Raw genomic sequence first — 51,577 nt, forward strand, 5'->3', positions numbered from 1 at the left:
GGATCGCGAGAAAGAGGCGGTGATGGCCGTGCTGCGCCAGACCTACGGCGATGCTTCGGCCGCGCTGTGGCATCAGCGCTGGCGCATGTTCTGGATGGCCTGCGCGGAACTGTTCGGCTATCAGCAGGGCCAGCAGTGGCAGGTGGCCCATTACCTGTTCAACCGTCCGTGATCACCCCACGTTCCTGGAGGAAGCCGTCATGTCGATCCGCGCTCTCATTCCCCTGCTGGCTGTCGGCATGATGCTCGGCGGCTGCAGTGGCAACACCCGTCCGATCCCGCCGGTGGCGCACGTGGACGTGCCGCGCTTCATGGGCGACTGGTATGTGATCGCGCATATCCCCAGCCGGCCCGAGCGCGAGGCGTTCGACGCAGTTGAATCCTACGCACTGCGTCCGGATGGCCGCATCCAGACCACCTTCCGCTATCGCAAGGGCAGCTTCCAAGCGCCGGTCAAGACCATGCACCCGGTCGGGACGGTCAAGGACGGCACGGGCGGCGCGGTCTGGGGCATGCAGTTCATCTGGCCGATCCAGGCCGAGTACGTGATCGTCTACCTGGACGCGGAGTACCAACAGACCATCGTCGGCCGCAGCAAGCGCGACTACATGTGGCTGATGGCCCGCACCCCGACCATCTCCGACGCGGACTACCAGGCGGCGATGACCCGGGTCGCCGCGCTGGGCTATGACCTCTCCCAGGTGCGGCGCGTGCCGCAGTCCGGCAAGGCCGAATAGGCCGTTCCGTGCCGCGCTTCTCAGGCCCTGAGAAGCGCACGGGCGATACTGTCGCCATCGACCTCTTTGGCCCCTGCATCGTTGCGGGGGCAGGCGGGGAGGGTGTGCGGATCGGCCGCGCACGGGCGGACAGAGGACGGCAACGTGGCGGACAAGTACTGCGATCTGGTCATGAAGGGCGGCATCACCAGCGGCATCGTGTATCCCAACGCGGTGCTGTCGCTGGCCCGCGAGTACCGCTTCAAGAGCATCGGCGGCACCTCGGCCGGCGCCATTGCCGCTGCCGTGGCCGCTGCAGCGGCGCTGGGTGACCGGCGACGCCAGGCCGGTGAGCCGGTGGCCGCGGCGGTAGGCTTTCCGGGGCTGGCCGGGGTATCGGCGCAGTTGTCCCGGCAGGGCTTCATCCACAGCCTGTTCCAGCCGGCGTATGGCGCGCGTACCGCGTACCGCCTGCTGGTGATGCTGACCGGCAAGGCTGGCCTGCTGCGCAAGATTGCCTGCCTGCTCGCCGCGGTATTCGCGATCGCACCGCTGGAACTGCTGGTCTCACTGGCGGGCCTGCTCGGCATCGGTTACCTCGCCGGGGGCATCGACGGCATCTGGGCGACGCTGCTGCCGTCGTTGCTGTGCGCCTACGGCGCTGGCGTGCTGGCCTCGGCACTGCGCGTGGCGCGCGTGGCACGGCGTAACCTGCTTGGCCTGTGCAATGGCAGCACCCAGCCGAACGCTTCCGGACCGGCGCTGACGGATTGGCTGCACACCCAGCTGCAGGCATTGGCCGGCAAGCCGGACGAGCAGCCATTGACCTTCGGCGACCTGCATGCCGCACCACGTTATCCCGGCGAGCCCAGTGGCGCGCACGCGATCACGCTGCAGATGATCACCACCTGCGTCTCCCACACCGAACCACGCACGCTGCCGTTCAATGCGGCGCACTTCTGGTTCCTGCGCGAGGAGTTCGCGCAGTTGTTCCCGGCCAGCGTGGTCGACTGGCTGGTCGCGCGCGCCGGCACTCCCGAACACGTCGATGGGCGCGACTACTACCGCCTGGTCGATGGCGAGGACCTGCCGGTGCTGGTGGCCACGCGCATGAGCCTGAGCTTCCCACTACTCATCAGCGCAGTGCCGCTGCACGAGCCGGCCCGGCGCGAGCGTCGCTGCGAGCCGGTCGCCGATGCCGAGCCCCGACGCGACAACACCAACGTCGCCGACAGCATGGAAGGGCTCACCAGTGGTGGCCAGAGCTGTGGCCCGGTGATCGCCGCGTTCCGTGTGTGCTGGTTCTCCGATGGCGGGATCAGCAGCAACTTTCCGATCCACCTGTTCGACGCCGCGCTGCCGCGCTGGCCGACCTTCGGCATCAATCTGGTGTATCCGCGTCACGCCGAGGCGGTCGGCGTGCTGGCCCACGGTGATACGCATGCGCGGGCGGAGCAGGCGGTTTTCCTGCCGACCGAGAACCGCCATGGCTGGCAGCGCACCTACCATTCCATCGCGCAGCCGCTGGCCGCCGCGGAAATGTCCGGCTTTCTCTTTTCGATCGTCTCGACCATGCAGAACTGGCGCGATGTGCTGCAGGCCCGCGCGCCGGGCTACCGTGACCGCATCGTGCATGTGGCGCTGGAGGGCGACGAGGGCGGCATGAACCTGGACATGCCACAGGCCGTGCTCAGCCGCATCGCCGACAAGGGCAGCATCGCCGGCGAGCGCTTCTGCGATTTCTCCTTCGCCAACCATTACTGGATCCGCTGGCGCAATCTGGCCTCGGCCTACCAGCGCTACACGCTGGATGTGGCGCGCACCGATGACCCTGCACAACGCGTGGCGGCATACGAAGCGGCGTATCAAAGTGTGGCCACCGGCATGCCGGTGCCGCCGTCCTACCGATTGAGTTCGGAAGACAAACGGCGCGAATCGCAGCAGCTGTGGCGGCACATGGTCGAGCAGGGCCAGACCTGGGAAGACCTCGGGCCGGACCTCACCGACGGCGCACCGCGCCCGCTGCCGCAGATGAAGGTCACGCCAATCTACTGAGTCGGCGATGGACCGCATCCCGATCCGACCTGCCCGCCGTTGGTCGGCTTCCAGCTAAACGTCACATGACCGGTAGAGCCGACCGTCGGTCGGCTGCTCTTCGCAACGGTGCCAACACTCGCGGCATCGGACGCACGTCGACCAACGGTCGACGCTACCCGCGTCCCGGTAGCTGCGGGAACGCGCGCTGCATGCAGTCTTCGCGCGGGCACACCCGGCAGCCCGGGCCGATCGAGACCGAGTTGCCCGGGCTCTGGATATCCAGCCCACGTGTGTAGATCAACCGCTCGGCATGCTGCAGATCGCAGCCCAGCGCCACGGCGAAGGTCTTGCGTGGCTGGCCATGCCCGATCGGGCCGCTGCTCACCTGCCGCGCCAGCCAGAAGTGGCGGCGCCCGTCCGGCATGCGCGCGGTCTGGGTCAGCACGCGGCCTGGCTGGTTGAAGGCTTCGTACACGATCCACAGCGGGCACGAGCCGCCCACCTGTGAGAAGTGGAAGTCGGTGGCCGAGTGCCGCTTGGACACATTCCCCGCGCGGTCCACGCGGATGAAGAAGAACGGAAGGCCGGGCGCGCTGCGCCGGGCCAGCGTGCTCAAGCGATGGCAGACCGCCTCGAAGCCCACGCCGAAGCGATGGGCAAGCGCATCGATGTCATACGCGCTGTGCTCGGCGGCACGCAGGAACTGCGCGTACGGCATCACCAGCGCGCCGGCGAAGTAGTTGGACATGCCGATCCGCGCCTGGGCGATCTGCTCCGCTTCGCCGAAGCCCGCGCGTGCGATCACCGCATCGATCTGCGCGGCGTAGCCAAGCAGGGCGAGTTCGGCGGCCATCTGGAACGCCTGCTGGCCCGGTTCGAGGTAATCGGGCAGCCACAGGGTGCGGCTGCCGCCATCGTAGACGCGCTTCTCGCGGCCAGCCTGCAGCGGCCCCACTTCCACCAGCACGCCATGGCGGTCGGCCAGCAACTGGCGCAGGCGCGGCGCAACATGCCCGGCCACCAGCCCCCATTCGCTGAACAACTGCTCGGCCAGGTCGTCCAGCTCGGGGATGTGGTTGTGCATGCGGTTGAAGAAGTCACGTACCTGGTCGCCCGCGGGCAGCGCCTGCCCGGCATCCACATCGCCCAGCTGGAACTCCAGCGCGGCGGCATGCTCGCGCAGCATCAGGTGGCGGCGGTGCAGGTCGAGCAGGGCGCGGCTGATCTGCGGCAGGTTGCCGGCCATGGCGCGCAGCTCGGTGCTGCTGACATCGGCCAGGCCCAGATCGCGCAGGGTCTCGCCCAGCGATTCCTGCAGCGCGCCGGGGTCATCGACCTCGAACAGTTCACTGACGTCACCCAGCACCTCGCGCAGCTTGCCCTGCACCGCCGGGGTCAACGGCCGCTTGTTGCGCTCGATCTGGTTCAGGTAGCTGGCCGACAGCCCCAGGGCCTTGGCCAGCGCCAACTGGCTGTAGCCGCGCTGCTCGCGCAGTTTGAGCAGGCGCAGGCCGAGCTGGCGTTGGACAGGCTGGCTATTCACAGAATTCACAAGAATCGTAGCGGGCATTGGCCAGATTAAGCGCATACAGCCCGGAAATCGAGGGTGGCACTGTGAATAATGCCAACAACTTTCGACCCGCCGGGATTGTCCATGACTGTTGCAGCGCCCCGTATCCGCATGTTGATCGATGGCCAGTTCATCGAATCGGCCAGCTCGCATTGGCAGAACGTGGTCAATCCGGCCACCCAGGACGTCCTGGCCCAGGTCCCGTTTGCCACCCCCGGCGAAGTCGACGCCGCCGTCGCCTCGGCCAAGGAAGCGTTCAAGACCTGGCGCAAGACCCCGATCGGCACCCGTGCGCGCATCTTCCTGAAGTACCAGCAGCTGATCCGCGAGAACATGAGCGAGCTGGCCCACATCCTCAGCGCCGAGCAGGGCAAGACCGTGCCGGATGCCGAAGGCGATGTGTTCCGCGGCCTGGAAGTGGTCGAGCACGCGGCCGCCATCGGCAACCTGCAGCTGGGCGAGCTGGCCAACAACGTGGCCAACGGCGTAGATACGTACACCCTTCTGCAGCCGCTCGGCGTCTGCGCGGGCATCACCCCGTTCAACTTCCCGGCGATGATTCCGCTGTGGATGTTCCCGATGGCGATCGCCACCGGCAATACCTTCATCCTCAAGCCGTCCGAACAGGACCCGATGGTCACCATGCGCCTGGTCGAACTGGCGCTGGAAGCGGGTATCCCCAAGGGCGTGCTGAACGTCGTGCACGGTGGCGAAGACGTGGTCAACGCGATCTGCGATCACCCGGACATTAAGGCGGTTTCGTTCGTCGGTTCCACCCGCGTCGGCACCCACGTGTACAACCGTGCCTCGCTGGCCGGCAAGCGCGTGCAGTGCATGATGGGCGCCAAGAACCACGCCGTGGTGCTGCCGGACGCCAACAAGGAACAGAGCCTCAATGCGATGGTCGGTGCCGCCTTCGGTGCGGCCGGCCAGCGCTGCATGGCCGCCTCCACCCTGGTGCTGGTCGGCGAAGCACGCGAGTGGGTGCCGGACCTGGTGGCCAAGGCCAAGACGCTGAAGGTCAGCGGCGGCAGTGTCGCCGGTACCGATGTCGGTCCGGTGATCTCCTGCGCCGCGCGTGAGCGTGTCGAAGGCCTGATCGCCTCGGGCGTGGAGCAGGGCGCCAAGCTGGTGCTCGATGGCCGCAACCCGCAGGTCGATGGCTTCGAGAAGGGCAACTTCGTTGGTCCGACCATCTTCGCCGGCGTGACGCCGGGGATGCGCGTGTACGACGAGGAAATCTTCGGGCCGGTGCTGGTGATCCTGGAAGCGGACACCCTGGAAGATGCCATCGCACTGATCAACGCCAACCCCAACGGCAACGGCACCGCGCTGTTCACCCAGTCCGGCGCGGCCGCCCGCAAGTTCCAGGAAGACATCGACGTCGGCCAGGTCGGCATCAACGTGCCGATCCCGGTGCCGGTGCCGCTGTTCTCGTTCACCGGCTCGCGTGCCTCCAAGCTCGGCGACCTGGGCCCGTACGGCAAGCAGGTGGTGATGTTCTACACCCAGACCAAGACCATCACCTCGCGCTGGTTCGATGACGAGACGCTGGGTCATGGCGTCAACACCACCATCAGCCTGAAGTAAGCAACCGCAACAACGGAGTTCGACCATGAGCCACTCGATGACGACGGAACTCGACGAAGCGCAGCAGGCCTATAGAGAGGCAGCGCGTGACTTCGCCCAGGCCGAACTGGCGCCGCACGCCGCGCGATGGGATGCGGAGGGCATCTTTCCGCGCGAGGCGATCGCCAAGGCAGGGGAACTCGGGTTCTGTGGGTTGTACATGGACCCCGAGGTCGGCGGCAGCGGCTTGAGCCGTCTGGACGCCGCCGTCGTCATCGAGGAGCTCGCCAATGTGGATCCGTCCACGGCGGCCTATGTCAGCATCCACAACATGGCGTCGTGGATGGTGGCCAAGTGGGGCCAGGAGAGTCTTCGTGCCGAATGGGGTGCAGACCTCTCGTCCGGTACCAAGTTGGCCTCGTACTGCCTGACCGAGCCGGGTGCCGGCTCGGACGCAGCCTCGCTGAAAACCAGCGCGGTGCGTGACGGTGATCACTACGTATTGAACGGCTCCAAGGCCTTCATCTCCGGCGCCGGTGCCACCGAGCTGCTGGTGGTGATGGCGCGTACGGGCGGTCCAGGCGCGGGTGGCATCAGCGCGATCGCGGTACCGGCCGATCTGCCGGGCATCAGCTACGGCCGCAAGGAAGAGAAGATGGGCTGGAACAGCCAGCCGACCCGCGGCATCGCGTTCGAGAACGTGCGCGTGCCGGTCAGCCATCTGCTCGGCGAGGAAGGCAGTGGTTTCAAGCTGGCCATGAAGGGTTTGGACGGCGGCCGCATCAACATCGCCGCCTGTTCTCTGGGCGCTGCCCAGGGCGCACTGGATGCCGCCCGCCGCTACATGGGCGAGCGCCGTCAGTTCGGCAAGGCGCTGTCCGAGTTCCAGGCGCTGCAGTTCAAGCTGGCCGACATGGCCACCCAGCTGGTCGCCGCACGGCAGATGGTGCACACCGCCGCGCGCAAGCTCGATGCCGGTGCCAGCGATGCCAACGTGTGGTGCGCGATGGCCAAGCGCTTCGCCACCGATGCCGGCTTCAACATCTGCAACGACGCGCTGCAGATCCACGGCGGCTACGGCTACATCCGTGAATACCCGATTGAACGGCTGCTGCGCGATTCGCGCGTGCACCAGATCCTGGAGGGCACCAACGAGATCATGCGTGTGATCGTGGCCCGCCACCTGCTCAACACTGAAGAGGAACTGCGATGATGGAGTGGCGCCAGCATGATCATGTCGGCCTGAAGGTCGAGGCCGATGGCCACGTCGCGGTCATCACCCTCAACAACCCGCCGGCGCATACCTGGACCGTGCACAGCCTGTCCGCGCTGCGCGATCTGGTCGGCGCGCTCAACGCAGACCGCGATATCTACGCGTTGGTGATCACCGGCGATGGCGAGAAGTTCTTCTCCGCCGGTGCCGACCTCAAGCAGTTCGCCTCCGGCGACAAGGCGGCCGCCCGCGAAGCCGCACGTCGCTTCGGCGAAGCCTTTGAAGCGCTGTCCGGGTTCCGTGGCGTGTCCATCGCCGCGATCAACGGCTACGCGATGGGCGGCGGTCTGGAATGCGCGCTGGCCTGCGACCTGCGCATCATCGAAGAACACGCCCAGGTGGCGCTGCCGGAGGCCTCCGTCGGCCTGCTGCCATGCGCCGGTGGCACCCAGAACCTGCCGCGTCTGGTCGGCGAAGGCTGGGCCAAGCGCATGATCCTGCTCGGCGAGCGCATCGATGCGGACACTGCACTGCGTATCGGCCTGGTCGAAGAGAAGGTCGGCAAGGGTGAAGCCAAGGCGCTGGCCCTGGCATGGGCGCACAAGGCGGGCAAGCAGAGCCCGACCAGCATCGCCGCGTGCAAGACGCTGGTGCAGGCCACCCGTACCGGTACCCACGCCTCGGCGCTGGTGGCCGAGCGCGAGGCCTTCGTCGATCTGTTCGACAGCGCCGACCAGGCCGAAGGCGTGAACGCCTTCCTGGAAAAGCGCGCCGCACAGTGGAAGAACGCATGAGCACCGCCGTCGCCAGCGACGAGGCACCGGTGCTGTTCGAAGAGCGCGCCGCCGCCAATGGCACGCGCATCGGCATCGCCACGCTCAACGCAGCGCGCACCCTCAACGGGTTCTCGCTTCCGATGGCGCACCTGCTGCGCGAGCGGCTGGAGGCCTGGGCCGTTGATGACGGCATTGCGCTGGTCGTGCTGCAGGGCGCGGGCGAAAAAGCCTTCTGCGCCGGCGGCGACCTGCACAGCCTGTACCGCAGCATGGTCGACTACCGCGAGAGCGGAAAGACCGACATCCGCGACAACGCCTACGCCGCTGAATTCTTCGACGTGGAGTACCGCGTCGACTACGCGATCCACACCTATCCCAAGCCGATCCTGTGCTGGGGCCATGGCATCGTCATGGGCGGTGGTATCGGCCTGATGTCCGGCGCCAGCCACCGTGTGGTCAGCGAGCGCTCCAAGCTGGCGTTCCCGGAAATCACCGTCGGCCTGTTCCCGGACGTGGGCGGCAGCTGGCTGCTGCCGCGCGTGCCCGGCCACGGCGGCCTGTTCCTGGCCCTGACCGGTGCACCGCTCAACGCCGGCGATGCGATCTACGCCGGCCTGGCCGATATCCACATCGCCGAGGCACAGCGCGAGACCGTGTTCAACGCGCTGGCGGACGTGCACTGGAGCCGCGAGGCCAAGCGCAACCACGAACAACTGACCGCGCTGCTGCAGCAGCACGCCAGCGATGCGGCCACCGGCCCGCTGCTGCGCAATGCCGCCACCGTGGATGCGCTGTGCGCCGGTGACGACGTTGGCGCGATCGTCGAGGCGATCCTTGCCCTGGAGACCGAGGATGCTTGGCTGAAGACCGCGCAGGCCACACTCGCCGCCGGTGCACCCGGCTCGGCGCGGCTCGCGTTCGAGCTGCAGCACTTGGCCGAGGGCGCCTCGTTGGCCGAGGTCTACCGCATCGAATACATCGCAGCCCTGCACGCGGCCGCGCATGGTGACTTCGCCGAAGGCATCCGCGCGTTGCTGATCGACAAGGACCGCAACCCGCAGTGGCAGCCGCGCACCCTGGCGGACGCCACAACCGAGTGGGCCCGCACCTTCTTCGTTTCGCCGTGGTCCGATGCCGCGCATCCGCTGGCCGACCTTGGTGCCACCGTCCCTGAAAGGAGCCACGCATGAGCCGTATTGCATTCATCGGGTTGGGCAACATGGGTGGCCCGATGGCCGCCAACCTGGCCAAGGCTGGTCACGCCGTGCGCGTGTTCGATCTGGTGCCCGCCGCTGTGCAGGCCGCCGTCGATGCCGGCGCCACCGCCGCCAGCTCGGCGCTGGATACGCTGACCGACGCCGAGATCGTCATCTCGATGCTGCCCGCCAGCCGCCACGTGGAAGGCGTCTACCTCGGTGACGATGGCCTGCTCGGCGATATCCCGGGTGGCGCACTGATCATCGATTGCAGCACGATCGCCCCGGCCACCGCCCGCAAGGTCGCCGAAGCCGCCGCGGCGCGCGGCCTGCAGATGTTGGATGCCCCGGTCTCCGGCGGCACGGCGGGTGCGCAGGCTGGCACGCTGACCTTCATCGTCGGTGGTGAAGCCGAGGCACTGGAGCGTGCGCGCCCGCTGCTGCAGGCGATGGGCAAGAACATCTTCCACGTTGGTGCCAGCGGTGCTGGCCAGGTCGCCAAGCTGTGCAACAACATGGCGCTGGGCGTGATCATGGCGGTGACCGGTGAATCGATCGCGCTGGGCGTCGCACACGGGCTGGACCCGAAGGTGCTCTCGCAGATGATGGCGGTCAGTACCGGCCGCAGCTGGGCAACCGAAGTGTGCAACCCGTGGCCCGGCGTGCTGGAAAACGCCCCGGCCTCGCGCGGCTACAGCGGCGGTTTCGGCAGCGACCTGATGCTCAAGGACATGGGCCTGGCGGTGGAAGCGGCGATGAGCGTCGGCGCCTCGATCCCGCTGGGCGAGCTGGCGCGCAACCTGTATTCGATGAATCACCAGGCCGGTCGCGGCAAGCTGGATTTCTCCAGCGTGGTGCAGCTGATCACGCACGACAAGTAGCGGGTAGTGCCGTCCGCTGGCCGGCAACGTCACTATCGACACCGGCGACATCCGGCTTCACCGGTAGGCAACGACCGTTGGTCTTTGCAACAGAACAAGATGCATCCCATGGGTACGCCCACGGGATCCACCGCGGTGGGATGGGCGGTTGCCAGACGATCAAGTCAGGCAGCCGCCCATTTTTTTTCAGACCACCGTCAGCGTCACGTCGATGTTGCCGCGGGTCGCGTTGGAGTACGGGCACACGATGTGGGCCTTCTGCACCAGTTCTTCGACCTGCTCGCGCGGCAGGCCCGGAACCGAAATCTCCAGCGCCACTTCGATGCCGAAGCCGGTCGGGATCTGGCCGATGCCGACCTTGCCGGTGATCTGCGTTTCAGCCGGCAGAGCGACCTTGGCCTGACCGGCCACATACTTCAGCGCGCCCAGGAAGCAGGCCGAGTAACCGGCGGCGAACAGCTGCTCCGGGTTGGTGCCCGGGCCGCCCGCACCGCCCAGCTCGCGCGGGGTGGAGAGCTGGATGTCCAGCACGTTGTCGGAAGAGACGGCGCGGCCGTCGCGGCCGCCGTTGGCAGTGGCCTGGGCGGTGTACAGAACGTTGGCAATGGGCATGGGAATCTCCTGCGGAGTGAAAGGGGTGGGCCAGATGGCAGGTGTACTTTGCGCGCCTGAGTCGTACTTATGGCAACATTTCGTCCAGAAAACTTGATCTAGAGTCCGCCAATGGTCGATCGACTGCAATCCCTGCTGGACCGCTTCGCGGTGTCGGCCGAGGTGTTCCACGCCGGCGCGCTATGCGGCATCAACGATCTGCCGGGCGATGGCGAGCGTGGCCAACTGCATCTGATCCGCGAGGGCGATGTGCGCGTCGAGCATCCGGACGGCAGCGTGCTGCAGATCACCACGCCCAGCGTACTGCTGTACCCGCGCCCGCTCGCGCACCGCTTCGTCACCGATGCCACGCGGGGCGCGGATTTCGCGTGCGCCAACCTGCAGTTCGAAGGGGGCGCCAACAACCCGGTCGCCGCTGCGCTGCCGCCGATCGTGTGCCTGCCGCTGGAGGGCTTGTACGGCGGCCAGCCGGTGCTGTCACTGCTGTTCGAAGAAGCCTTCGCGCAGCGCTGCGGCCGCCAGGCGCTGCTGGATCGTCTGTTTGAAGTGGTGCTGATCCAGATCCTGCGCGCGCTGATGGAGAGTGGCCAGATCCGCGTCGGCCTGCTCGCCGGCATGGCCCATCCGCGTCTGCGCCACGCGCTGGTGGCGATGCATGAAGCGCCCGCCGACGAGTGGACGCTGGAGTCGCTCGCGCAGCGCGCCGGCATGTCACGCAGCGCCTTCGCCGACAGCTTCCGCGACACCATCGGCAGTACGCCCGGTCATTACCTGCAGGGCTGGCGCACCCGCCTGGTGCAGCAGGCGCTGCGCCGCGGCCAGCCGCTCAAGCGCATCGCCATCGATGTGGGCTACGGCAGCGAAGCGGCGTTGTCGCGCGCGTTCAAGGCGCAGACCGGGCAGTCGCCGCGGCAGTGGAAGCAGGGCAGCGCGGGAACCGAGCGATAGGACGATGCCCGTTGGCCTCGCTCAGATCGCCCACTCCCGATCCGTGGTGAACATGATGGTCAGCCAGCGGTCCGGCGACTCCTCACCCAGCGCCTCGCCGATCTCGTCGCGCAGCCGGTCCCACTCGATCAGCGCCCGCGGCGGATCATCGGCGCGCACCACGAAGAACAGTTCGATCTGCTCACCGCGCCCGACCTTGGCCACGTAACTGCGGTACTCCAGGAAACCGTGCCGGGCCACGATGGCGCGCGCCACCTCGTCCACGTGCGTCTGCAGATCCAGCGGCGTGATCAGCAAAATGTCCGACAGTGCTTGGCGCACCGTGCCCATCGGCGCCACCACCACGAACAGGCAGACCACCAGCAGGATCGCCGGATCGATGTATGGGACCAGCCACGCCCACGGCGTGCCGCCCAGCACATAGCCGCCGACGAAGGCGACCAGATACGCCGCCGACATGCTGGCCGCGACGACCCAGTTCTTGGCATCCAGGGCAATGAAGTCCGAGCCGATCGACCGGTTCGCCCGGCGCACGAACAGCGCCAGGCCGGTTTCGGCCACGATCGAAATCACCGCGAACAGGATTGCCGGCCCCAGCGCGATCTCGCGTCCGCCGGACATCAGGGCGTCCACCGCATTGACCGCCGCGTACAGCGCCGCGCCGATCATCAACGTGCCGCTGACCCCGAGCACGATCGGCTCCAGGTGCCAGAAACCCATGGTGAAGCGCTGGTTCAAGCGCGACTGCAGGGTATCGACGTGGGTCGACAGGCTGATCAGGCGCACCACCAGCAGCGACAGCCAGGTCATCACCACGTCGATCAGCCCGTAGATCCCGTCGAAGATGATCAGCGAGGAGTTGGCCAACAGGCCGAACGCCACGGCCGCGGCGGCCATCGCCAGGGAGGCGGCGATCGACAGGCGCAGGACGCCTTGCTCGGTGGTGGGGTCGAAGCTGGGCAGACGGAGCGCGGGCATGGATGCTTGGGAGGGACGTGCAGGGCTGCATTGTCTACCGCCGTCGTTGCAGGCGGGTACTCCGCGCGCGATCCGGCCGCCGGCTGCACCCTCGGGCAGCGTTCATGGGAAGGGGGTAAACTATTGATTGCGCTGGCATTGCCAGTGAATTCAGACAGCCCCGCGCCCCATGACCCAGCCGATCACCGACGCCGCCGCGCGTTACGCCGCCTCCCTGCGCCTGTCCGTCGCCCCAATGATGGACTGGACGGACCGCCATTGCCGGTACTTCCATCGGTTGCTGGCACCGGGCGCACGGCTGTACACCGAGATGGTGCACGCCAACGCGGTGATCCATGGCGACCGCGAGCGCCTGCTCGGCTTCGACGGCAGCGAGCATCCGCTGGCCCTGCAGCTGGGCGGCAGCGATCCGGGCCTGCTGGCCCAGGCTGCGCGTATCGCGCAGGAATGGGGCTACGACGAGGTCAACCTCAACTGCGGCTGCCCGTCCGACCGCGTGCAGGCCGGCCGCTTCGGTGCCTGCCTGATGCGCGAGCCGGCGCTGGTCGCCGAGTGCGTGGGCGCGATGGTTGCCGCGGTGGACATTCCGGTCACGGTGAAATGTCGCTTGGGCGTAGATGACGACAACGACTACGAAAACTTCGTCAACTTCGTCGATCAATCGGCCAACGCCGGGAGTGCGATGTTCGTGGTACATGCCCGCAACGCGTGGCTGAAGGGCCTGTCGCCCAAGGAAAACCGCGAAGTGCCGCCGCTGCGGTACGACTGGGCGCACCGCCTCAAGACCGACCGCCCGCAGCTGCAGATCGTCCTCAACGGCGGCTTGGCCACGATCGAGGCGGCGCAGGCCCAGCTGCCGGCCCTGGACGGGGTGATGCTGGGCCGTGCGGCCTACCACGATCCCTACGTGCTGCATCAGCTCGAGGCCGCCCAGACCGGCGCCGCGCTGCAACCTCGCGAAGCCCTGCTGCGCGCGATGCAGCCCTACATCGAGGCCCGGCTGGCCGCCGGGCTGGCCCTCAAGCACATCACCCGCCACCTGCTGGGCCTGTTCCATGGGCAGCCAGGTGGGCGCGCTTTCCGCCAGATCCTGAGCGAGGGCTCGCACCGGGTCGGGGCCGACTGGAGCCTGATCGAGCAGGCACTGGCAGTGACCCGGGCGCAGGCCGAACGCGTCGCCGCGTGAGCCGCGTCACCTTGTCGGCTTGACAAGTATCCCGCTTTGACCGCCAATGTTCACTTATATGAACGGCGCGGGGAGGCGGCAGGAAAAGTTCAGATCGGATTCACTGGCTAAAACCAAGAATTCGCTAAAGATTCGTAAAGCGCCGGCCCAGGCTGGCGGTTGCCGATTCACAACTTTTGAACGTTTAGCCGCGCTCCGCTAGGATCAGACCGATGTTCTCCGTGACCCGCCACCGCCGCATTGCCGCCTTCGCCCTGTTGGCGACGGGCGCCGCTGCCTCCAGCAGTGCGTGGGCACAGATGCCACCGCCGGAAGCGGCCCGTGCCGAGATGATGCGCACGGCCGAACGTGGTGGCCCGCAGGAGCGCTCGCTGTCCGACGCGGTGCGTCGGGTGCAACGTACTACCGGTGGACACATCCTCGGCGCCGAGCGCGTGCCCTTCGATGGGCGCGATATCAACCGGGTGAAGTACATGGATGATCGCGGTCGCGTCCGCTATATGGACGATCCGGCGACATCGCGTTCACAGCCCCGCACGCCGCGCTCGGATATGTCATCACTACGCGGCGATAACCCCTGAACAGGGATAGTTGTCCGCAGTCATCTGCATTACCCACTGGCCCCATGGGGCCATACCCAGGACACTAGGGAGAGTTCATGCGTATCCTTCTGGTCGAAGACGAAGCCCCGCTGCGGGAAACACTGGCAGCCCGGCTCAAGCGCGAAGGCTTTGCCGTCGATGCTGCGCAGGACGGTGAGGAAGGTCTGTACATGGGCCGCGAAGTACCGTTCGACGTCGGCATCATCGATCTGGGCCTGCCCAAGATGTCGGGCATGGAACTGATCAAGGCGCTGCGCGACGAGGGCAAGAAGTTCCCCGTGCTCATCCTGACCGCGCGCTCAAGCTGGCAGGACAAGGTCGAGGGCCTCAAGCAGGGCGCCGACGATTACCTGGTCAAGCCGTTCCACGTGGAAGAGCTGCTGGCCCGCGTCAATGCGCTGCTGCGCCGCGCCGCCGGCTGGAGCAAGCCGACGCTGGAATGCGGCCCGGTCGCGCTGGATCTTGCCGCGCAGACGGTCAGCGTCAACGGCAGCAATGTGGACCTCACCAGCTACGAGTACAAAGTGCTCGAGTACCTGATGATGCATGCCGGTGAACTGGTCTCCAAGGCCGACCTCACCGAACACATCTACCAGCAGGATTTCGACCGCGACTCGAACGTGCTGGAGGTCTTCATCGGCCGCCTGCGCAAGAAGCTCGATGCCGACGGCGAACTCAAGCCGATCGAAACCGTGCGTGGCCGCGGTTACCGCTTCGCCATTCCGCGCAACGAAGGCTGAGCTGCGGCTGGCGATAGATGATGTCCGGCCGTCTGTGGTTCTTTAAACGCTGGCGGCCGCGCTCACTGCAGGCGCGCCAGCTGCTGGCCGCCTCGGTGGGCCTGGTGGCCTTCCTGGCCCTGGCCGGCTACGCGCTGGACGCCGCCTTCGCCGATACCGCGAAGGCCAACCTGCGCGAGCGCCTCAAGAACTACGCCACCGCCTACGCGGCCGGCATCGACTTCACCCGCGACCGCTCGCTGTACATCCGCGAGCAGCCGCCGGATCCGCGCTTTGATGTTCCCGGCAGCGGCCTCTATCTGCAGGTCGTGATGCCCGACGGCAAGGGCAACTCCATGTCCGCCGAAGGCCCGATGCTTCCTACCGTGGGCGGCGGCATGCTGGCCCCGCGCCAGGAAGTCTTCGAAGGCCCGTTGCCGATGATCCAGATCGACGGCAGCGAGGGCTCGGCCTACCGCTATGGCATGGGCCTGGTCTGGGATGCCGACGCCGACCCGGCCACCGAGTTCCCGTACACGATCTACGTGCTCGAAGACTCGCGCGCGCTCGGCGCACAGCTGCGCGTATTCCGCGGGCGCGTGTGGTTCTACCTCGGCGGCATCGGTCTGATCCTGCTGCTGCTGCAGACGGTCATTCTGCAGTGGAGCCTGCGCCCGATGCGGCGCGTGATCAATGAGCTGACCAAGGTCCAGCGCGGTGAAACCGAGCGCATGAGCGAACGCCATCCGCGCGAGCTGGAGCCGCTGACCGACAGCATCAACGCCTTCATCGAGAGCGAGCGAGAGAACCTCGAACGCCAGCGCAACACCCTGGCCGATCTCGCGCACAGCCTGAAAACACCGCTGGCGGTGTTGCGCACGCAGCTCGACAGCGGCGCTCGCGATGAGGATCTGCGAGAAGAGTTCGACGTGCAGCTGCGGCGCATGAACAACCTGGTGTCCTACCAGCTGGCGCGCGCGGCTTCTTCGGGGCACAAGCTGTTCTCCGCCCCGTTGCCGATCGAATCCAACGCCGAAGAAATCGTGCGGGGCCTGGAGAAGGTCTACGCTTCCAAGGGCGTGCTGTGTGAATTCGATATCGACCCGGCCGCGCGTTTCCACGGTGAGCCTGGCGATCTGCAGGAACTGCTCGGCAACCTGCTGGAGAACGCCTTCAAGTGGGCCAAGCGTCGCGTGCTGCTCACCGCGCATCCGTTGCCGGCCCCCGGTGCGCGTCGCGCGGGCCTGGTGCTGTCGGTGGATGACGACGGCCCGGGCATCGCACCGGAAGACATCGCCAAGGTGCTTCAGCGTGGCGTACGTGGCGATGAGCGCGTGCAGGGTCACGGCATCGGCCTGTCGATCGTGCAGGACCTGATCAAGGACTACCGCGGCGAGCTGCAGGTGAAGCGTTCGCCGGAGCTGGGTGGTGCCCGCTTCGAAGTGAAGTTGCCGCCGGGGCCGTAAAGGCTGTACCGACCAGCGGTCGGTACCTACCCGTGGTCTGCAGGGTGCATCATCGATCTGGATCGCCCGGCATTTCCAAGGCGCTGGTGGCCCACGACCGTTGGTCGTGGCGCGCCTCACCGCATCAGCGGTGACGGTCCATAGAACCGCTGCAGATGCCCGGCCACCGCCGGCATCTCACGCGCCAGCAGCGCCGGTGCGGAGAAGTGGTACTCGCTGACCACCGCGAAGAATTCTTCCGGCGCCTCGGACGCGTAGGGGTCGATCAACGTCTGCCGACCGCTGTCCACCTCGGCGCAGAACGTGTCGTAGGCCTGCTGGAAATCCGCTGCCCATTGCGTTTGCCACGCCCGCGGCAACGGCGGCGTGCCGTCGATCGCCCCGTCCAGCGCATCGATCTTGTGCGCCATCTCATGCACGGCCACGCAGAACCCGGCCTCCGGGTCGGCGATGTCGGCCTGGACATCGGCCCACGACAGAATCAGCGGGCCGCTGTCCCAGGATTCGCCGATCAGCGCATCGTCCCATTCGTGCAGCACGCCGGCGGCATCCACATGGCTGCGGTGCACGCGGAACGCGTCCGGATAGACGATCAGCTGCGACCAGCCACGCAGGCCGATTTCGCCCAGTTCCAGCAACGGCAGGCAGCACAGCGCGGCCAACAGCACGCCGTCGGCCTCATCGAGCTGCAGTTCGGCGGCCGGGCTGATCGTCTTCTCGTGGAGGAAGCGGGCGGCGAGGGCGCGCAGGCGCTCGCGGCGGGCTGGGTCCAGCTGCTGCAGCCACGCGGCGCGGCGGCACGTGCGGTCCCAGAGGGTGGGGTCGATCTCGCGTGGCGTGCGGCGCAGCCAGCCCAACAGTCGTTCGATCAGCGGAACATACCCGGCAGGAAGCTGTGCCATTTCGGCGCACGCAGGCGCGGCAGTACGTCGTCATCGCCACCGCCGCCGGTGCTGGTACCGCTGCTGGCGCTGGGCTTGACGGTCGCCGGGGCGGCGGCCGCTGAGGCCGACGCGGGCGCACTACGCTCGTTCTCGCTGCCCGAATAGACACACGCGCCGCGGCCCGCCGTGGTGAGCGCATCGGAAGCGTGCGCGGCCAGCGGGGCCATCAGGAGGAGCAGGCAATGGACGAACGGGCGCATCGTCAACATCCACAGGGCGGGTCAAGTTCTCGATTCTAGCCCGATTCGCCCAAGGGATTGGAAGGCCTCCGGTGGGCGCTGGCGGCGGCTTTCCCGCATACTTTTCCCGTTTACCCGATGGAAGCTGCCGTGGACGACCGCCAACTGCTGGCCAAACTGGGCGCCGGGCGCCTGTCCGGCGACGCGCTGGCGCGCGAAATGGGCCAGACCCGCGCCGCGATTTGGAAGCGGATTCAAGGACTTAGAGCCGCCGGGGTCGATATCGACGGCCGCGCCGGTGACGGCTACCAGTTGCAGCAGCCGCTGGATCTGCTGGACGCCGAGGCCATCCAGGCTGCGCTGCCGGGCCCGGTGTCCGCCGAACTGGCCTCGCTGGAGATCGCCTGGTCGGTGGCGTCAACAAACAGTGAATTGTTGCGCTGCAGCGCGCCGGAGCGCGGGGTGGCGGTGCTCCTGGCCGAGCGCCAGACCCGTGGCCGTGGGCGGCGGGGGCGGGTGTGGGCCTCGCCGTTGGCGGCGCATGTCTACCTCTCAGTATTACGCGGCTTTGCCGGTGGCCTGTCGCGGCTGGGCGGGCTCAGCCTGGTCGCCGGTGTCGCGGTGGCCGAAGCACTGCGCGAGGCGGGCTTCGGCGGTGTCGCGCTGAAGTGGCCGAATGACCTGGTCGTCGATGGCCACAAACTCGGTGGCCTGCTGATCGAAGGCGGCGGTGAATTCGCCGGCCCTGCGCGGGCCGTGATCGGGCTTGGCGTCAACGTACGCATGCCGGCCACCTTCGCGGCGGAGATCACCCAGCCCTGGACCGATCTGGACACGCTGTGTGGCGAACAGACCTCGCGCAATGCCGTGGTCGCGCGCATCCTGGCCGCGCTGCTGCCAGCACTGGACGCGTTCGAGCAGCAGGGCCTGGCGCCGTTCCTGGCCCGCTACGCCGCGCTGGACAGCCTGGCCGGGCGCGAGGTGCAGGTGGAAGAAGGCGGCGTCCTGTTTGCCGGCACGGCACTGGGCCTGGCCGACGACGGAGCACTGCGCGTGGGTATCGACGGCAGCGAACGGGTTTTCCATGCGGGCGAAGTCAGCGTGAGGGCGCAATGAGCGACTGGTTGTTTGACCTGGGCAATTCGCGCTTCAAGTTCGCGCCGCTGCAGGGCGTGCGCGCCGGTGACGTGCAGGCATGGCCGCATGGCGCCGAAGCAATGCCTGCGCTGGCACTGGAGGCGCTGCCCTCGGGCGATACCGCGTATGTCGCCAGCGTCGCAGCGCCGTCGCTGACGGCCGCCATGCTGGATGTGCTGCAGGCCCGCTTCCGCCACGTCCGTGTCGCGCGTACCGAGGCCGAATACGCCGGTGTGCGGATCGCCTACGCCGACCCCAACCGCTTCGGCGTGGACCGTTACCTGGCACTGTTGGCCGTGGCGGCGCGGGGCCAGGCCGTGCTGATCGCCGGGGTGGGCACCGCGCTCACCATTGATCTGCTCGACGCCGATGGCCAGCATCACGGCGGGCGCATTGCCGCCTCGCCGACCACCATGCGCGAAGCGCTGCATGCGCGCGCCGTGCAGTTGCCGGCCGCAGGCGGTGACTACAGTGAGTTCGCCAACGACACCGCCGATGCGCTGGCCTCCGGCTGTGATGGTGCGGCGGTGGCCTTGATTGAACGCAGCCGCATGCAGGGCGGTGAACGCCTCGGCGCGCTGCCGCATCTGCTGGTGCACGGGGGCGGTGCACCGGCGCTGCTGCCGCTGCTCGGCGATGCCGAGTTCCAGCCCTCGCTGGTGCTTGATGGGCTGGCCCGCTGGGCCGTGCACCAACCGCCGTCGGCAGGCTAGGATCAGCCGATGCTTACCCGTGCCCTGATCGTCGTCCTGGTCATCCTCAACCTCGGTGTCGCGCTGTGGTGGCTGCTGCGCGGTGAACCGGTCAGCGCGCCGCCAGCTTCGCCGGTCGGTGTGGCCCAGCTGGAAGTGCTGCCGGCCACGCAGGCGCCGCCGGCTGCTGCAACGCCGCTGGACGCCGCCCCGGCGCTGCAGGACGTCACGCCCGCTTCCGCGCCGGTGGCCCAGCCGCCGGTGCCCACGGCCGCGCCGACCATCGCCGAGCCAGCCGCCGCTGTGGCTGACACGCCTGCACCGGCGCCCGCCACCAGCGTGCCTGCACCGGCCCCGGTGGCGGCAGCTCCGGTACCGGCATCCACACCCGCTCCGATCACCGCAAGCCCCACGCCCGCCCAATGCGTGAGCCTGGGGCCGTTCGCTGACCGCGCTGCCGCCCAGGCCGCCCAGTCACGCGCCGGGGCAGCCCTGCGTGGGGCCAGGCTGCGCGAGGTCGCCGATGCCGGCGCCACCCGTTACCGCGTGCTGCTGCCGCCCGCTGCCAGTCGTGAAGAAGCGCAGGCCACGGTCAAACGCATCGTCGCGGCCGGGGTGAGTGATTACTACATCATTGCCCAGGGCGAAGAGGCCAATGCCATCGCGCTGGGCCAGTACCGTAACCGGGAAGGTGCGGACCGCCGCCTGGCGGCCCTGAGCGCGGCCGGCTTCAAGGCGACCATGGTCGCCAGCGGGGGCGATGGCAGCGCACAGTGGTGGCTGGATGCGACCCTGGCCGATGGCACCGGCGCCGCCGCGGTCCGCCAGCGCACCGGTGCCGCCCAGCAACGCTCGCTGGAATGCACGCGCTTGCGCTAGAATCCCGGCTCCGCGACGGTCCTCCCGCCGCGATGCCCATGCCGGCATAGCTCAGTTGGTAGAGCAACCGCCTTGTAAGCGGTAGGTCCCCAGTTCGAATCCGGGTGCCGGCACCATTGATGCACAGTCGATGACGACTGCTGCAGCGCCGCGAGTCGTATCACGCCGCGCTGGCTATGCTGGTCCTCTTTGCAATGGAGGCAACAGCGATGGCGATGTATTCCCCGGTGTCCCTGATTGGCGTGCCCACCGATATCGGTGCGGGCCACCGTGGCGCAGGACTGGGACCGGACGCCCTGCGCATCGCGGGCCTGGGTGACGCGCTCACCGCGCGCGGCGTGGAGGTGCGCGACCTCGGCAACCTGGACGGCCCGCGCAACCCGTGGACGGCACCGGTGCAGGGCTACCGCCATCTGGACGAGGTGGTGGCCTGGAACCGCGCGCTGATGGAGGCGACCTACACCGAACTGCAGGCCGGCCGCATGCCGATCATGCTCGGTGGCGACCACTGCCTGGGGATCGGTTCGATCACCGCGGTCGCGCGCTGGTGCCGCGAGCAGGGCAAGGACCTGCGCGTGCTGTGGCTGGATGCGCATTCGGATTTCAACACCAGCGAGGTCACGCCCTCGGGCAACGTGCACGGCATGCCGGTGGCCTGCCTGTGCGGGCTGGGCCCGGACGCGCTGACCCGCCTCGGTGGTGATGCCCCGGCGATCCGCCCGCAGCAGGTGCACCAGATCGGCATCCGCTCGGTGGACCAGGAAGAGAAGCGGCTGATCAAGCAGCACCAGGTGGATGTCTACGACATGCGCTACATCGACGAAGCCGGCATGAAGCGCACCATGGAGGCGGCGCTGGCCGGCATCGATGCCAACACGCACCTGCACGTCAGCTTCGACGTGGACTTCCTGGACCCCAGCATCGCGCCGGGCGTGGGCACGACGGTGCCGGGCGGGGTCAACTACCGCGAAGCGCAGCTGGTGATGGAGATGATCGCCGACACCGGGCGCATGGGCTCGCTGGACATCGTCGAGCTGAATCCGCTGCTGGACAACCGCAACGCCACCGCCGAACTGGCCGTCGATCTGGTCGAAAGCCTGTTCGGAAAATCGACGCTGATGCGCGATTGAGCAAGGCTGGCTGAACCGTATTTGCGTGCATTCACATCCGCTGCACGCCTCTCCCGCCAGATTGCACTTCACGCGGCGCCGTGTGGTTGAACCCACGGCACTGCAGGTCGGGAAGGGGAGCTGCGCTGGCGTGCTCTTCTGACAGGCGGGACCGGATTTCGGTATTGAATTTGAACAACCAGGAGAACCCCATGAAGCGTGTTATCGCACTGATGCTGTTGTCGATGTTCTCGGTGGCCATGCTGTCCGGCTGCAACACCGTTGCCGGTGCCGGCAAGGACGTGCAGAAGGCCGGTGAAACGGTCGAAGGCGCTGCCAAGGGCAACTGATCCAACGGATCAGTCGTCAACGGAAAAGGCCGGGATTTCCCGGCCTTTTTCATGTCCGCCAAATGGCGGCGGAACGCGTGCAGTGGTGAATCATTCAAGCTCGTGAGCGTGCGTTTCATCGCTGCTTGACCGCGCGGCAACGCGGCCACGCGCATTCTGGACCCACGGCGAAATGGCCGTTGCAATCAAGGATGCGAACCCATGAACAAAGACATCATTTCCGGCAAGTGGACGCAGCTCAAGGGCAAGGCGCAGGCCAAGTGGGGCGACCTGACCGACGACGATTTCAAGGTGGCCGAAGGCAATGCCGAGTACCTGGCAGGGCGCCTGCAGGAACGCTATGGCTGGGCACGCGACCGTGCTGAAACCGAAGTCCGCGACTTCGAAGCGGCCATGCGCAAGGATTATCCGGATTACCACTGAGTGGTGATCCATGACGACGGCGCCGCCGTCGGGGGTTGAAACCGGAACGGGCCGCGAAAGCGGCCCGTTTTCTGTGGGGCACCTGCGCGATCAGCGGCGGCGCTGCGGCGGGGGATCGGGCACGTATTGGCCCGGGAAGGCCTGGGGCTCGTCGCGCACCGGGGCGCTTGACCTTGGAATGATCCCGCGTGCCACCAGATTGCGCTCGCTGTCGTAACGCACCTGCACCTGCTGCGTCGGAAAGGCCGTGTCGCGTTCGAACGCGGTGTTGCGCACCCGCGACGGCTCGCGCTGGCCGTGGCCGGTGCCCAGTTGCGGTGCCGGGGCGGTGGAACCGGTCACCCGCACACGCTCCGTCGTCGAGGAGCGTGCCTGTGGGCGTGCCCTGGCATCGGCGGAGTCGGCCACGGCGGGGGCGGCTTCCCATGACACCCGCCCCGCCTCGCGGAACACGGCCACGCCGATCACGCCGATGTTGGCCGGGCGTCCGGTGCGGCCGGCGTAGCTGCGGTCCGGATCGGTGAACACGAACTGGGCGACCTCGTCGGCGGATTTGCGCCAGCCATGGATGTCGGTGGTCTGCCACGGGTTGAGCACGTAGCCGGTCTGGTGGGGCGCGGCCACCTCGCCGCTGATGGCATTCAGGCCATCGACCGAGAGCACCACCAGCACGCGCTCGGCGCTGCCGTTGCGCAGGCGCACGCTGTAACGGTGGCCCTGCTGGCCCGCGATCCAGCGCTGGCCGTCCTGGCGGTACTGGGTCAGGGCCTGGCCGCTGTCGCGGTCGATCACCGTCAGGTGGACCGGCCCGGTGTCGTAACGAAGTGGCAGCGCCGGCTTGAACCCGCACAGGGCCAGCACGGCAAGCAGGGGCAGGATCAAACGTTTCATGGCAGGGCTCCGCAGGGCAGGTGCACGATCAAACGCACGGGCCGGGCCAACGGGGTCGAGCGCGGGCAGGTAAACTGGGGCGGTTCATCTGTCCGCATTGATTCCCCATGACTACCCGCGTCCTTACCGGCATCACCCCCTCCGGCACGCCCCACCTGGGCAACTACGTCGGCGCCATCCGTCCGGCGATCACCGCCAGCCAGGCCTCGGAAATCGAGAGCTTCTTCTTCCTGGCCGACCTGCACAGCCTGATCAAGGCGCAGGAGCCCGAGCGCACCCAGCGCTCCACGCTGGAGATCGCGGCAAGCTGGCTGGCGTGCGGGCTGGATCCGGACAAGGTGTGGTTCTACCGGCAGAGCGACATCCCGGAAACCACCGAGCTGATGTGGTTCCTGACCGTGATCGCCAGCAAGGGCATCCTCAACCGCGCGCATGCCTACAAGGCCGCCGTGGACAAGAACCGCGAAGAGCAGCTCGACGACGATGCCGGGGTCAGCGCGGGGCTGTTCATGTACCCGGTACTGATGGCCGCCGACATCCTGATCTTCAAGGCCAACCGCGTGCCGGTCGGCCGCGACCAGATCCAGCACATCGAGATGGCGCGCGATTTCGCGCAGCGCTTCAACCACGTCTACGGCCAGGAGTTCTTCCCGCTGCCGGAGGTGGTGATCGATGAGCAGGTCGCTACGCTGGCGGGCCTGGACGGCCGCAAGATGAGCAAGAGTTACCACAACACCATTCCGCTGTTCGCCCCGCGCGCGGAGTTGAAGAAGCTGGTGTTCTCGATCCTCACCGATTCGCGCGCGCCGGGTGAGCCCAAGAGCACCGAAGGCTCGGCGTTGTTCCAGATGTACCAGGCCTTCGCCACCCCGGAGCAGACCGCTGCGTTCGCGCAGGCCTTCGCCGAGGGCATCAGCTGGGGCGATGCCAAGCAGCAGCTGTTCGAGCGGATCGACAGCGAGATCACCCCGCTGCGCGAACGCTATGACGCCCTGATGGCCGAGCCGGAGAAGATCGAGGCGCTGCTGCGCCGTCGTGGCCAGCAGCTGCGCGAGCAGTTCGCCGTGCCGCTGCTGAAGGAGCTGCGCCATGCGGTTGGCCTGCGCGATCTGTCCACCGCCGGTGATGTACCCAGTGAGGAAAGCGGCGCTGCGCGCGCGGCACCGCCGCTGTTCAAGCAGTACCGCGAAAAGGACGGCCGCTTCTACTTCAAGCTGCAGGCCGGTGACGGCACGCTGCTGATCCAGAGCGAGGGCTTTGATTCGCCGCGCGACGCCGGCCAGCTGATCGGCGTGCTCAAGCAGACCGAGCATGGTGACGGGCTGCAGAGCGAATTGTTCAAGGTCGAGGCGGAGGTGGATGTCGTGCTTGCCGCACTGCAGGCACTGCGCGAGTAACGCCGCCTGCTGGCCAACACCCAGCCACCCGCAGCACCACGTAGTGCCGGCCGCTGGCCGGCAACCAGGCGACCGCGCCATCACACAGGCGTCGGCCGTTGGCCGGTGCCACCGCTATGGCATGATGCCCCTGCACGCCGCGGGGCGTGATCCTGCACGGGAGACTGCGATGGCCTGGTTGTCGTTGTTGTTGTTCCTGCCCTGGTTCGTGCTGCTGGGCACGCTGTACTGGCTGTTCCCCCGCCAGCCGCGTGGCACCGCGCGCCGCGTGTTCGACGGCGCCGCGCTGGTGCTGGCCTTCGTGCTGAGCATCCTGGCGATGCTGTGGGGCCACCATATCGGCGTGGTCCAGAACGATGCCGGTCCAATCTGGCGGCAGGTACTGGCCGTGCTCTATGCCTACGGTGCCTTCCTGGCGGTGATGGTGGCCGCGGTGCTGCTGCGCGGGCCATTGCTGAGCGCGACTGCGACCAAAGCCGCATCGAAGCCGCTGCACTGATCGACGTAAGATGGGGGCGTTTCGTGCCAGGGATGCGTTGATGCACTCCGACCCCAGCATTCATACGATCGACACCGCGTTCCAGCGGGATGATTTCGATGCCGCCTACCTGATCGTCGAGAACGGCCGGGCAGCGTTCATCGATTGCGGCACCGGCCTGGCCGTGCCGGCGATGCTCGCCGCGTTGAGGCGCGCCGGCTGCACGCCCGAGCAGGTCGACTGGCTGATCCTGACCCATGTGCATCTCGACCACGCCGGCGGTGCCGGCCTGCTGATGCAGCAGCTGCCCAACGCCACCCTGGTGGTGCATCCGCGTGGTGCGCCGCATATGGTCGACCCGACCCGCCTGATCGCCGGGGCCACCGAGGTCTACGGTGAAGCGGAGATCGCGCGCAGCTATGGGCCGATCCTGGCCGTTGCCGCTGACCGGGTGGTGATCGCCGAAGATGGCCACACCGTGGATCTGGCCGGGCGCACGCTGCTGTGCGTGGATACGCCGGGGCACGCCCGCCATCACCTGTGTGTGTGGGATGCGCGCAGCCGCAGCTGGTTCACCGGCGACACCTTCGGGCTGTCCTACCGCGAGCTGGACAGCGCGCAGGGCGCCTTCATCGTGCCCACCTCCTCACCGGTGCAGTTCGATCCGGAGCCGCTGAAGCAGTCGATCGCAAAGATGCTGGCCTACGATCCGCAGGCCATGTACCTGACCCATTACGGGCGCGTGGCACCCCCGCGGAAACTGGCTGACGATCTCGTCGAACAGATCGATGCCATGGTCGAGATCGGTCGCCAATGCGATGGTCGGCCGGATCGGCATCGCTGCCTGGTCGCGGCGTTGACCGCGCTGTACCTGGAACGCGCGCAGGCGCATGGCTGCCCGCTGGATGATGAAGCGGTGGCCCGGGTGCTGGCGATGGATATCGAACTCAACGCCCAGGGCCTGGCGTGCTGGCTGGATCGCGACCGCCGCTAGTGCACGGTCACGGGGGTGTCACGTTACACTCCGGTGTCCTGTTTTCCGTCCTGGTGTCTGCCGTGAATCCGATGCGCATGCTGCTGCTGTCGTCCTGCCTGTTCGTGGGCGGCCTGGCCCACGCCGCCAATGACCTGCCCGGCGGCGGCATCGATCCGGAGGCACTGTCGCGACATGTGCGGATCCTGGCCTCGGACGAGTTCGAGGGCCGCGCCCCGGCCACGCCCGGTGAAGAGCGCACCGTCCAGTACCTGATCGAAGAGTTCAAGAAGTACGGCCTGCAGCCCGGCGGCGTGGATGGCGGCTGGGTGCAGCCGGTGCCGATGGTGCGTGCGCAGGTCGATGGCCCGGTGCGTGCGCAGCTGCGCCAGAAGGGCAAGCAGCGCGCCCTGGTCAATAGCGAGGACGTGACCCTGCAGAGCCTGCGGCCGCAGGATGCGGTGGCGATCAAGAACGCCCCGCTGGTGTTCGTCGGCTACGGCATCGATGCCCCCGAGCGCCACTGGAACGATTACAAGGACGTCGACCTGCACGGCAAGATCGCCGTGGTGCTGATCAACGATGCCGATTTCGAGGCCGACCAGCCGGGCGCATTCGATGGCAAGGCCGTGACCTACTATGGCCGCTGGACCTACAAGTTCGAAGAAGCCGCGCGCCGCGGTGCGCAGGGCGTGCTGATCGTGCACGAGACCGCACCCGCCGCGTATGGCTGGGCCACGGTGAAGAGCTCGGGCACCTCGCCGCTGTTTGATATCGAACGCACCCGCGAGCAGGCCCTGGCCCAGCACGTGCCGGTGCGCGGCTGGATGCAGCGCAGCCTGGCCGAGCAGCTGTTCCGCGATGCGGGCCTGGATTTCGAGGCCGAGAAGCGCCGTGCCATGACCCCGGCCTTCAAGCCGGTGGCCTTGGGCGATGCGCAGCTCTCGGTGGACTTCAAGCTCAAGCGCGAGCAGGTGATCACGCGCAACGTGGTGGCCAAGCTGCCGGGCGGCGCGCACGCCGATGAAGCGGTGATCTTCTCCGCGCATTGGGATGCTTTCGGTATCGGCCAGCCCGATGCCAAGGGCGACCGCATCCGTCGCGGTGCGATCGACAACGCCACCGGCGTGGCCACCGTGCTGGAGCTGGGCCGCGTCTTCGCTGCCGGCCCGCAGCCGCAGCGCACGCTGTACTTCGTGGCGCTGACCGCCGAAGAGAAGGGCCTGCTCGGGGCCAGCTACTACGCCGCGCACCCGCTCGCCCCGCTGGACAAGACCGCCGCCGTGTTGAACATCGAGATGTTCAGCCCGGATGGCCCGACCCGCGACATCGCCTCGTGGGGCAAGGGCCGGGTCTCGCTGGAAGGGGATCTGGAGCGCGTGGCCAAGGCACGTGGCCGCACCTATTCGCCCGATCCGAACCTGGAAGCGGGCTTCTTCTACCGCGCCGACCACTTCGCCTTCGCTCGCCTTGGCGTACCAGCGATCACCATCGGCCCGGGGCTGGACATGCGTGAGGGCGGGATCGAGAAGGGCCGTGAACTGCGCGATGCGTACTTCGCCGCCTGCTACCACCAGGCCTGCGATGCGTGGACCCCAAGCTGGGACCCGAGTGGTCATGCCGCCGACACCCTGCTGGTCTACGACCTGGGCGCGGAACTGGCCAACAGCCGTCGCTGGCCGCAGTGGGAAGAAGGGTCCGAATTCCGCGCCGAGCGCGAGAAGAGCGAATCGGCGCGCCGCTGAAGCGTACCGCAGGCGGCGCTCAGCGCCGCCGCAGCAGGCGCCACGCGCCCCCGCCACTGGCCGCGAGCGCGGCCAGGCAACAGGCCATCATCGCGCCGAACGGTTGACCCATGGCAACGCAGCGCCCGTCAGGGCGCTGCGTTGCGTAAGAGGACGTGCTGGCCTGGGCGAACGCCGCCGGTACCCGCATTGCCAGCATCCACCCGCCCAGCGTGATCGCGGGGCGGGTGGTGCGGCCGTTACTTCCGGGTGCCATCGAGCCAGTTCGGGCCCTTGTTGGTCAGGAAGAACATGTAGACCACCAGCGACACCGCGATGATCGCCGTGACATACACCGCGAACATGCCGACCTGGCCGGTCTTCAGCGCGCCCTGGTACAGCAGCGGCGCGGTACCACCGAACAGCGAATTGGCCATCGCGTAGCCAAAGCCCACGCCCAGCGCGCGCACATGGGTCGGGAACAGCTCGGCTTTGACCACCGCGTTGATCGAAGTGTAGCCGGTCAGGATCACGAAGCCGATGCCCAGCACCAGGAAGGCCATGAACGGATCGTGCTGGTTGGGCAGCTCGGTGATCAGGTACCAGCTGTACAGCACGCCACCGATGCCGAAGAACACCAGCAGGCTTTTGCGGCCGACCATGTCCGACAGCCAGCCGCCGATCGGCTGCAGCACCATCAGGAAGGTCAGCACGCCGAGATTGATCATCGTGCCGGTCATCACGTCATCGCCCGCGAAGGCGCTCTGGATCATCTTCGGCCCGTTGACCGAATAGGTGTAGAACGCCACGGTGCCGCCGGCGGTGATCAGGAAGCACAGCAGCAGCGGACGCCACTGGTTGACGAACAGTTCGCGCATCGAGCCGGAGGCCTTGGCGCGGCCATCGCGGGCGGCATCGATGGAATCGGACTGCAGCGATTCGTCCATGCTGCGGCGCAGCCAGAACACCACGATCGCCGCGACACCGCCGATGCCGAACGCCACGCGCCAGCCCCAGGCGGAGATTTCCGGCTTGCCCCAGAAGGTCAGCATGCCCAGCAGGGTCAGCTGCGCCAGCACGTGGCCGCCGACGAGGGTGACGTAATGGAACGAGGACAGGAAGCCGCGGCGGCCCGGGATGGCGGCTTCGGACATGTAGGTGGCACTGGTGCCGTACTCGCCACCGGTGGCGAAGCCCTGCAGCAGGCGCGCGAACAGCAGGATCACCGCGGCCCAGATGCCGATCTGCGAGGCGGTCGGGGTGATCGCGATCAGGAACGAACAGGCGGCCATCACCGTGACCGACACCGTCAGCGCCAACCGGCGGCCGTAGCGGTCGGCGAAGCGGCCGAAGTACCACGCACCGATCGGGCGCATCAGGAAGGTGGCGGCGAAGATCGCCCACACGTACATCGTGGAGTTCTTGTCGGCGGCCGAGAAGAACTGGGATTCGAAATAGACGGCAAAGACGGAGTAGACGTAGACGTCATACCACTCGACCAGATTACCGGCCGAGCCTTTGAGGGTATTTGAGATGGAGCGCCGCAGGGCGGCCCGTTCGGGGTGTGCCGCAGTGGCGGGGACGGAAGTGCTCATGCAGGGTAGGGGTCCTGGCTGGGAAGCGTTGATTACTCTTGTTACCTTACCGCACGTCAAAAACGGGTGCGTGTCAGGCATCACGGTGCGGCCGGATGAAATCAGCGTGCCAGCACAAAGCGTGCCGCGCCATCGGCAACGGCCTAGAATTCGTGTTCCCCCGCACCGTGGTGGCCCATGGCCGTCCTACCCTCCTCTCCGTCGGCCGCTCCCCGCAGCGGCCTGGTCGTCCTGGCGCTGCTGCTGGTGTACGTGGTCTGGGGGTCCACCTATCTGGGGATCCGGCTGGCGCTGGAGGGCGGCGCACTGCCGCTGACGATGGTCTCCGGCGGCCGCTTCATCATCGCCGGTTCGCTGATGTATGCCGTGTTGCGCTGGCGTGGCTCGCCCGCGCCGACCCGGCGCCAGTGGCGGAACCTGGCGATCATGGGCCTGACCATGCTGGTCCTGGGCAACGGCATGGTGGTACTGGCCGAGCGCACGGTCTCCTCGGGCCTGGCGGCGACCGCCGTGGCCTCGGTGCCGCTGTGGATGGCCCTGTTCGGCGCGATGCGTGGGCAGAACGCCAGCCGCGGCGAGTGGCTGGGCATCGCGATCGGCTTCCTCGGCGTGGTCTGGCTCAACGCCGGCAGCAGCCTGACCGCCTCCCCGCAGGGCCTGATCCTGCTGCTGATCGCCCCGATCGGCTGGGCCTTCGGCTCGATCTGGGCACGCGGCCTGGACCTGCCCAGCCCCTTCATGACCGCCGCCGGGCAGATGCTCTGCGGTGGCGCGATGCTGATCGTGCTCGGCCTGCTCAGCGGCGAACGCCCGACCACCTGGCCCAGCATGAATGGGCTGCTGGCGGTGGCCTACCTGTGCATGTTCGGCTCGATCGTCGCCTTCACCGCCTACGTGTGGCTGCTGCACAACGTGCGCCCGGCACTGGTGGCCAGCTATGCCTACGTCAATCCGGTGATCGCGGTGATCCTGGGCGTGATCATCGGCAACGAGCACTTCGGCGGGCGTGACCTGCTGGCCATGGCAGTGATCCTGGCCGGCGTGGTGGTGCTGACCCTGGCCCGGACGCGCGCGAAGTGAGCCTGCCCGCACCACACAGCCTGCAGGAGCAGCGCCGCGGCCTGGCGATCACCGCGTTCACCTTCACCCTGTGGGGCCTGGTGCCGGTCTACTGGCACCTGCTCAATGCGGTGCCCTCGCAGCAGATCATCGCGCACCGCATCATCTGGAGCACGGTGCTGGTGGTGGCCTGGCTGCTGCTGAGCAACGGCCCGGGCTGGTGGAAGGCCATCGCGGCGCAGCCACGCGCGCTGCCGACGTTGGCGCTGAGCAGCGTGGCGATCGCGTTCAACTGGGGCCTGTACATCTGGGCGATCAACGCCGGGCATGTGATCGAGACCAGTCTGGGCTACTTCATCAATCCGCTGGTGAGCGTGGTGCTCGGCGTGGTGGTGCTCAACGAGCGCCTGCGCCGCCTGCAGTGGCTCGCGGTGGGCTGCGCGGCGCTCGGTGTGGCATGGCTGACCATCGATGCCGGCAGGCCGCCCTGGATCGCCCTGGGGCTGGCCTGTTCGTTCGGCCTGTACGGGTTGCTGCGCAAGATGATTTCGGTCGACCCGGTGGCGGGGCTCGGGGTGGAGAGTCTGTATCTGTTCCTGCCGGCGATCGGGTTCGCGCTGTGGAGCGAGAACGGGCACGGCGGGGCGTTCTTCAGTGGCTGGGGCTGGCGCAACGATGCGCTGTTGATCCTTGGCGGGGCGGTGACGGCGCTGCCGTTGATCGGGTTTGCGTACGGCGTGAAGCGGATTCCGCTGTCGCTGGTCGGAATCCTGCAGTACATCGCGCCGAGTATCGGGTTGTTGTTGGGCGTGTTCTTTTTCCGCGAGCCGTTCGATACGGCCAAGGCGGTGGGTTTCGCTGCGATCTGGACCGGGTTGCTGCTGTTCATCGGCGACAGCGTGTGGCGGTCGCGGGCGGGTGGTGCGTTGAAGCGCTGAAGGCTGAGAAGCCTGAAAGCCTGAAAGCCTGAAAGCCTGAAAGCTTGAGCCCTGGTTTGCTGGGCTGCGTGGCCAGGCGGGGTGTGGGTGGGTGCGCGGGACCCGCCGTGAACCCATCCATGGCGGCATATGACCTTACATGGGTGAAGGCGCATTGCTTGCGAGGCACTGCCTCGCATGCGACTGAACGCACAGCCGCCAGCGGCTGGGTCGGGCCGCGGAGCGGGACTTGCAGCGGGTCCCGACAACCCACCCGTGCCCGCCCAAGCCAGGGCGAGTCCAGCACTGAAGGCTGTTGTTCCAAGGAGCTATTGCTCCGAAGAGCTGTTGCTCTTAAAGCCATCGATCCAGAAGCCGTCACTCCAAAAGGGCAGCAAAAAAAAGACGGCGCCCGAAGGCGCCGTCTTACTTCCACTCGGCGGCTTGGAGAGAGTAAGCCGCAGATCAGAAAGGGGGGATCAGGCAAGCCCGATCAGAAACGCTGCTGGTACTTCATGTACATGTAACGGCCGATATCGAACCCGCCGTAGTACGTGAAGCTGCTGTTCGGCTGGCTGTACATGATCGGACCCTGATGGTCGAACACATTGTTCACGCCCATCGAAACCGTACCGTTCCACGGCAGCACGTAACGCACCTGGATGTCGTGGAAGGTGTTCGAACCCACCTTGTTGACGCCCTGGCGGCCCGTGTACGCCGAGCTGAAGCCCGGATTGCTGCACTCGGTCGTGTACGCGCAGTTTTCCTTCATGCTGGAGTAGTAGCGCGCCGTCCAGCCCAGGCCGAAGTTGCCGTACTGATAATCCAGGTTGAGGTTCGAACGCACGCGGAAGTTGCCTTCCCAGCCCGTGTACTGGCGCACCGGCGTGGTGTCGACGTTGTCGTTCTTGCGCTCCAGGTAATCCACATACGTGGTGTTCCAGGAGACCGCGAACTTGCCGATCGCCAGTTCCGGCAGGCGGTAACGCACCGAGAGGTCATAGCCGGCGGTTTCCTGGTAGCCGGCGTTGAGCAGCGTACGGTCCAGGCCGTTGACCTGGCCGATGGTGCGGCCCGACTTGGCACGGGTGAAGCGGTCGCATGCGGCATCCACACCCAGCACATAGCACTGGTTGAGCATGTCCGTGGCCGACTCACCGACGATCACGTCGTTGATGCGGATCTTCCACCAGTCCAGGCTCAGGTCCAGGCCCGAGACGAACTCCGGGCTGTAGACCATGCCCACGGTCCAGGTCTTGGCGGTTTCCGGCTTCAGTTCCGGGTTGGAGCCCGAGCTGAAGTCGGTGCCACCCTGCTGGCCCGGTACCGTCGCAGCGCTGCCGTCCGCGGCGAGCTGGCGGAAGTTGGCCGGGACACCATTGGCCAGGCAGCGCGCCAGGACCTGCGGGTTGTTGGCGGCCGCACCGAAGTTGGTATCGCACGGATCGGTGTACGAGTCGCGCGTGCTGGTGGTGCCGCCGTACAGATCTTCCACGGTCGGCGCGCGGAAGCCGGTGCCGTAGGTGGCGCGCACCAGCAGGCTGTCGATCGGCTTCCACTTCAGGCCGAACTTGGTGTTCGTGGTCGAGCCGAAGTTGTTGTAGTCCGAATAGCGGCCGGCCATGTCCAGCGACAGCTCACGCGCGAAGGCCATGTCGGCCAGCAGCGGAACCTGCAGTTCCAGGTAGACCTCGTTGAGCGAGTAATCGCCCTGGGTCGGCTGGCCGGTGGTGCCGGCGATCTGGCCGTTGCGGACCATCAGGTCCGGTGAGTAGCTGGCTTCTTCGCTGCGGTGCTCGACACCCAGTGCACCCAGGATGTCACCGGCCGGCAGGGTGAACAGCGAGCCGGAGATGTTCGCGCTGGCCACCTTGGTGGTGCTCTGCATCTTGTCGGTGAAGCGGGTGAACAGGAAGTCCTGCACGTCCTGGTTGCTCATCGAGCCCGGGCCGGTGTAGCCCATCGGCGCCAGCGGGTTCCACGGGGTGCAACCAGCGATCACGTTGCCGACGCTGCCGCAGTGGGCGACGTTGTTGGCATCCAGGAACGACGGGCCGACCGACTGGTTCACGTTCGGCTGGTACATGCTGCCCGTGCCGATGCGCTCGCCTTCATTGCGGTTGTACATGTAGCTGACGTTCCAGTCCCAGTAACGCGAACCAGTGTCGAAGCTGCCTTCCAGGCCCAGGCTGGCGCGCTTGGTGGTCAGGTTGTTCTCGGTGCCGCGCGGCAGCTCTTCGGTACGGTGCGCGAAGGCAACGTCCTGGCCGAACGGGTTGAACGCGCTGTCCTTGGACAGCAGCGCACGCGAACCGGTGCTCTGGTACGGGTAACCGGCCAGCTGCTTGCTCGACTCGCGCTCGCTGTACAGCGCATCGGCGACCAGGCGCAGGTCATCGGTGATGGAGAAGCCACCGTTGGCGAACACCGACTTGCGCTGCAGACCGGTGAGCAGGCTCATGTTGGTCTTGGTGTTGGCGTCGTTGGCCTTGTCGGCCGGCTTGAAGTTGCCGAGCTGGGTCGGATCGCCGCCCGGGCCCACGCTGAGGTTGCGGCCGTTGACGGTCGCATAGCCCCACGGGGTGACGCCGCTCAGGCCGTCGCCGGTGTGGCGCGGGCCGTTCGGGTATGCGGTGAACGCACGCGCGCCGCCCAGGACCGGATCTTCGTCGGTGTACTCGCCACCCACGGTGACCCAGCCACGGTCGAAGGTCTTGCCGAAGGTCGCGCTGTAGGCGGTCTTCTGGCCGTCGCCTTCGCTGTACTGGCCGACGTAGGCGCTGACTTCGGCACCGTCGAAGTTCTTGCGGGTGATGATGTTGACCACGCCGGCAATGGCGTCCGAGCCGTACAGGGCCGAGGCACCGTCGGTCAGCACTTCCACGCGCTCCACGATCGAGGACGGGATCGAGGCCAGGTCGGAGTAACCGCCGGCGCTGACGCCCATGCGGCGGCCGTCGATCAGCACCAGGCTGCGTTCCGGGCCCAGGTTGCGCAGGCTCACGTACATGCCGCCGAAGTCGCGGCCCGATTCCAGCGAGGAGGCACGGCTCATGCTCGGCGAACCGGCGGCGGTGACGTCCTGCAGGATGTCGGCGACGTTGACGTAGCCCTTCTTCTCGATCTCGGCGCGGTTCAGCGCGACGACCGGCTGGGCGGACTCGACGCTGGCCTGGCGGATGCGCGAGCCGGTGATCTCGATGCGATCGAGGTTGGTGGTGCCGTCATCGGCACTCTGTGCGAAGGCGGGGGCACTGCAGCTGGCGACAAGCGCGATGGCGATCGCGTTGCGCAGCGGATTGGTCTTCAAATACATCCGTGCGTTTCTCTTTCTCTGTAAAAACATTCGCCCGTTCGGGCGGCGTGGGGAACAACACACCACGACGTGGGGGGCGGGAGTCTAATGACTTTTCAAATTTTTTACTTTCATTTGAAAGCGTAAAAAGCGCTGTAAATGAACGATGGCTGACAAAACCACGCATTCAGACGAAACCTTTTTCACATCGTCGCGAGAGGCATGCAGAAGCGGTCCGCCGCGCTGGGTCGATGCGCAATAGCGGCGACGTGCGAAGCAACTTGAGCGCGTGCGATGTTCCTTTGCAGCGTGTGTACAGCTGCGCGCTGGAGAGCTAAACGTGCAGTGAACGTGCGCTGCAAAAAAAAGAACCGCACTCTTGCAAGTGCGGTTCCGGAATTGCTATTTCGCGTGCGCGGTCACGCGCACGCGCGTTGTTCAAACGTATCGCTCAGGTCTCGCGCAACGCCGTGGTGATCGGCAGTCGCGCCGCGCGCAGGGCCGGGAACAAGCCGCCCACCAGGCCAATCCCCAGCGCCCACTTCAGGCCTGTCCACAGCAGCTGCGGCGACACCTGGAACTGGAACACGACCTGGCTGAAATTGTTGCCCAGCGTGGAAACGGTGTAGTTGTTGAACACCAGCCATGCCACCAGACCGCCGAGCAGGCCGCCGAGCAGGGCCAACAACATCGTCTCCAGCATCACCGCGGTCACCACCGGAACGCCACGGAAACCGATCGCACGCATCGTCGCGATCTCTCGGGCACGCGTGGCCACCGCCGCATACATGGTGTTGAGCGCACCGAACACCGCACCGATCGCCATGATCGCGCCGATCACCGTGCCCAGGATGCTGATCAGCTTGCTCAGGCCACCGGACTGCTTGCGGTAGTAGTCACGGGTGGTCTCCACATCCAGCTTCAGGCGCGGGTCGGCCTCCATGGCCGCCTTGAACTGCTGGAAGCCCGCGGCCCCTTCGGTGCGTACGTTGACCGACTGGTAGGCACTGCGGTTGTAGGTGGTGGACAACGTCTGGGTGTCCGACCACAGCTCCGACTCGTGCACATCGTTGGAGGCGAACACGCCCACCACCGTCCACTCCTGCTTGCCCAGCTGCAGGGTCTTGCCGATCTCCAGGCCCTCGAACTGCGCCTGCGCGCCCTTGCCGACCACGATTTCGCGCAGGCCGGGCTTGAACCTGCGGCCGGCGATGATGCGCACGTTGTCGCGCACCGCCCACGCCTGCTCGCCAACGCCGCGGAACTGCACGTTGGTATCGCTGTGGTCGCTGCGCGAGAGCAGGCTGATCACCTGCGACAGCTCGGCGGAGATCAGCGGCTTGCCATCGCTGCCGCGGGCCACGCCGGGCAGGTTCTCGATCAGTGGCACCTGGTCGCGCATGATCACCGAGTTGGTTTCGGCCTGTGAGCCGCCGCGCAGCACGATGGCCACATCATCGCTGCCGCTGCGCTCCAGAGTGGCCTTGAAGCCATCGCCCATCGCCAGCATCGCCACCAGCACCCCGACCACGCCGGCGATGCCGACCACGATCACCGAGGAGGCACCCCAGCGCTGCGGCAGGCTGGCGATGCCGATCCGCGCTGCTGCCAGCGACAGGCGGCCAGTACGGGTGAGCACCAGCCAGGCGGCCAGCAGCACGGCGATGGCCAGCACCATCGACCACGGCAGCACGATCCACACCACCAAGGCGACCAGCAGCGCCAGCACCGTCACGACGTTCCACATCCATTGCTTGTTCATGGTGGTCTCCTCAGCGCCCGGCCAGTGCATCGACGATCTTCAACCGCTGCGCGCGCAGTGCCGGCAGCAGGCCCACCACGATCCCGATCACCGCCATCAGGCACAGCGCCACCCCCCACGTCTGCGCCGGCACGCCGGGCAGGCTGATCATGCCCTGGCTGCTGGCGCTGATCACCGGCATCACGATCGAGGCCAGGCCCATGCCGATCAGCCCGCCGAGCACGATCAGCAGCACCGACTCCACCATCACCAGCACCAGCACGGTGCCATCCTTGAAGCCCAGCGTCTTGAGGATCGCCAGCTCCGGGATGCGCTCGCGCACCGCCTGGGCCATGGTGTTGCCGGTCAGCAGCACCAGGGTGAAGAACACCGCCGCCATGATGCCGGTGACGATCAGGCCGATATCGGCGAACTGCTTGGCAAAGGCCTGCGAGAACGAGGCCTCGGTCTGCGACTTGGTTTCGTGGTCGGAATTCAGCGACAGCGCATCGATCGCCTGGGCGACGCGCGAGGCGTGTGCGGGGTTCTCCAACTGGACGGTATAGAAACTGACCTGGTTCTTGATGTAATCGTTGGATTCATCGAAGTAGCTCCAGTGCAGCATCAGCTGGTTTTCCGCACTGGCGTTGTTGCGGTCCTTGGCCCGGTAGATGCCGCTCAGCACCAGCGGCCAGTCGTTGCTGCCCTTGCGCGGGAAGATCGTGGCCTGCATCGGAATGGTGTCGCCCACTTTCCAGCCGAAGCGCTTGGCCAGGGCTTCACCGACCAGCGCACCGGTCCGGGTGTTCTTGAACGCCTCGGCCTGCTCGGGCGGCAGCTCGAACTCGGGGTACAGGTCCATGTAGTTGTCCGAGACGGAGAAGCTCGGGAAGAAGTTCTTCTGGTCCTGGTAGATGCCGCCGAACCACATCGCGTAGTTGACCTTGCGCACGCCGGGGGTGGCTTCGATATCGCGCAGCAGCCGCAACGGCAGGCTCTGGGTGATCGACAGCTTGGAGGAGACCACCAGCCGCTTGGCACCTTCGATGGTGTCACCGCCGGAGTTGAAGGCAACCCGCACCGAATCGAGCATGCCGAACAGCAGGAAGGCCGCCACCACCGACAACAGCGTCAGCAGGGTGCGGGTCTTGCTGCGGAACAGCTGTGCCCAGACCAGCGAAAAATATTTCATCGCCGCATCCTCCGTCAGTGGGCCGCTGGCGCGCCGGCCAGTTCGCCCTTGTCCAGGTGCACCGTATGGGTGGCGTACTCGGCGGCCTTGGGATCATGGGTGACCATGATGATGGTCTTGCCGTGTTCGCGGTTGAGCTGTTGCAGCAGCCCCAGGATTTCCTCGGCGGACTGGCGGTCCAGGTCGCCGGTGGGCTCATCGCAGATCAGGAAGGTGGGGTCGGAGACGATCGCACGGGCGATCGCCACGCGTTGCTGCTGGCCACCGGACAGTTCGTTCGGGCGGTGGCTGCGGCGGTCGGCCAGGCCGACCAGGGTCAGCGCGATCTCGGCATTGCGCTTGCGTTGTGGGGCGCCCAGGTGGGTGAGCAGCAGTGGCAGCTCCACGTTCTTCTGCGCGGTCAGCATCGGCATCAGGTTGTAGAACTGGAACACGAAGCCGACGTGGTGGCTGCGCCAGGTGGAGAGCTGGCCGCCGCTCATGCGGTCGATGCGTTCGCCTTCGATCTCGATCTCACCGCCGGTGGGCGTGTCCAAGCCACCGATCAGATTGAGCAGGGTGGTCTTGCCCGAGCCGGACGGGCCCATCAGCGCGACGAAATCGCCGGACTGGATGTCCAGGTCGATGCCGTGCAGCACCTGCACTTTCTCGGGGCCGCGCTGGTAGGTCTTGGTGATGTTGCGGAGCGAAACCAGGGTGGACATGGGTGGTTCTCCGTGGATCGGTTGGAAAGACGTACGGCGCGTCCGGGCGAAGGCTTCCGGACGCCAGGGGGACGGGCAGCGCTCACCGTGCGCGCCGGGACGGCACGAGGAAATCGCACTTGCCGCGAGCGTGAGCGGCTCGCGTACCGCGTGGGCGCAGGCCGGTGGCGCATCGGCCACGCAGCCCGTTGTCGTCAGGGGGTTTCGGTGACCTTGCTGCCATCGTGCAGCTCGGCCGGTGGGGTGGTCACCACGACCTCGCCGGCCTTCAGGCCCTGGGTGACCTGGCGGTCGTTGTTGAGCGTGGTACCCACGGTGATCGCGCGCTGTTCCACCCGGGCATCGTCCTTGACCACGAAGGCGACGGTCTTCTGCCCGCGCTCCACGATCGCCGAGGCCGGCACGCGCACGCCCTGCGGCCTGGCGGCTTCGGCGGGGCGGGCGCTTTCCAGGAAGCTGACCCGCACGCCCATCTCGGGAACGATGCGCGGGTCCTTGGCCTTCAGCGCCACGCGCACTTTCACGGTGGCCTTGCCGCGGTCTGCAGTGGGAATGATCGCGATCACCTCGGCCGGAATTTTCCAGTCCGGGTAGGCATTGAGGGTGGCTTCGACCGGCATCTTTGGCTGCACCCGGCCGATGAAGGATTCGCCGACCTCGACCTCGATCTCCAGCGAATCCATGTCCACGATGGTGCCGATGCCGGTCCGGGTAAAACCGCCGCCGGCCGACAGCGGCGAAACGATCTCACCCGGCTGTGCGGCCTTGGCGGTAACCACGCCGGAGAACGGCGCGCGCACGATATTGTTGTCCACGCCCAGATCGGCGATCGCCAGTGAATCGCTGGCCACGGTGGTGTTGCGCTGGGCGGTCTTGAGCTGGGCGCGCAGGGTGTCGCGCTGGGCGATGGCCAGGTCGTACTGGGAACGCGAGACCAGCTGCTGGCCGACCAGTGCCTGCAGGCGCCCGGCCTCGGCATCGGCCTGGGCCACCTGTGCCTGCAGACCGGCCAGTTGGCTGCGTGCGGCCTCGAGCTGCGAGGCCGACAGACTGCGCTGGGCGTTGGCGTCGATCGGGTCGAGCGTGGCCATCACCTGGCCTTCTTCCACGCGCATGCCTTCCTCGATCATCACCTCGCGGACCTTGCCGGTGATCTTGGCCGAGACCGTGGCCATGCGCCGGGCGACCACATAGCCGCTGGCGTCGAGCACCGAGCTGCTTGCGCCGCCCTGCTGGATCGCTACCACCGGGGCGGTGGTCACGGTGATCGGGCGCTCGCGGCCGAACACGAACCAGGCCAGGCCAGCCAACACAATGAGAAGGACGACCGCCAGCGCGATCCAGCGGCCACGTCGCGGGGGCGACGGCGGCGGCGAACCGGCCTTGCGGTCGATACGGAGTTCCTTGAGCAGTTCAGCGGATGCGTTCATCGTGAGTCTGGACGGGGAATCGGGCCGAGTGTGACCGCATCGGCGGCCGAGGGGCAAACCGGCACGGTGGCCGGGTGGTGGACAGCATGCCCGGCGGCCTGGCGCGGCGGCAGTGACAGCTGTCACCTGCACGGGCTGACGACGGCCACTGGGGCCGGGCGGCCCCGGGGGCGACGCTGTGGGTGTCCTCATCGAGTCCACTGCCTTGCCCCTGACCTGCCTTCACGACGTGGAGATCCACCACGGCAGCGCCGCCTGCGGCGCATCGGCTGAAGTGGCATGATCGCGCCTGATCGTCCTGCTTTGGAAACGTCCGTGCCCTCCAGTCGGTTCGCCTCCCTGTTGCGCCCCGCGCCGGACTCGGCCGTGGCCGAGAACATACGGCGCGGCAAATCGCCGTGGGTCGATGCGATCCACCTGCTGTGGACGCTGTGGGTGTTCCTGACGCCGTTGTTCGGCGGCGGCTACACCTGGCGCTGGGCGGCGCTGACCCTGCTGACCTACCCGGTGTTCCTCGTGCTGTACGCCGGGGTGCTGCTGGCGCCGCGCTGCCACGCGCCGCGCTACGCGCTGTCGATGGTGGTGCTGGGGCTGGTGCCGCAGGCGTGGTACCCCTCGGCAGTGAGCTATTTCATCTTCGGCTGCGTCACGCTGCGCGTCTCGCGCCGCAGTGGCTATGGGCGCTATCTGCTGCAGCTGGTGGGATTGAACGCGCTGTTCGTGGTGGTGGGCTTGCTGGCCCATTACCCTTGGCAGGCGCTGATCTGGATTCCGAGCATGGCGATGATCATCAGCCTGGTGGTCAACTTCGAGACCGCCAGCCATGAACAGGATGCGGCGCTGCAGCTGTCCCAGGACGAAGTGCGTCGGCTGGCGGCGACCGCCGAACGTGAGCGCATCGGTCGCGATCTGCACGACCTGCTGGGGCATACGCTGTCCTTGATCACCTTGAAGCTGGAGCTTTCGCGCAAATTGTTCGAGCGCGATCCGGATGGCTCGCGCCGCGAAGTGGCCGAAGCCGAAACGATCGCGCGCCAGGCCTTGGCCGAAGTACGCAGTGCGGTCACCGGGATCCGCGCCAGTGATCTGGCCGCCGAACTGGCCTCGGCCCGGTTGCTGCTGGAGTACCAGCACGTGCATCTGCACTACGCGCCACCGCCACCGATGCCCGTCGATATCGAGCGCGCGCTGTCGCTGGTCCTGCGCGAGGCGGTGACCAACGTCGCCCGCCACGCGCAGGCGCGGCAGGCGTGGATCACCTTCGAGCAGGACGGGCGCACTTTGTCGATGCAGATCCGCGATGACGGGCGTGGCGGTGCCCACGTGGATGGCAACGGCCTGACCGGCATGCGCGAACGGGTCGCTGCCCTGCGTGGCACGCTGGTGCTGCACGCGGTGAAGGGCGAGGGGACCTCCGTAACGGTCCGCGTGACCTTGCCGGCCGCGACCACGGCGGTGGTGGCGCCTGTGGCGGTGGCGACCGCGCCGTCGCTGCCGGCCGGGGGCGCATCATGATCCGCATCGTGCTGGCTGAAGACCAGGCGATGGTACGCGGCGCGCTGTCGGCGCTGCTCGGGCTGGAGCCGGACATCGAGGTGCTGGGCAGTGCCGCAGATGGCGAGGCTGCATGGCGGATGCTGCAGCAGCTCAAGCCGGACATCCTGGTCACCGATATCGAAATGCCGGGTTTGTCCGGGCTGGAACTGGCGCAGCGGATCGCCCGCCAGGGCCTGCCGATCAAGGTGGTGATCGTGACCACCTTCGCGCGTTCGGGCTTCCTGCGCCGCGCACTGGATGCCGGCGTCTGTGGTTACCTGCTCAAGGATGCACCGGCCGAACGCCTGGCCGATGCACTGCGCCAGGTGCAGCACGGCGGCCGCGCGATCGACCCGCAGTTGGCGCTGGATGCATGGTCGCAGGCCGACCCGCTCAACGATCGCGAGCGCCAGGTGCTGCGCCTGTCCGGCGACGGCCGCTCGGCCAGCGAGATCGCCACGCAGCTGGGGCTGTCGCACGGCACCGTGCGCAACTACCTGTCCGAGTGCATCGGCAAGCTTGGCGTGGCCAACCGCATCGAAGCCTACCGGCTGGCGCGGCAGAAAGGCTGGTTGTAGTGCCGGCCGCTGGCCGGCTCCCGTTATTCTTGATCGAGAGGATGCAGAGCCGGCCAGCGGCCGGCACTACAGGGGTGCCGGAGATCCATGCGATCCGATACCACCGGCCAGCGGTCGGTGGTTACCGCGGATCCGTGTCGGTGGGGGAAGTGCCGCCCGGGCCCTTTGCCATCGCCTGGAACACGCCATCGCGGCGCACCCACAGGTGGAACAGCGCGGCCGACAGATGCATCACCACCGTGGCGAACAGCACATACGCCAGCAGGCTGTGGGCGTTGCGCAACGCGGCATACAGCGCCGGGTTGTGCGGCAGGATTGCCGGCAGATGCACGCCGCCGCCCATCACGATCGGGTAGCCACCGGCCGAAAGCATGCCCCAACCGATCAGCGGCATGGCCAGCATCAGCCCGTACAGCACCCAATGCGATGCATGCGCGGCGGCGGCCTGCCACGCGGGCAGGTCGGCCGGCAGCGGTGGCGGCCGATGGCGCAGGCGGTTGTACAGCCGCACCACGACCAGCAGCAGGATCGCGATGCCCAGCGGTCGATGCAGATCGATCAGCACCGGCCGCCAGTGCAGCGAGGCAACCATGGTCACGCCCACGAACAGCATTGCCAGGATCATCGCCGCCATCAGCCAGTGCAGGACGCGGGCGAGAAGATTGAAATGGCCGGCATCACGGTTCATCGCGCACCTTCCTTGCCCGTGGCGGCGGGTGCCTTGCCGCTGGCGATTTCGCGCTCGCGGCGGTTGAACGATTGCGAGTACACCGCCGAGCGTGCGGCCAGGATCGGATCATCGGTGCCGGCCACGCCGCTGGGCAGGATCAGCGGATCGTAGTTCAGATCGCGGCAGGCGCCGGTGGCCTGCGGTTGCATGCTGCTCAGCGTCAGCGTGCCGGCCTTCACCTGGCGGCGGTCCTCCGGCCAGACCTGGGAGGGGTCGTTGATCGGGTCGCCGTCGTTGGCGATGGTCACCCACATGTCCCAGCGCACGGGGCCCTGCGCCAGGCGCCGGGCGAACTCCTCGCTGAGGAAATCGTCGTCGGACTGCGCGCGCTGTTCCGGGGTCATGTCCTCGAAGGGCGCCTGCGGCCGCATGCTCCAGCGCACGAAGCGGTGGCTGCCATCGGCGGCGGTGAAGCGGAAACTGTTGACGCCGTTGTAAGCGGTGTTGGCCCAGCTGTTCGACCAGGGGGCGGTCTTGGCCCACTGCTGGAAGGCACGCGCGGACGGGTACTTCTCCAGCACGGCGGCCATCTTCGCCGGGTCCGGTTTGCCGGTGGCCGGGTCCGGGATGCCGGCGCGGGTCTGTTCCAGGAAGGCCTCGGCGGTGGGCACCGCGAAGAACGGGAAACTGTTCATCGCCATGCGCCATTCCTGGCCATCATCGCTGACCAGCTGCAGCGCCATGCTGCGCACGCGGGCCTTGTTGTCGGCGCCATGCGGGTCGCCGCCGCCGATCGAGAGGCGGCCCAGTACCGGCACCTGGCGCTGCCGGAACACGCGTGCCGAACTCAGCGCCGCCCCTTCGGGCGTACCCTGGAAGACACCGCTGACGCACACGCCCTTGGTGTGCGCACGGCGGAAGCCGGGCTGCGGCGGACCGGTCGCCTCGATGGCATCGGTGAAGGTCTGTGCGGTGACGCGGTCGCGGCCGATCCAGCCGGCCAGCCAGGCAAAGGCCAGCACCAGGCCGCCGGCGATCAGGGCGATCAGCGCGATCCACAGCAGCGGTGAGGGAGGGCGTGGACCGCCCGGTTCGCGACCAGCGCGGGTATAGCCGAAGAGCGACATGTCCGGATTCCTGCCTTCACGATGCGTGTGGGGGGGGCGACAGGGGCATGGTGTCAGAACGCGGCGCAGGCCGATATTCACATTTTCGACAACTGTTGAAAACAACGATCCCCGCCGGAGCGGGGATCGTCGGGGTTCAGCCGCTGGTGCGCTGCCTCAGACGGCGTAGCGCGTCTTCAGCATCGCCCAGGCCGAACGCAGCGCCAGCGCTTCGCCACCGGCCGGACGGCCCGGGCGTTCGCCGTCGTTCCAGGCGTACACATCCAGGTGCGCCCAGGTCTGGCCCTCGGCGATGAAACGTTCCAGGTACAGCGCGGCCGTGACCGAGCCGGCCATGCGCGAGCCGGCGTTGGCCAGGTCGGCGATGTTGCTGTGCAGGTAGCGCAGGTACGGGCGCCACAGCGGCATGCGCCAGACCGGATCGCGGGTCGATTCACCGGCCTGCAGCCACTGCTGGGCCAGCGTGTCGTCGTTGCTGAACAATGCCGGCAGATCCGGACCGAGCGCGATGCGGGCCGCGCCGGTCAGGGTGGCGAAATCGAGCACGATCTCCGGCTGCTGCTCGCTGGCGTAGGTCAACGCGTCGGCCAGGATCACGCGCCCTTCGGCGTCGGTGTTGTCGATCTCGATGCTCAGGCCCTTGCGGGTGGCGATCACCTCGCCCGGGCGGAACGCATCCGGACCGATCGCGTTTTCCACCGCCGGGATCAGCAGGGTGAGCTGCACCGGCAGCTGCTGGGCCATGATCAGCCCGGCCAGGCCCAGCGCGTGCGCGGCGCCGCCCATGTCCTTCTTCATGTTGCGCATGCCATCGCCCGGCTTGATGTCCAGCCCGCCGGTGTCAAAGCACACGCCCTTGCCGACCAGCGCAACGTGCGGCTGCCCTGCATTGCCCCAGCGCAGCACGATCAGGCGCGGGGCCCGGTGCGAGGCGCGGCCCACGGCATGGATGGAGGGGAAGTTCTGCTCGAGCAGGGCATCGCCGGTGATCACCTCGATCTGCGCACCGTGGGCGGTGGCCAGTTCACGCGCGGCGTCTTCGAGCTGCTGCGGGCCCATGTCCTCGGTCGGGGTGTTGACCCAGTCGCGCACGCGCAGGCTGGCGGTGATCACATCGCGCACTTCGGCCGAAGGCGTGGCGGCCAGCTGGGCCGGCGCGCGGTTGGGCGTGCGGTAGCGCGCGAAACGGTAGCTGCCCAGGCCCCAGCCAAGCTGCAGCAGGGTCTCGATCTCCGGTGCCAGCGCGTCGGCCAGCGTCCACACGGTGCCTTCCGGCAGCGCGAATGGTGCATGCGCGTAGCTGTAGGCATCGCCCGGGTCACCCACACCGACGATGGCGCCGGCCAGGCCGTGCTCGCCGGGCAGCAGCACCACGCTGCCACCGCTGCCGTTGAAGCGCTGCGCGTCCAGCCACGCGCCCAAGGCGTCGGACTGCCGTGCGCGCCAGCCGGCGTACTGCTCGCGGGTCATCACATGCAGCGGCAGCGCATGCGAGGTATCGGACGTCAAACCGTTGATCTGGGACATGGGATTCGAAGGCTCCTTGGGCGGCCGCTCAGGCATGCGGGACGGATGCGTTCGCATCCAGCCAGTCGGCCAGCCCGGTCAGGGTGTCGAACTGCAGATCGGGCTGCAGTGAAGGATGAGTCCAGGTGTGCTCGACGCGGTTGATCCAGCAGCCGCGCAGGCCTGCCTGCATCGCACCGACCACGTCCATCTCGGCGTGGTCGCCGACGTGCAGCACGTGGGCGGGGGCGACCCCGAGGCGCTCGCAGGCGGCGTGGAAGATGCTGGCGGCCGGCTTTGCCGCGCCGTGCTCGCGCGAGCCGAGCTGGAAGGTGAAGTGGTGCGATACGCCGATCCGCTGCAGGTCGGCATTGCCGTTGCTGAGGGCGGCCACCGGCACGCACGCGGCGATCCGGGCCAGCGCGTCCATGGCATCAGGATAGAACTCCACCTGGTTGCGCGCGGCATAGAACGCTTCATAGGCCGGTTCCAGCAGGGCCGGGTCGGCGCCGCTTTTCTCCAGCGCCTCGCTCAGCGTCAACCGGCGCAGCGCGCTCAGGTCGTAGTGCAGATGCGGGTTGTCATGGAAGGAGCGCTCGCGCAGTTCGCGCATCGCCGCCACCGGGTACATCGCGGCGGTGGCGGGGCTGTGCTGGAGCATCCACTCGTACAACACCTGGTCGATGCGGGCGCCGATGGGGGCGAACGGCCACAAGGTGTCGTCGAGGTCGAGGGTGATGGCTTGGACGGGAAAATTCACCCCGCCATTCTACGCCTGCGCGCGCGGGCTTTCATCGCGCGCGCAGGGAGTGCAGGGCTGTGCTTCAGCGCAGGTCGTAGGAACAGCTGATGGATGCCTGCCCGTCCTGCTGCCGCACGTTCAGGTCATGTCGACCCACCTCCACGGTGTAGTCGCCAGCTACGCTGTCGCGCATCTTCGCCAGCGCGGCGATCTGCTCGACGCCGGCCGTGCTGAAGTAGGCGGTGTAGCTGTCAACGCCGTCCTCGCCGCTGGCGCCGTCGTACAGGTACAGGCGGTTCACCGGCTGGCCCAGCACAAGCAGCGGCGTGGTCAGCGCATACTCGCCATCGGACAGCTCGCCGTACGCCTGCAGCTCGGTCGGCTTGAGCACCTTTGCCAAGGCAGCGAACTGCGCGGGCGTCAGGTGGCGCTGGCAGGTGACTGCCTCGACCAGCTGGCGGCTGGCAACCTCGGCGCTGGGCGGGGTTGCGGCGAACGTCGGTGCGGCGAGGGTGACAAGGCTGGCGAGGGCAAGACAACGGACAGCGAGAGAAGACATCAGGGCCAGGATCCATCCAGAAAAGTGCGGGTATTCTGGCAGCATCGGAGATTGCGCGGGCAGCCTGTCCCGGGCCTGGCAGGCTTACTCCAGCAGCCGCGCCCAGCCCTGCGTGCCGTCCAATCGTGCCAGTACCAGCTTGATGCAGACCAGCAACGGCACCGCCAGCAGCAGGCCGACCATGCCCCACAGCCAGCCGAACACCATCAGGGCCAGGATCAGGATCAGCGGCGAGATCGCCATCCGGCGGCCGAGCACGATCGGCGTCACCACCTGTCCTTCCACCGTATGCAGGGCGAGATAGCAGGCCGCCGGCAGCAGCGCCTTGAACGGATCGCTGAACTCCACAAAGCCCATCAGCAGCATCAGGGCCACGCCGATCAGCGGGCCGACGTAGGGCGCGAAGTTCAGCAGGGCCGCCACGGTGCCCCATAGCAGCGCCTCCTGCAGCGAGATGCCGAGCAGCAGCAGGATGCCGGAGAACACCAGGCCGACCAGCGTGTTGATCACGGTGATGGTCAGGACGTATCGGGAAACCTCGCGCTCGATCGAGCGCAGGATGTCCGTGGTGAAACGTTGCTGCTGGCGGCTGGGGAACAGCGCGATGGCATGCTTCTGCAGGTTCTGCCCGTAGATCATGAAGAACAGGGTCAACAGCACCACCGCCAGCACCGAGGCGGCCAGGCGTGGCGCGCGGGTCAGCACCTTGTAGGGATCATCGAGCTGGGTGCGCACGATCTGCACGCGGCGGCTGCCTTCGCCACCGGCGACGCGCGCGAAGTTCTCGGCGGCCTGGTTGGCCTGCTGCACCGGCTTGGTCAGGTTCTGCACCTGGCGGGCGACCTTGCGCAGCTGCTGCGGTGCTTCCTGGGCCCATTCCATCGCCGGGCCGACCAGCTGCACGCCGAGCGCGGCGGCACCACTCAGGCCGACGCCGAGAACCAGCACCGCGCCGAGAAACCGGGGAATCCAGATCTTCTGCAGCATCCGCAGGATCGGGTTGCCGACCAGTGCGAAGAACATGGCCAGCAGGATCGGCAGCACCACGTCCTGTGCCGCCCACAGGGTAAAGGCCACCGCCAGGGTGGCCAGGATCACCAGCGACATCGGCGCGCGCGGGCGCGGCGCAGGCGGTGCGACGACGGCTTCGGCAGAAGGGGGAACCGGGACGCTCATTCGGATCGCACACGGGAAAGGAGCGCCATTATTGGGCAAGCCGGGTGCGCATGGCGTGTGGGGTACGTGCAGACGAAGAAAGGCCCCGCGGCGGGTGCCGCAGGGCCTTCGGATGTTGCTGCCGACCGCCCTGCGATCAGCGTTCGGACAGGTCCGTGGCCGCTTCGGCCGGTTGCGGCTGATGCGGCGAGGCCGGTTCGGCACGCCGTTCCGGGTTGAGCCGTGGCGTTGCCGGGGGCGGTGCCGGTGCCGGTGCGGCCTGACGCGGGGCCTGATCGGCCGCGTCATCCACCTTGTCTGCGGCCTGCTCGGCGGTATCGGCCGCTTCGCTGGCCTGCATCGAGGCGAACGCGGCCTGGGTGCTGGCGACCAGATTGGAGACCGAGCCGATCATCTGCAGCCATCGCGCGCCCTGCACTTTCGCACCGAGACCGGTCGGCTCCAGCTTGCCGGCCAGGAAGCCGCCGGCGAGACCGACGGTGATGATTCGCAACGGCGTCCATCCGGCCCGCCAGACACTGCTGAGGGTGAACCAGCTGCTGCGGGTTTTCTCGACCCGCACCGCCACCACCAGCTCGGCGCGCTGCACACGTTGCCGCAACGCTTCGAAATTCATCGCTTCACCCCCGTGGTATCCACGTCGGCATCGGGATCTTCATCGCTGGGTTCGTCATACAGACCCAGCCGCGACAACTGGCGACGCGTGGCATGCATGCCGGTATGGCGGAAGAAGAACGACACCCGCCACATCGCGTAGCCGGTGACCAGCAGGCTGACGATCGACGTGATCAGCAGCGAATGGAACCAGGACAGTCCCCAGCGCTGCATCAGGGCGATCAGCGTACCGGCCAGCAACAACCAGGCCGATGCACCGAACACGATCGCCACGCCGGCCCAGGCCAGTGCCCGGCCAAACGCGCTGCGCGCCAGCGCGAAATCGGCCGAAGCCAACCGTCGCAGGGAGCGCAGCGTGTGCTTGGCCGAATCGACTGTCTCACGGCCGGCCTCACCGACCTGACGGATGCTCTCGTCCAGGCGTGGTGCTTTTTCACCGCTGTCCGGTGGCGGGGTATCCGCGCCACCGGGAGCGGTCGACTGGGCTTGATCGCTCACGCCGCTGCTTACTTGTCGCCGCCGCTACGGGCCAGCTTGGCGATGATCCAGCCGGCCGCGAAGGCGACGCCGAAGGAGGCCAGCGGGCGCTCGCGGATCAGTTCAGCGGCGCTGTCGACCAGGTCCTTGCCCTTGTCCATCAGTGCATCGACCTGTTCCTTGGCGGCGGCACCACCGAACTCGGCCGCGGCCAGGCCGGACAGCGCGGTATCGGACAGTTCGGCCTTGACGTTGGCCTTGCCGATGCGCAGCTCGTCACCGGCAGCACCGGTCGCGCCCTTGATGGCACCGCCGGCAGCGGTGGCGGCCGACTTCAGATGCGAGCCGGCTTCGCCCAGGTGTTCCTTCAGGTTCTCGGTATTGGTGGGGCTCATCGTGTTTCTCCTGCTATGCGATGGGGAAGGTGACCGCGGACGATCCGACGGCAACGAACACAAGGTAATAGCACCGGCCGGGTGTAAGCCACGTTACGGCTGCCGCCGCGTTCAGCGCATCACCAGCTGGCCACCGCCGTTTCCACGGATGATCCGCAGCACCAGCTGGGCCGGACGCTGCTGGAAGTTGGCACGCCAGCTGGCGAGATCGGCAAACTCACCTGCCGTTGCCGCGGTGATCACATCGCCCTGCGCCAGCCCGGAGTTGGCGGCGCGGCTGCCGCGTTTGACCTCGCTGACCAGCACGCCACTCACGCCGGCCTGGCGCAGCGACTCGGGCAGATCGACGAAGGTGGCACCGCTCAGGCGCGGGTCGAGCGATTCCCCGGCGACCGCGCGCGCCTGCTCCTTGAGCGTGGCCTTGATCTGCAGCGGCTTGCCCTCGCGGCGCACGTCCAGGGTCAGCGTGCTGCCGACCGGCTGCAGGCCTTCCACGTTGTGCAGCGCCTGCGCGCTGTCCACGCGCTGGCCATTGGCCGACACCACCACATCGCCCGGCTTGAGGCCGGCAGCGGCGGCACCGGAGCCGGCCAGCACGCGCGTGACCAGCGCGCCGCGCGTCTCGGTCAGGCCCAGGCCCTGCGCGATCTGCTGGGTCAGGTTCTGCGCCTCGATGCCGAGCGTGCCACGCACCACCACGCCGTGCTTGACCAGCTGGTCCACCACGTCGCGCGCCAGGTTGGAGGGGATTGCCAGGCCCAGGCCGATATTGCCGGCCATGCTGCCCTGCGGGTTGAAGCTGGCCGTATTGATGCCGACCAGCTGCCCCTGCAGATTGACCAGCGCACCGCCGGAGTTGCCCGGGTTGATCGAGGCATCGGTCTGGATGAAGTTCTGGTAGCCCAGCCCGCGGATGCCGCTGCGCCCCACGGCCGAGACGATGCCGGAGGTGACCGTCTGGCTGAAACCGAACGGATTGCCGATCGCCACCACGAAGTCGCCGACGCGCAGCTGCGCGCTGTCGCCGAGCTTGATCTCGGTCAGGTTGCCGGTCGGAATCCGGATCAATGCGACATCGGTATCGGCATCGGAGCCGATGAATTCCGCCTTGACCGTGCGCCCGTCGGCCAGGGTCACCTGCACGTCGTCGGCGTTGTCGATGACGTGGTGGTTGGTCAGTACCAGCCCCTCGGCGGCATCGATGATCACACCCGAGCCCAGCGATTCGTTGATGCGCTCCTGCGGCACCTCTGGGAACAGCCGGCGGAAGAAGGGATCGTTGAAGTAGGGGTTGCGCACCCGTACCACCTGCTTGGTGTTGACGCTGACCACGGCCGGCATCACCCGTTCCAGCATCGGTGCCAGCGACGGCACCGCCTGGCCGGCGACCGCTGCGGGCAGCGCGGCCGTGGTCGGGATCGTATACGAGGCCGGCGCCGCCTCGGCACGGTTGTCCAGGTGCGCATTGATGGCCGTGGCAGTGAACCCGCCGAAGGCAGCGGCGAGGGCGAGCGTGAGCAGGGTCGGGAGCGGTCGCATGGTCCGGCGGTTCCGTGTCGGAGGGGACGGGTGAGGTGAGAACACGTATACGGTAATTCAACCTGAATGAGTGTGTCCGCTACCGGCTAAACCCTGGATGAAATTCATTGCCGGCGACGTCGCGCCGCACGACGGATGGGCGCCGGCAGCCAGGGCGATGTGTGCCGCTGGCCACCTGCAGAGCGGGTGCGCCACGATACCCGCGGCAGGGGAAGACCGTACCGGCAGGCGCGTCCATCGGCCGCGCCCGCGCCATCCAAACCAGCGCAAATACGCAGTACGAGGGCACGGAATGGATCAACTACGACGATCCATCATTGCATCGCCGGGCGCGGCGGACATGCGCATCGAGACACATCGCATGCATCTTCTGCGGGAACGCCGATGCTGTTTTCAAGGGGTTTCGTGCACGCGGCCGGTGCATTGCTTGCTGCCGCCGATGAGGGTGCTACTGTCGGCTTGGCACGTGCATCGCATCAAGACCGTTCCACGATGGACCGCGCCGGTATAGCATCGCCAGCGATTTGACTAACCAGGCCCCTTAGGAGGCACTCAATGAGCAACGGTAATGGTGTGACCACGGTTCTCTCGCAGACCGTCGAAGATGCAAAAGAAACCGCCACCAACGTCGGCGAGACCATCGCACACGTAGCGGAAGATGCAGTGGCTTCGGTCAAGAAGACCGCCAAGCGCGCACGCAAGGCTGCCACCACCCAGGTCGCCAAGGTCAAGAAGGCCGTGACCAAGGTCGAGAAGACCGTCGCCAAGAAGGCTGACAAGGCGGCCAAGTCGGTCGGCAAGACCCTGGCCACCGCCAAGCAGAAGCTGGAAGCGGCCAAGAAGAACGCCAAGGCCGAAGCCACCGCGATCAAGAAGCAGGTCGCCAAGAAGAAGGCCACCGCTGAAAAGGCCGTGACCAAGACCACCAAGGCTGCCGGCAAGAAGGCCACCACCGCCAAGAAGGCCGTGACCAAGAAGGCGGCGGCTGCCAAGAAGACCGTGACCAAGAAGGTCGCCACCGCCAAGAAGGCCGTCGCCAAGAAGACCGCGACCGCCAAGAAGGCCGTGACCAAGAAGAC

Annotated in this window: 49 protein-coding genes, 1 tRNA gene and 1 pseudogene (1 of these 51 running past the window's edge); 29 read left to right on the forward strand and 22 right to left on the reverse strand. The window is 67.3% G+C overall.

From position 1 onward, the window contains the following. The 3 genes from HMPREF3113_RS17390 to HMPREF3113_RS17400 form a co-directional block, all read left to right on the forward strand. Nucleotides 1-172, forward strand: the 3' end of a protein-coding gene (locus HMPREF3113_RS17390) for a cyclopropane-fatty-acyl-phospholipid synthase family protein (RefSeq protein ID WP_046272309.1). It extends 902 nt beyond the left edge of the window; only the last 172 of its 1,074 coding nucleotides appear in the window; its start codon lies beyond the left edge, outside the window; it ends in the stop codon at nt 170-172. 28 nt (nt 173-200) lie between these two features. Continuing rightward, on the forward strand, nt 201-737 hold the full coding sequence (locus tag HMPREF3113_RS17395; RefSeq protein WP_070474369.1) for a lipocalin family protein: 537 nt from the start codon (nt 201-203) through the stop codon (nt 735-737). A 144-nt stretch (nt 738-881) separates the two neighbouring features. Then, the gene (locus tag HMPREF3113_RS17400) at nt 882-2,771 is read left to right on the forward strand and encodes a patatin-like phospholipase family protein (RefSeq protein ID WP_139146402.1); all 1,890 of its coding nucleotides are present in this window, start codon (nt 882-884) and stop codon (nt 2,769-2,771) included. A 154-nt stretch (nt 2,772-2,925) separates the two neighbouring features. On the opposite strand, the gene HMPREF3113_RS17405 is transcribed toward HMPREF3113_RS17400, so the two are convergent. Further along, nucleotides 2,926-4,296 carry a helix-turn-helix domain-containing protein gene (locus HMPREF3113_RS17405; protein WP_254665323.1) on the reverse strand — a complete coding sequence of 457 codons (1,371 nt, stop codon included), beginning with the start codon at nt 4,294-4,296 and terminating at the stop codon, nt 2,926-2,928. A 111-nt stretch (nt 4,297-4,407) separates the two neighbouring features. Between HMPREF3113_RS17405 and HMPREF3113_RS17410 the strand changes: the two genes are divergently transcribed. From HMPREF3113_RS17410 to mmsB, 5 genes are read left to right on the forward strand one after another with little or no spacing between them, the layout of a single operon-like run. Next, on the forward strand, nt 4,408-5,913 hold the full coding sequence (locus HMPREF3113_RS17410) for a CoA-acylating methylmalonate-semialdehyde dehydrogenase (RefSeq protein ID WP_070474373.1): 1,506 nt from the start codon (nt 4,408-4,410) through the stop codon (nt 5,911-5,913). Nucleotides 5,914-5,938: 25 nt separating this feature from the next. Beyond that, nucleotides 5,939-7,105: an acyl-CoA dehydrogenase family protein gene (locus HMPREF3113_RS17415; protein WP_070474374.1), complete on the forward strand. Its 1,167-nt coding sequence runs from the start codon at nt 5,939-5,941 to the stop codon at nt 7,103-7,105. Further along, the gene (locus HMPREF3113_RS17420) at nt 7,102-7,899 is read left to right on the forward strand and encodes an enoyl-CoA hydratase (RefSeq protein ID WP_070474375.1); all 798 of its coding nucleotides are present in this window, start codon (nt 7,102-7,104) and stop codon (nt 7,897-7,899) included. Before HMPREF3113_RS17415 ends, HMPREF3113_RS17420 begins: the two co-directional genes overlap by 4 nt. Then, nucleotides 7,896-9,071: an enoyl-CoA hydratase/isomerase family protein gene (locus HMPREF3113_RS17425; protein WP_070474376.1), complete on the forward strand. Its 1,176-nt coding sequence runs from the start codon at nt 7,896-7,898 to the stop codon at nt 9,069-9,071. Before HMPREF3113_RS17420 ends, HMPREF3113_RS17425 begins: the two co-directional genes overlap by 4 nt. Next, nucleotides 9,068-9,958 carry a 3-hydroxyisobutyrate dehydrogenase gene (gene mmsB, locus HMPREF3113_RS17430; protein WP_070474377.1) on the forward strand — a complete coding sequence of 297 codons (891 nt, stop codon included), beginning with the start codon at nt 9,068-9,070 and terminating at the stop codon, nt 9,956-9,958. Before HMPREF3113_RS17425 ends, mmsB begins: the two co-directional genes overlap by 4 nt. Before the next feature lie 186 nt (nt 9,959-10,144). Here the strand turns inward: mmsB and HMPREF3113_RS17435 are convergent, their stop codons facing one another. Further along, complete coding sequence (locus HMPREF3113_RS17435; RefSeq protein ID WP_070474379.1) at nt 10,145-10,570, reverse strand: organic hydroperoxide resistance protein; 426 nt, start codon at nt 10,568-10,570, stop codon at nt 10,145-10,147. 111 nt (nt 10,571-10,681) lie between these two features. Between HMPREF3113_RS17435 and HMPREF3113_RS17440 the strand changes: the two genes are divergently transcribed. Then, the gene (locus HMPREF3113_RS17440) at nt 10,682-11,518 is read left to right on the forward strand and encodes an AraC family transcriptional regulator (RefSeq protein ID WP_070474380.1); all 837 of its coding nucleotides are present in this window, start codon (nt 10,682-10,684) and stop codon (nt 11,516-11,518) included. Nucleotides 11,519-11,539: 21 nt separating this feature from the next. On the opposite strand, the gene HMPREF3113_RS17445 is transcribed toward HMPREF3113_RS17440, so the two are convergent. Beyond that, complete coding sequence (locus tag HMPREF3113_RS17445) at nt 11,540-12,496, reverse strand: cation diffusion facilitator family transporter (protein ID WP_070474381.1); 957 nt, start codon at nt 12,494-12,496, stop codon at nt 11,540-11,542. A 169-nt stretch (nt 12,497-12,665) separates the two neighbouring features. Here HMPREF3113_RS17445 and dusA point away from each other — a divergent pair, with 169 nt between their 5' ends. From dusA to HMPREF3113_RS17465, 4 genes are all read left to right on the forward strand, one after another. Continuing rightward, on the forward strand, nt 12,666-13,682 hold the full coding sequence (gene dusA, locus HMPREF3113_RS17450) for a tRNA dihydrouridine(20/20a) synthase DusA (protein WP_070474383.1): 1,017 nt from the start codon (nt 12,666-12,668) through the stop codon (nt 13,680-13,682). Nucleotides 13,683-13,894: 212 nt separating this feature from the next. Then, nucleotides 13,895-14,263 (forward strand): hypothetical protein, encoded by a 369-nt coding sequence (locus HMPREF3113_RS17455; RefSeq protein ID WP_046272358.1) that lies wholly within the window; start codon nt 13,895-13,897, stop codon nt 14,261-14,263. A gap of 77 nt (nt 14,264-14,340) precedes the next feature. Beyond that, nucleotides 14,341-15,024 (forward strand): response regulator transcription factor, encoded by a 684-nt coding sequence (locus HMPREF3113_RS17460; protein ID WP_019185514.1) that lies wholly within the window; start codon nt 14,341-14,343, stop codon nt 15,022-15,024. Between the two features lie 20 nt (nt 15,025-15,044). After that, nucleotides 15,045-16,469, forward strand: coding sequence for an ATP-binding protein (locus HMPREF3113_RS17465; protein ID WP_070474511.1), 1,425 nt, complete (start codon nt 15,045-15,047; stop codon nt 16,467-16,469). A gap of 116 nt (nt 16,470-16,585) precedes the next feature. Here the strand turns inward: HMPREF3113_RS17465 and HMPREF3113_RS17470 are convergent, their stop codons facing one another. Beyond that, complete coding sequence (locus tag HMPREF3113_RS17470) at nt 16,586-17,371, reverse strand: M90 family metallopeptidase (protein WP_070474386.1); 786 nt, start codon at nt 17,369-17,371, stop codon at nt 16,586-16,588. Continuing rightward, on the reverse strand, nt 17,338-17,613 hold the full coding sequence (locus tag HMPREF3113_RS17475) for a hypothetical protein (RefSeq protein WP_070474515.1): 276 nt from the start codon (nt 17,611-17,613) through the stop codon (nt 17,338-17,340). The genes HMPREF3113_RS17470 and HMPREF3113_RS17475 overlap by 34 nt, the downstream gene beginning before the upstream one ends. A gap of 129 nt (nt 17,614-17,742) precedes the next feature. On the opposite strand from HMPREF3113_RS17475, the gene birA reads away from it, so the two are divergent. From birA to HMPREF3113_RS17510, 7 genes are all read left to right on the forward strand, one after another. Next, a complete protein-coding gene (gene birA, locus HMPREF3113_RS17480) occupies nt 17,743-18,708 on the forward strand; it encodes a bifunctional biotin--[acetyl-CoA-carboxylase] ligase/biotin operon repressor BirA (RefSeq protein WP_070474518.1) in 966 nt (321 codons plus the stop codon). After that, on the forward strand, nt 18,705-19,442 hold the full coding sequence (locus HMPREF3113_RS17485) for a type III pantothenate kinase (protein ID WP_070426420.1): 738 nt from the start codon (nt 18,705-18,707) through the stop codon (nt 19,440-19,442). The genes birA and HMPREF3113_RS17485 overlap by 4 nt, the downstream gene beginning before the upstream one ends. Before the next feature lie 9 nt (nt 19,443-19,451). After that, nucleotides 19,452-20,300 (forward strand): SPOR domain-containing protein, encoded by an 849-nt coding sequence (locus HMPREF3113_RS17490; protein ID WP_070474388.1) that lies wholly within the window; start codon nt 19,452-19,454, stop codon nt 20,298-20,300. A gap of 40 nt (nt 20,301-20,340) precedes the next feature. Next, nucleotides 20,341-20,416 (forward strand) — tRNA-Thr (locus tag HMPREF3113_RS17495). 93 nt (nt 20,417-20,509) lie between these two features. After that, nucleotides 20,510-21,430 carry an arginase gene (rocF, locus tag HMPREF3113_RS17500; protein ID WP_019185521.1) on the forward strand — a complete coding sequence of 307 codons (921 nt, stop codon included), beginning with the start codon at nt 20,510-20,512 and terminating at the stop codon, nt 21,428-21,430. Nucleotides 21,431-21,621: 191 nt separating this feature from the next. Continuing rightward, on the forward strand, nt 21,622-21,759 hold the full coding sequence (locus HMPREF3113_RS17505; RefSeq protein ID WP_019185522.1) for an entericidin A/B family lipoprotein: 138 nt from the start codon (nt 21,622-21,624) through the stop codon (nt 21,757-21,759). 201 nt (nt 21,760-21,960) lie between these two features. Next, nucleotides 21,961-22,182 (forward strand): CsbD family protein, encoded by a 222-nt coding sequence (locus HMPREF3113_RS17510; RefSeq protein WP_019185523.1) that lies wholly within the window; start codon nt 21,961-21,963, stop codon nt 22,180-22,182. Nucleotides 22,183-22,272: 90 nt separating this feature from the next. On the opposite strand, the gene HMPREF3113_RS17515 is transcribed toward HMPREF3113_RS17510, so the two are convergent. Continuing rightward, nucleotides 22,273-23,073, reverse strand: coding sequence for a hypothetical protein (locus HMPREF3113_RS17515; RefSeq protein ID WP_070474390.1), 801 nt, complete (start codon nt 23,071-23,073; stop codon nt 22,273-22,275). Between the two features lie 107 nt (nt 23,074-23,180). Between HMPREF3113_RS17515 and HMPREF3113_RS17520 the strand changes: the two genes are divergently transcribed. From HMPREF3113_RS17520 to HMPREF3113_RS17535, 4 genes are all read left to right on the forward strand, one after another. After that, nucleotides 23,181-24,470 carry a tryptophan--tRNA ligase gene (locus tag HMPREF3113_RS17520; RefSeq protein ID WP_070474392.1) on the forward strand — a complete coding sequence of 430 codons (1,290 nt, stop codon included), beginning with the start codon at nt 23,181-23,183 and terminating at the stop codon, nt 24,468-24,470. A gap of 169 nt (nt 24,471-24,639) precedes the next feature. Then, the gene (locus HMPREF3113_RS17525; protein ID WP_019185526.1) at nt 24,640-24,969 is read left to right on the forward strand and encodes a hypothetical protein; all 330 of its coding nucleotides are present in this window, start codon (nt 24,640-24,642) and stop codon (nt 24,967-24,969) included. A 40-nt stretch (nt 24,970-25,009) separates the two neighbouring features. Continuing rightward, nucleotides 25,010-25,942, forward strand: coding sequence for an MBL fold metallo-hydrolase (locus tag HMPREF3113_RS17530; protein ID WP_070474393.1), 933 nt, complete (start codon nt 25,010-25,012; stop codon nt 25,940-25,942). A 71-nt stretch (nt 25,943-26,013) separates the two neighbouring features. Next, entirely contained in the window at nt 26,014-27,666 is a 1,653-nt protein-coding gene (locus HMPREF3113_RS17535) for a M28 family metallopeptidase (RefSeq protein WP_070474396.1), read from the forward strand. A gap of 239 nt (nt 27,667-27,905) precedes the next feature. On the opposite strand, the gene HMPREF3113_RS17540 is transcribed toward HMPREF3113_RS17535, so the two are convergent. After that, nucleotides 27,906-29,240, reverse strand: a complete 1,335-nt coding sequence (locus HMPREF3113_RS17540; RefSeq protein ID WP_019185530.1) for an MFS transporter — start codon at nt 29,238-29,240, stop codon at nt 27,906-27,908. Nucleotides 29,241-29,417: 177 nt separating this feature from the next. On the opposite strand from HMPREF3113_RS17540, the gene yedA reads away from it, so the two are divergent. After that, nucleotides 29,418-30,320 carry a drug/metabolite exporter YedA gene (gene yedA / locus HMPREF3113_RS17545; protein ID WP_070474400.1) on the forward strand — a complete coding sequence of 301 codons (903 nt, stop codon included), beginning with the start codon at nt 29,418-29,420 and terminating at the stop codon, nt 30,318-30,320. Continuing rightward, nucleotides 30,317-31,237, forward strand: coding sequence for an EamA family transporter RarD (gene rarD, locus HMPREF3113_RS17550; protein ID WP_070474403.1), 921 nt, complete (start codon nt 30,317-30,319; stop codon nt 31,235-31,237). Before yedA ends, rarD begins: the two co-directional genes overlap by 4 nt. Before the next feature lie 472 nt (nt 31,238-31,709). Here the strand turns inward: rarD and HMPREF3113_RS17555 are convergent, their stop codons facing one another. The 5 genes from HMPREF3113_RS17555 to HMPREF3113_RS17575 form a co-directional block, all read right to left on the reverse strand. Then, the gene (locus HMPREF3113_RS17555) at nt 31,710-34,532 is read right to left on the reverse strand and encodes a TonB-dependent receptor plug domain-containing protein (protein ID WP_070474406.1); all 2,823 of its coding nucleotides are present in this window, start codon (nt 34,530-34,532) and stop codon (nt 31,710-31,712) included. Nucleotides 34,533-34,962: 430 nt separating this feature from the next. After that, nucleotides 34,963-36,273 carry an ABC transporter permease gene (locus HMPREF3113_RS17560; RefSeq protein ID WP_070474521.1) on the reverse strand — a complete coding sequence of 437 codons (1,311 nt, stop codon included), beginning with the start codon at nt 36,271-36,273 and terminating at the stop codon, nt 34,963-34,965. A 10-nt stretch (nt 36,274-36,283) separates the two neighbouring features. Beyond that, nucleotides 36,284-37,444, reverse strand: coding sequence for an ABC transporter permease (locus HMPREF3113_RS17565; RefSeq protein WP_046274366.1), 1,161 nt, complete (start codon nt 37,442-37,444; stop codon nt 36,284-36,286). Nucleotides 37,445-37,458: 14 nt separating this feature from the next. After that, on the reverse strand, nt 37,459-38,148 hold the full coding sequence (locus HMPREF3113_RS17570) for an ABC transporter ATP-binding protein (protein ID WP_070474409.1): 690 nt from the start codon (nt 38,146-38,148) through the stop codon (nt 37,459-37,461). A 194-nt stretch (nt 38,149-38,342) separates the two neighbouring features. Then, entirely contained in the window at nt 38,343-39,578 is a 1,236-nt protein-coding gene (locus HMPREF3113_RS17575) for an efflux RND transporter periplasmic adaptor subunit (protein WP_070474413.1), read from the reverse strand. 279 nt (nt 39,579-39,857) lie between these two features. Here HMPREF3113_RS17575 and HMPREF3113_RS17580 point away from each other — a divergent pair, with 279 nt between their 5' ends. Both HMPREF3113_RS17580 and HMPREF3113_RS17585 read left to right on the forward strand, forming a co-directional pair. Further along, nucleotides 39,858-41,093 carry a sensor histidine kinase gene (locus HMPREF3113_RS17580; RefSeq protein WP_070474416.1) on the forward strand — a complete coding sequence of 412 codons (1,236 nt, stop codon included), beginning with the start codon at nt 39,858-39,860 and terminating at the stop codon, nt 41,091-41,093. Beyond that, nucleotides 41,090-41,692: a response regulator transcription factor gene (locus tag HMPREF3113_RS17585; RefSeq protein ID WP_046274363.1), complete on the forward strand. Its 603-nt coding sequence runs from the start codon at nt 41,090-41,092 to the stop codon at nt 41,690-41,692. The genes HMPREF3113_RS17580 and HMPREF3113_RS17585 overlap by 4 nt, the downstream gene beginning before the upstream one ends. Nucleotides 41,693-41,813: 121 nt before the next feature. On the opposite strand, the gene HMPREF3113_RS17590 is transcribed toward HMPREF3113_RS17585, so the two are convergent. The 10 genes from HMPREF3113_RS17590 to HMPREF3113_RS17635 form a co-directional block, all read right to left on the reverse strand. Further along, complete coding sequence (locus HMPREF3113_RS17590) at nt 41,814-42,380, reverse strand: cytochrome b (RefSeq protein WP_046274362.1); 567 nt, start codon at nt 42,378-42,380, stop codon at nt 41,814-41,816. Continuing rightward, nucleotides 42,377-43,489, reverse strand: a complete 1,113-nt coding sequence (locus tag HMPREF3113_RS17595; RefSeq protein ID WP_019185541.1) for a catalase family peroxidase — start codon at nt 43,487-43,489, stop codon at nt 42,377-42,379. The genes HMPREF3113_RS17590 and HMPREF3113_RS17595 overlap by 4 nt, the downstream gene beginning before the upstream one ends. A gap of 156 nt (nt 43,490-43,645) precedes the next feature. After that, the gene (locus HMPREF3113_RS17600) at nt 43,646-45,016 is read right to left on the reverse strand and encodes a leucyl aminopeptidase family protein (protein WP_070474419.1); all 1,371 of its coding nucleotides are present in this window, start codon (nt 45,014-45,016) and stop codon (nt 43,646-43,648) included. A 28-nt stretch (nt 45,017-45,044) separates the two neighbouring features. Next, nucleotides 45,045-45,755, reverse strand: a complete 711-nt coding sequence (locus tag HMPREF3113_RS17605; protein ID WP_070474422.1) for an HAD family hydrolase — start codon at nt 45,753-45,755, stop codon at nt 45,045-45,047. 64 nt (nt 45,756-45,819) lie between these two features. Further along, nucleotides 45,820-46,296, reverse strand: a complete 477-nt coding sequence (locus tag HMPREF3113_RS17610; protein WP_070474424.1) for a hypothetical protein — start codon at nt 46,294-46,296, stop codon at nt 45,820-45,822. Nucleotides 46,297-46,380: 84 nt separating this feature from the next. Beyond that, on the reverse strand, nt 46,381-47,472 hold the full coding sequence (locus HMPREF3113_RS17615) for an AI-2E family transporter (protein WP_070474427.1): 1,092 nt from the start codon (nt 47,470-47,472) through the stop codon (nt 46,381-46,383). Between the two features lie 136 nt (nt 47,473-47,608). Further along, nucleotides 47,609-48,088 carry a protein sip-5 gene (locus tag HMPREF3113_RS17620; RefSeq protein ID WP_070474429.1) on the reverse strand — a complete coding sequence of 160 codons (480 nt, stop codon included), beginning with the start codon at nt 48,086-48,088 and terminating at the stop codon, nt 47,609-47,611. Beyond that, nucleotides 48,085-48,585, reverse strand: a complete 501-nt coding sequence (locus HMPREF3113_RS17625; protein ID WP_019185547.1) for a phage holin family protein — start codon at nt 48,583-48,585, stop codon at nt 48,085-48,087. Before HMPREF3113_RS17625 ends, HMPREF3113_RS17620 begins: the two co-directional genes overlap by 4 nt. An 8-nt stretch (nt 48,586-48,593) precedes the next feature. Next, nucleotides 48,594-48,959: a hypothetical protein gene (locus tag HMPREF3113_RS17630; RefSeq protein WP_019185548.1), complete on the reverse strand. Its 366-nt coding sequence runs from the start codon at nt 48,957-48,959 to the stop codon at nt 48,594-48,596. Between the two features lie 111 nt (nt 48,960-49,070). Then, a complete protein-coding gene (locus HMPREF3113_RS17635) occupies nt 49,071-50,498 on the reverse strand; it encodes a Do family serine endopeptidase (protein ID WP_070474432.1) in 1,428 nt (475 codons plus the stop codon). Between the two features lie 555 nt (nt 50,499-51,053). Here HMPREF3113_RS17635 and HMPREF3113_RS19075 point away from each other — a divergent pair. Next, nucleotides 51,054-51,577: pseudogene (locus tag HMPREF3113_RS19075) on the forward strand (histone); the annotation flags it as partial.

This window comes from Stenotrophomonas sp. HMSC10F06, from assembly GCF_001807865.1.
Lineage (GTDB): Bacteria > Pseudomonadota > Gammaproteobacteria > Xanthomonadales > Xanthomonadaceae > Stenotrophomonas > Stenotrophomonas bentonitica_A.

Excerpts from the sequence above, each read along its gene's own strand:
- HMPREF3113_RS17395 (WP_070474369.1), top strand. The coding sequence starts at position 201 with ATGTCGATCCGCGCTCTCATTCCCCTGCTGGCTGTCGGCATGATGCTC.
- HMPREF3113_RS17410 (WP_070474373.1), top strand. The coding sequence starts at position 4,408 with ATGACTGTTGCAGCGCCCCGTATCCGCATGTTGATCGATGGCCAGTTC.
- HMPREF3113_RS17415 (WP_070474374.1), top strand. The coding sequence starts at position 5,939 with ATGAGCCACTCGATGACGACGGAACTCGACGAAGCGCAGCAGGCCTAT.
- HMPREF3113_RS17420 (WP_070474375.1), top strand. The coding sequence starts at position 7,102 with ATGATGGAGTGGCGCCAGCATGATCATGTCGGCCTGAAGGTCGAGGCC.
- HMPREF3113_RS17425 (WP_070474376.1), top strand. The coding sequence starts at position 7,896 with ATGAGCACCGCCGTCGCCAGCGACGAGGCACCGGTGCTGTTCGAAGAG.
- mmsB (WP_070474377.1), top strand. The coding sequence starts at position 9,068 with ATGAGCCGTATTGCATTCATCGGGTTGGGCAACATGGGTGGCCCGATG.
- HMPREF3113_RS17435 (WP_070474379.1), bottom strand. The coding sequence starts at position 10,570 with ATGCCCATTGCCAACGTTCTGTACACCGCCCAGGCCACTGCCAACGGC.
- HMPREF3113_RS17440 (WP_070474380.1), top strand. The coding sequence starts at position 10,682 with ATGGTCGATCGACTGCAATCCCTGCTGGACCGCTTCGCGGTGTCGGCC.
- HMPREF3113_RS17445 (WP_070474381.1), bottom strand. The coding sequence starts at position 12,496 with ATGCCCGCGCTCCGTCTGCCCAGCTTCGACCCCACCACCGAGCAAGGC.
- dusA (WP_070474383.1), top strand. The coding sequence starts at position 12,666 with ATGACCCAGCCGATCACCGACGCCGCCGCGCGTTACGCCGCCTCCCTG.
- HMPREF3113_RS17455 (WP_046272358.1), top strand. The coding sequence starts at position 13,895 with ATGTTCTCCGTGACCCGCCACCGCCGCATTGCCGCCTTCGCCCTGTTG.
- HMPREF3113_RS17460 (WP_019185514.1), top strand. The coding sequence starts at position 14,341 with ATGCGTATCCTTCTGGTCGAAGACGAAGCCCCGCTGCGGGAAACACTG.
- HMPREF3113_RS17465 (WP_070474511.1), top strand. The coding sequence starts at position 15,045 with ATGTCCGGCCGTCTGTGGTTCTTTAAACGCTGGCGGCCGCGCTCACTG.
- HMPREF3113_RS17470 (WP_070474386.1), bottom strand. The coding sequence starts at position 17,371 with ATGGCACAGCTTCCTGCCGGGTATGTTCCGCTGATCGAACGACTGTTG.
- HMPREF3113_RS17475 (WP_070474515.1), bottom strand. The coding sequence starts at position 17,613 with ATGCGCCCGTTCGTCCATTGCCTGCTCCTCCTGATGGCCCCGCTGGCC.
- HMPREF3113_RS17485 (WP_070426420.1), top strand. The coding sequence starts at position 18,705 with ATGAGCGACTGGTTGTTTGACCTGGGCAATTCGCGCTTCAAGTTCGCG.
- HMPREF3113_RS17490 (WP_070474388.1), top strand. The coding sequence starts at position 19,452 with ATGCTTACCCGTGCCCTGATCGTCGTCCTGGTCATCCTCAACCTCGGT.
- rocF (WP_019185521.1), top strand. The coding sequence starts at position 20,510 with ATGGCGATGTATTCCCCGGTGTCCCTGATTGGCGTGCCCACCGATATC.
- HMPREF3113_RS17505 (WP_019185522.1), top strand. The coding sequence starts at position 21,622 with ATGAAGCGTGTTATCGCACTGATGCTGTTGTCGATGTTCTCGGTGGCC.
- HMPREF3113_RS17510 (WP_019185523.1), top strand. The coding sequence starts at position 21,961 with ATGAACAAAGACATCATTTCCGGCAAGTGGACGCAGCTCAAGGGCAAG.
- HMPREF3113_RS17515 (WP_070474390.1), bottom strand. The coding sequence starts at position 23,073 with ATGAAACGTTTGATCCTGCCCCTGCTTGCCGTGCTGGCCCTGTGCGGG.
- HMPREF3113_RS17520 (WP_070474392.1), top strand. The coding sequence starts at position 23,181 with ATGACTACCCGCGTCCTTACCGGCATCACCCCCTCCGGCACGCCCCAC.
- HMPREF3113_RS17525 (WP_019185526.1), top strand. The coding sequence starts at position 24,640 with ATGGCCTGGTTGTCGTTGTTGTTGTTCCTGCCCTGGTTCGTGCTGCTG.
- HMPREF3113_RS17530 (WP_070474393.1), top strand. The coding sequence starts at position 25,010 with ATGCACTCCGACCCCAGCATTCATACGATCGACACCGCGTTCCAGCGG.
- HMPREF3113_RS17535 (WP_070474396.1), top strand. The coding sequence starts at position 26,014 with ATGCGCATGCTGCTGCTGTCGTCCTGCCTGTTCGTGGGCGGCCTGGCC.
- HMPREF3113_RS17540 (WP_019185530.1), bottom strand. The coding sequence starts at position 29,240 with ATGAGCACTTCCGTCCCCGCCACTGCGGCACACCCCGAACGGGCCGCC.
- yedA (WP_070474400.1), top strand. The coding sequence starts at position 29,418 with ATGGCCGTCCTACCCTCCTCTCCGTCGGCCGCTCCCCGCAGCGGCCTG.
- HMPREF3113_RS17555 (WP_070474406.1), bottom strand. The coding sequence starts at position 34,532 with ATGTATTTGAAGACCAATCCGCTGCGCAACGCGATCGCCATCGCGCTT.
- HMPREF3113_RS17560 (WP_070474521.1), bottom strand. The coding sequence starts at position 36,273 with ATGAACAAGCAATGGATGTGGAACGTCGTGACGGTGCTGGCGCTGCTG.
- HMPREF3113_RS17565 (WP_046274366.1), bottom strand. The coding sequence starts at position 37,444 with ATGAAATATTTTTCGCTGGTCTGGGCACAGCTGTTCCGCAGCAAGACC.
- HMPREF3113_RS17570 (WP_070474409.1), bottom strand. The coding sequence starts at position 38,148 with ATGTCCACCCTGGTTTCGCTCCGCAACATCACCAAGACCTACCAGCGC.
- HMPREF3113_RS17575 (WP_070474413.1), bottom strand. The coding sequence starts at position 39,578 with ATGAACGCATCCGCTGAACTGCTCAAGGAACTCCGTATCGACCGCAAG.
- HMPREF3113_RS17580 (WP_070474416.1), top strand. The coding sequence starts at position 39,858 with ATGATCGCGCCTGATCGTCCTGCTTTGGAAACGTCCGTGCCCTCCAGT.
- HMPREF3113_RS17585 (WP_046274363.1), top strand. The coding sequence starts at position 41,090 with ATGATCCGCATCGTGCTGGCTGAAGACCAGGCGATGGTACGCGGCGCG.
- HMPREF3113_RS17590 (WP_046274362.1), bottom strand. The coding sequence starts at position 42,380 with ATGAACCGTGATGCCGGCCATTTCAATCTTCTCGCCCGCGTCCTGCAC.
- HMPREF3113_RS17595 (WP_019185541.1), bottom strand. The coding sequence starts at position 43,489 with ATGTCGCTCTTCGGCTATACCCGCGCTGGTCGCGAACCGGGCGGTCCA.
- HMPREF3113_RS17600 (WP_070474419.1), bottom strand. The coding sequence starts at position 45,016 with ATGTCCCAGATCAACGGTTTGACGTCCGATACCTCGCATGCGCTGCCG.
- HMPREF3113_RS17610 (WP_070474424.1), bottom strand. The coding sequence starts at position 46,296 with ATGTCTTCTCTCGCTGTCCGTTGTCTTGCCCTCGCCAGCCTTGTCACC.
- HMPREF3113_RS17615 (WP_070474427.1), bottom strand. The coding sequence starts at position 47,472 with ATGAGCGTCCCGGTTCCCCCTTCTGCCGAAGCCGTCGTCGCACCGCCT.
- HMPREF3113_RS17620 (WP_070474429.1), bottom strand. The coding sequence starts at position 48,088 with ATGAATTTCGAAGCGTTGCGGCAACGTGTGCAGCGCGCCGAGCTGGTG.
- HMPREF3113_RS17630 (WP_019185548.1), bottom strand. The coding sequence starts at position 48,959 with ATGAGCCCCACCAATACCGAGAACCTGAAGGAACACCTGGGCGAAGCC.
- HMPREF3113_RS17635 (WP_070474432.1), bottom strand. The coding sequence starts at position 50,498 with ATGCGACCGCTCCCGACCCTGCTCACGCTCGCCCTCGCCGCTGCCTTC.